This is a genomic window from Lujinxingia litoralis (assembly GCF_003260125.1).
GTDB classification, from domain to species: domain Bacteria; phylum Myxococcota_A; class Bradymonadia; order Bradymonadales; family Bradymonadaceae; genus Lujinxingia; species Lujinxingia litoralis.
The window spans coordinates 114,116-171,786 of the sequence record NZ_QHKO01000006.1 but is presented as its reverse complement, the minus strand read 5'-3'; the positions used below and the strand labels follow the sequence as shown (position 1 = coordinate 171,786).

The following is a 57,671-nucleotide window of genomic DNA, read 5'->3' as shown; positions in this document are numbered from 1 at the left end:
CATAAAGAACATCATAAACCACACCGTCGCCGAGCTCAGCACCTCGGTATCCACCGAGTTAAAGCCCGAAGAACGCAGGGTCACGCTCTGCATCAACGCGTTGAAAATCCGGTCCGTCCAGCTCATCTCGGCCAGCACCCCGTTCCACTCGCAGATAAAGAAGAGCACCATCCCCGCGGCGATCATCGCCACCGTGGCAAAACCGATCAGACGCGCCTGCACATTGACCCGGCGCCGCTCCCCGCGCAGCCACTGCCAGGCCACCGCCAGCACCAGAAAGCCCACGCTCCCCAGGGTCACCAGCAGCGAAAAAATCGTCAGCGCCACCGGATCCTCCTGAAACATCACCAGCGAATCCGACTGCAACGCAAACCCGGCATGGCAAAAGGCCGAGATCGCGTGAAACACCCCCAGCCACAGCGCCTCCCCAAAGGACTCGCCATGGCGCATGTACACCGCGGTCAATCCGGCCGCCCCCAGCCCCTCAATCGCCAGGGTCGACCCCACGATGAACTTTGCCAGGCTGTACGCGCTCTGCGAGCCGGGCAAGTCCAGCACCTCCTCCAGCGCCCGCTCCGCCCGCAGCCCCAGCCGACTCCCCAGCAAGAGCGTGGCAAAGGTCGAGAGCACCAAAATCCCGATGCCCCCCATCTGAATCAGCGCCAGAATCACCACGTGGCCAAAGGTCGTAAACGCCACCGGCGTATCCAGCACGATCAGCCCGGTGATGCACGAGGCACTCGTCGCGGTAAAAAACGCATCGACCGGGCTCACCGGCACCCCGCTGGCCGAGGCCGCCGGCAGACTCAGCAAGAGCGTGCCCACCGCCGTCAGGGTGGCGAAGGTCGTCAGCACCAGGAGCGCCGGGTACTCATAGAAGTAGTCCAGCACGTCGTTGAAAATTGGCTCCCGCGCCGAGAGCACAAAGAGCATCGCGAACTGATAAAAGCTCAAGAGCAGCAGGAGCACCTTGGGGCTGCCCAGAAAGAAGGCCATCAAAAAGAGCGGCACCGTGATCACCAGCACCCAGAGCCGGCGCTCCCGCACCAGCGCCCCGATCGCCGGGGCCGTCAGCGCGCTGGCCACCAGCGAGAAGGCCATCGTGGCGATCACCACCACGTCCTGGCCGCTGAGTTCAAAGCCGACCACCCCGACGTTGAGGATCAGCGAGACCCAGAGCACGTGGCGCACCGCCGCGCCATTTCTGCGGCTCCAGCCATCGAGCTCGTCCTCGCGCCGCCTCCCCGGCAGCGCAGAGCCGTGACGCCCCCCGGAGAGCCGCAGCGGGAAGAGCGTCCAGGCCAGCACCGCCAGGTTCCAGATGATCGCCCCGGCCGGGATGATCGGGCTGACCGCCAGCGCCGCCATAAACACCCCGATCGAGAGCGATCCGGTCAGCGCCACCAGCCAGACCACCCGGGGGTGATTGCGCACGTAACCCCAGGACACCAGCAGGGTCGAGGCCAGCAAGAACATCACGTAAAGACGGCCCCACTCCGTGACCTGATCGGCCCCACCGAAGTAGCCGTTGGGCATATCCACTGCCAGCTGGGCAAAGGCCGAAAAGAGGTTCGCCCCCATCACCCGTGCCGCCGCCAGTCTGCGCTCTGCGCTCGATCCTAACTGAGCCATACTCTGCAACCACTCTTAGCCATTGATGTGCCCGGCGACTGCGGCCGGTTTCCGCGGCATCCTCCACCTGGTGCCCCTGAAATGCAACTTTTCGCCACGAGCGGCCATTGGTATGAATGGAAGTCTGGCTAACGCGGCAGTTTCATTCTTTTTTCACTCCCCGGAACCCCCGTCATGCAGGCATTTGCCCCCCCTTACAATGCCGATCTGCCCGCGCTTAAACCCGGTGACCTGGTGGCCGGCCGCTTCCGCATCGTGGAGGTCATCGGCTCCGGGGGCTTCTCGGTGGTCTACCGCGCCCACCAGGAGGGCATGAACCGCTTTGTCGCCCTCAAGGTGCTCAAGCCCCGGGCCTCGGCCGACGCCAAGATCGTGGAGCGCTTTCGCCGCGAAGCCCTCTTCGCCAGCCAGCTCTCCCACACCAACACCATCACCCTCTTCGATTACGGCCAGACCGAAGAAGGGCTCTGCTACATCGCCATGGAGTTCCTCCGCGGGCGCGACTTAAGTGAGGAGGTCAAACACGGCCGCCCCATGAACCTGAAGCGGGTCTGGTCGATCCTCACCCAGACCTGCCGCAGCCTGGCCGAAGCCCACCGCATGGGGCTGATCCATCGCGACTTAAAGCCCGAAAACATCTTCCTGGTCGACCGCGAAGGCGGCGATCAGGTCAAAGTCCTCGACTTCGGCGTCTCCAAGGCGCTCAGCGACTTTGGCGACGCCAGCGCCAGCTCCCTGGCCCCGCTGACCCAGGAGGGCACCGTCTTTGGCACCCCCCTCTACATGGCCCCGGAACAGGCCATGGCCGAGGACATCAGCCCGGCGGTCGACGTCTACGCCATCGGTCATATCGCCTACGAGATGATCACCGGTCGGGCGGCCTACGACGGCCAACTCAGCCCGATGGACGTGATGCTACGCCAGATCAACGACCCGGCCCTGGAGCTGCCTCCCCCCTTTGACGAGCTGCCCTTTAGCCAGCTGATCCAAAACTGCACCCAGAAAGATCCCTACAAGCGCATCCGCAACGCCGGCGAACTCCTGGAAGCCCTGCTCCAGGAGCCCTTTGTTCCCTATATGGATCTGCGGGACATCCCCCCCAGCCTGCGCCAGCCTCGCCCCGTTCGCCCCCTGGTCACCCTGCCGGCCGCCGGCGCCGAACCCGACGAACCCGGCATCGCCGAAGACGTCTACCGCTGGGAGCTCTCGGTCCTTGGCGAGATGCTCCAGGAGGTCCAGGACTCCGCCCAGATGCGCCTGGCGGTGCTGCGGGGCAATCCGGGCACCGGACGCAGCAACCTCCTGCGCTCGTTTTTACGCCGGCAGACCAACCAACTCGGCGTGCGCCTGATCCACCGTCAGTCCCACACCTCCGCCACCCCTCCCGGGGGCCTGGAGGCCGATCTGGCTCAGGTCGCCGGGCTACGCCTGCGGGGCGATGGCATCAAAGAGGTCAACCGCCTCTTGCGCGAGTTCCATGGCGAGGAGGAGCAGGCCACGCTCACCGAACTGATGCCGGTACGCATCGACTCCAACCCGCTGAGCGAACTCACCTCCCTGCGCGACGCCTTTTTAAGCCGCATGATCGAGCCCTTTCGACGCGCCTCCCGCGTGGGCTCCCTGATCTGGGGCATCGAAAACCTGGAGACGGCCGACACGCTCACCCTGGCGTTCCTCGATCGCTTCGTGCGCGAGCTCCAGGTCCATCCGGCCCCGATTCTCGTAGTCGTCACCGTGCACCCCGACGCCCTGGCCCAGCGCCCGGGGCTGATGCGCTACACCGAAACTCTGCTCAACGCCCCGGCCACCTGCGCGCGCCAGCTCCGCCTGCTGGAGCCCGGCGCTCGCAAAGAAGGGCTGGCCGAGTCCAGCAGCGACGCCCTCACCGAGCTGGCCGACCTGAGCTCCGGGGCCACCGTCGACGGCTCCTACCCCGGCGGCCGCACCGCCGACGACGCGTCCACCGGCCCCCAGCTCGACGACGTCGACATCGCCCACTGGGCGGCCCAGGCCGATGGCGTGCAACCCTCGGATACGCCGGCAGCCGAGCCGCCGAGCGCCGGGGAGACGCCCGCGACACCGGCTCCCGACCTCGCCACAGACGCCCCTCCCACAACGGCCTCCCCCGCGGCGGAACGCGCCGAGATGCATCAGGCCTTCGACAGCGTCCTCGGCTACCTGGCTCAGCTCGACGAGCGCGTGGTCGAGCGCCCGCTCTGGGAGTTTGTCTACCACCGTGTGCTCCCCTTTGAGACCACCCGGGTGATGGGCACCATCCTCGAGCAGGCGGAGCGCTTTGGCATCCTCCGCCTCACCGACGAGACCCTGGCCTTTGCCGACCAGGAGTACGCCCGCAACCTGCGCGAGCACTTCTCCCGGCGCGACGACGCCATCGAGGCCCACCACAATCTGGCCGCACTCCTGCACGAGTACTCGCCAGAGCCCGGACGACAGCACCTGCGCCGCATCGTCCATCACGCGGTCCAGGGACATGATTTTGAGCGTGCCATCAGCCTGCTGATCCAGGCTGGCGAGTCCGCCTACGAAGAGCTCGATCTGGACTCGGCCCGCGAGCACTTTTTGCAGTTCAAGGCGCTCCTCGACGACCTCTCCATGCGCTCGCCAACCCCGCCGGCGGCCTTTGTGGCTCACCCCCGGGTCTGGCTGCGCCTGGGCGAGGTACAGGGGGCGCTTGGCGAACACGGCGCCGCCGAAGATGCGCTCCTGCGCGCCATCCGCGAAGCCCGCGAAAACGCCCATCCCCTGCGCGCCAGTGCTCACAAACTCCTGGCCGACCTGGCCATGAGCCAGACCCGCTACGAAGACGCGCTGCACCACTATGAACTGGCCCGCGACCTCTTCCAGAAGACCTCGCTGGCCCGTCCCTACGTGGCCACCCTGGCCGAGATCGGGCGCTGCTCAGTGCTCCTGGGCCGTCCGCGCCAGGCCGAGGGCATCCTGCTTCAGAGCATCGACAAGGCCGAAAAACTTCAGGACAACGCCCTGCGCGCCCGCCAGCACCGCTACATGGGAGACGTCCTCACCCGTCAGGGCCGCTTTTTAGAGGCGATCGATCATCTCAAACGCGCCATGGAGATCTTCGACAACGAGGATCATCCCCGCGACGTGGTCTCCTGCCTCCAGGAGCTGGGACAAGCCCATTTTGCCGCCGGCCTCTTCGACGCCTCCCGCAACAACTACACCCGGGCACTGGCCCTGACCTCCACCCACCACCTCCACGACGAGCACACGCCGCACCTGGGCCTGGCCCGCGCGCTGGCCGCGCTGGAGAATCTTCAGCAGGCCGAACTTCACCTGGTCGAGGCGATGAGCTTCTACGGCACCCGCAACGACACCCTGCGCCGCGCCCGGGTGCAGTACCATCTGGGCGACCTCTACCTGGCCATGGGGCGCCCCACCATGGCCCACGAACACTACGAACACGTCTTCTACGTCGGCGAAGAAACCGGCCAGCGCGAGCTCGCCTTCAACGCCCTGGTGCGCCAGGCCTACGCCTGCTTCGATCTCAATGAAGACGAGGCCGCCTTCGCCGCGCTCTCCGATGCGGTGACCTTCGCCGAAGAGGTCGTGGATGAGGAACAACGGGCCGTGGCCCGCGCTCATATCATCTACCTGCAGCTGCTCGGCCGCGGGTTCAACGCCCGCGGTGAGTTCTTCTCCACGCTCCTGGTCGAGAGCCCCGGAGATCGGGTGCGCACGTCGACGGCACTCCGCGATCTCTTCCGCGCGGATGTGGCCCTGGCCCGCGGCGAGCTCAGCGAAGCCGCCACGCGCCTGTCTCGCGCGCGCCTCAACGCCGCGAGTCTGGGCAGCTACGGCCTCTTCATCCCCCTGGCCCGACGAGAACACGAGCTGGGCCAGGTCCAGGGCCGCCTGCCGAACCCGCATACCGGCAGCGGATACGCCATCGGCTCCCTGGTCCCTCCCGAGATCGGCCGGCGACGCTTTGGCGCCGGACGTATCGGCGCGCGCACGAGCTAAACCCTGCCTCGGGGGCAAAGGGCCCACCTTCACTCAGAGGATACGACGAGCCCCGGTGATCGCCCGAAAAATCGCCACCTCGTTCATCACCGCTTCGGTGCCTACCGCGGCAATGAAGAGCCGTCGCCCGCCGGCGCGAAACGCGCACACCGCCAACTCATCGGCCGTGAGCAAAGGCTGCTGACGCCGCAGCGTCTCCAGGTGCTGCTCCCGATGCTGTGGCACCACCGCCATCGTCGGCACCAGCCCGGCCAGCGCCTGCATAAAGGAGGTGGGGCAATCGGGCGACGCGGCCACCAGGCGCGCGTCTTCATCCACCAACACACAGCAGCGCAACTCAAAGTCGCGCACCACCTGGTCGAGTTGATACCCCAGCGCCAACTCCGGACGCTCGGTACGTCGCCGGCGTCGTTCCGGCACCGACTCGCCAGCTGGCGCGGTTGAGGTCTGAGGGCGATCGAGCTGATCAAAATGCACTTCCATCGCGTCCTTCCCTGGTCGCAGGTTGGTGAACATCTCACGGATACAACGCGACGAAGCCTAACAAGGGTGGCAAGGGGCGCAATTTTTTGCAGGAACCAGGCCCCGGTGTCCCTCCAAAAATGCCACAGATCACTTCCGAGGGTGCGACATCAACCGCTTCCGGGGGTGCGACATCGATCACTTCCGAGGGTGCGACAGCGACCCTCCGAAAATGGCACAGATCACTTCCGAGGGTGCGACATCGACCGCATGCCATGCGGACTTCGCACTTCCGAGGGTGCGACATCAACCGCATGCCATGCGGACTTCGCACTTCCGGGGGTGCGACATCAACCGCTTTACATGCGGAATTCACGCTTCCGAGGGTGCGACATCGATCACTTCCGAGGGTGCGACATCAACCGCATGCCATGCCGACTTCGCACTTCCGGGGGTGCGACATCAACCGCTTTACTTGCGGGATCCACGCTTCCGAGGGTGCGACATCAACCGCTTTACTTACGGACTTCGCACTTCCGAGGGTGCGACATCAACCGCTTTACTTGCGGGATTCACGCTTCCGGGATCCACGCTTCCGAGAGTGCGACAGCGACCGACGCTTCCGAGGGTGCGACATCGACGCCCCCCCAAACGACGTTTCCGAAACGCCCGGGAAGCTCCTACCCACCGTCGCTATCGTCCAAACACAAAAGCACCGGGCGCAAAGCGCCCGGTGCTCTTACTCTCCCGAAAACCTGTCGGTCTCCGTGGCTCTCTCAGCTCGCCATCGCTCAGTGCACAGGCGTCGCCCCGTCCCCCGGAGGCTGATTGAGCAAAATATCCGGCGGCAAGAGCGGCTGCTTCAGCGCTTCCTGGAACGCATCGCGATCTTCCAGGCGAAGCGCATGCGCGAGCACCTCGTCCATATGGTCCACCCACACCACCTCAAGCTGCTTGCGCACCTTCTTGGGCACCTCCGGCCAATCGCGCTTGTTCTCCATCGGCGCGATGATCTTTCGGATGCCGCCCCGCTGCGCCGCGATGGCCTTCTCTTTGAGCCCGCCAATCGGCAGCACTCGCCCGCGCAACGTGATCTCGCCAGTCATCGCCACATCGTGTTGCACAGGAATACGCGTGAGCGCACTCACAATGCTGGTCGCCATGGTGATGCCTGCGGAGGGGCCATCCTTGGGAAGGGCGCCCTCCGGGAAGTGAATGTGAAGGTCCACTTTCTGGTGAAAATCCGGACTCAACCCTAAGTTCATCGCTCGCGAACGCACGTAGCTCATCGCCGCCTGAGCCGACTCCTGCATCACGTCGCCCAACTTCCCGGTGATGATGAACTTGCCCTTACCGGGCATCACCGACACCTCGCTGACCAACATCACGCCGCCGTACTGCGTCCAGGCCACGCCGTTGGTCATCCCAACCTCGTCGCGCTCCTCAATTCGGCCCTGCGTGAACTTAGAGTGCCCCAGATAATGGGTGACCGCCCGCGCGTTGACGTTAAACGACTGGTCCTTGCCGCCCTCCACAACCTTTCGCGCGATCTTGCGGCATACCGTCCCGATCTCACGCTCCAGGTTACGCACCCCGGCCTCCCGGGTGTAGTCGTTGATCACCCGACTGATGGCGCTCTCCGTGAAGTGCACATCGACATCATCAATGCCGTTGTTCTCAAGCTGCTTGGGCACCAGATAGTGCCGCGCGATTTGCAACTTCTCGTAGTCGGTGTAGCCCGGGATCTGGATGATTTCCATGCGATCGCGAAGCGGCGCCGGAATCTGCTGGAGGTTGTTGGCCGTGCACAAAAACATCACGTCCGAAAGATCGTAATCCAGGTCCAGATAGTGATCGTTGAAGGTCGCGTTCTGCTCCGGATCGAGCACCTCAAGCAACGCGCTGGAGGGATCGCCCCGGAAGTCCGTCGACATCTTGTCGACCTCGTCGAGCAAGAGCACCGGGTTAGAGCTCCCCGCCTTGCGCAACGACTGAATGATTTTGCCGGGAAGCGCCCCGATGTAGGTGCGGCGGTGACCGCGAATCTCCGCCTCGTCACGCACCCCGCCCAGGCTCAAGCGCACAAACTTGCGGTTGATCGCCCGCGCAATCGAGCGCCCCAGCGAGGTCTTACCCACGCCGGGCGGTCCCACCAGACACAGGATCGGACCACGCGGCTTGCGGATCAGCGCCTTCACCGCCAGGTACTCAAGAATACGATCCTTGGGCTTCTCCAACCCGTAGTGATCCGCCTCCAGGGTCTCCTCGGCCACCTTCACATCCAGGCGGTCCTCGGTGTACTCGCCCCAGGGCAGACTGAGCACCCAGTCGATGTAGTTCCGGACCACCGTGGCTTCGGCGCTCATCGGACTCATCATCTTGAGCTTTTTAAGCTCCCGCTCCAGCTTCTCCTGCGCTTCCTCGGAGATGTCCTTCTGCTGGATACGCTCCTCGAGTTCATCGATCTCGTTTTTGAACTCATTCTGATCGTTGGGATCTTTAGGCATCGCACCCTGCATGTCGTTGAGGTAGTAGTCGTTCTGCGTGCGCTCCATCTGCTTCTTCACACGCGAGCGGATCTTCTTTTCAACCTTCAACAGCTCGATCTCTTCCTGCATCAGCTCGTAGAGCTGGCGCAGACGCTCGGTCACATCGAGCATCTCCAGAATCGATTGCTTGTCGCTCAATTTGAGCGCCAGCTGGGCGGCGATCGTATCAGCCAGCAACGAGGGGTCTTTGACCCGGGCGATCTCCTCGATCATCTCGCCGGGAATGCGCTTGTTGAGCTCCACATACTCGGCAAACGAAGAGCGCAACGTCTGCAAGAGCGCCTTGAGCTCGTCATCAAGCGCGGCGCTCTGATCTTCGAGCAACGAGAAACGCACCTCGAAATACTCAGCGGTCTCCAGATACTCGTCGAGTTGCACACGCTGCTGGCCGATCACCCGCACCTTCACCGTACCATCAGGCAGGCGAAAGAGCTGGTCGATGGTCGCCAGCGTGGCCACCTCGTAGATGTCGTCCTCCCCCGGCTCATTGGTCTTGGCTTTCTTTTGAGCAGCCAGCACGATCTGCCGATCGCGCTTCATCGCCTCATCAAGCGCGGCGATGCTCTTCTCTCGTCCCACAAAAAGCGGCACCTTCATCGCCGGGAACACGAGGATGTCGCGCAGCGGCAAGAGGGGAAGAGTGGCCGTCGGATCGCTACCGGTTCGCTGCTCGTTGGAAGACGCCATATCGCTCTCGTTTAAGTTCCATCGACGCGGCCCCTCGGCGAGCTGACCGCAACGTAGCTGTCAAAGATGCGGGATCTGGAACGGCGCTTACGCGGACTCGGCCGTTGTCGGGTCGAGTTGAATCTGTGCGCCACTGGCCCGATTGACCATCTCATCGGTGATCTTGAGTTCCTTCACGTCCTCTCGATCGGGCAACTCGTACATAAGATCCATCATCAAGGTCTCAAGGATCGCCCGTAGCCCCCGCGCCCCGGTCTTATGGGCCAGAGCCGCCCGGGCTACCGAACGCAGTGCCCCTTCTTCAAACTCCACCTGGACCCCGTCGATCCGGAAGAGCTTGCGGTACTGCTTAACCAGCGCGTTCTTCGGAGACGTTAAAATCTCCACCAACGCCGACTCATCCAACTCTTCCAGCGTCGCGATCACCGGCACGCGCCCCACAAACTCGGGGATCAACCCAAAACGCATCAGGTCTTCGGGCTGCAGCGTCGCAAAGAGCTCGCTGGTCGAACGATCATCGACCTTACTCACATCCCCACCAAAGCCCATCCGCTTATCGCCCACGCGCTGCGCGATGATCTGCTCCAGCCCCGAGAAGGCGCCACCGCAGATGAAGAGGATGTTGGTGGTGTCGATCTGCAAAAAATCCTGCTGCGGATGCTTGCGCCCACCCTTGGGCGGCACCGACGCAACCGTTCCCTCGATGATCTTCAAGAGCGCCTGCTGCACCCCTTCACCGGAGACATCACGGGTGATCGAGGGGTTCTCACCTTTGCGCGAGATCTTATCGATCTCATCGATGTAGATGATCCCACGGCTGGCCTTCTCCACATCGCCATCGGCGGCCTGCAAAAGGTTAACGATGATGTTCTCGACATCCTCGCCAACATACCCGGCCTCGGTCAGGCTGGTGGCATCGGCGATGGTGAAAGGCACATCCAGAATCCGCGCCAGGGTCTGCGCCAGCAGCGTCTTGCCACTTCCGGTGGGGCCAATAAGAAGAATATTCGACTTCTGCAGCTCCACCCCATCGTTATCCACCGGGCTGTCGATGCGCTTGTAGTGATTGTGCACCGCCACCGCCAGCGTGCGCTTGGCCTTCTCCTGGCCAATCACATACTGATCGAGAATCTCCTTGATCTCGATGGGCTTGGGCACATGGGCAACCCCGCCGGTGCGCCCCTCTCGCTCGACCTCCTGGTCGATGATATCCCCGCATAGCCCGATGCATTCGTCACAAATATAGACGGTGGGGCCGGCGATCAGCTTCTGCACGTCGCGCTGACTCTTCCCGCAGAATGAACAGCACAAGTTGGCGTGACCGCCGCTGCCTTTCTTCGCCATGAGATATCCTGGTGTCTCTGGTAATGCTGCGCCCACTGCCCCCGGCGGCCTGATTGCCGCAGAGATTCGGGCTCCTTCTACCCTCGAAAAACGGCGGGTTTCGAGGAGGCATTCCCCGAAACCCACCGACACACAGCTCGCATCCTAACGAGCACGCTGAGCTGACTTCAACCTCTCCAAGAATCGCCCTGCGGATCGACTCCCAAAGAGACCCCACCTTACCTTACTTTTCCGAGCGCTCCAGCCCGACCCGCGGGCTGACCACTTCATCGATCAGACCGTACTCCCGGGCATCCCCGGCGCTCATGAAGAAATCACGATCGGTGTCGCGCTCGATATTCTCCAGGCTCTGACCGGTATGGCTGGCCAGGATCCCGTTGAGCGTCTCCCGCAACTTCAAGATCTCGCGCGCCTGAATATCGATATCGGTGGCCTGACCGCTCAGCCCCCCCATCAAGGGCTGGTGAATCAAGATCCGCGAGTTCGGCAGACTAAGACGCCGCCCCGGCGCACCGGCCGCCAAGAGCACCGCCCCCATCGACGCGGCCTGCCCCAGGCAGATCGTGGACACCGGCGCCTTGATGTACTGCATGGTGTCGTAGATCGCCAACCCCGCGGTCACGCTCCCCCCCGGGGAGTTGATGTAGAGCGAGATCTCTTTGTCGGGATCGTCGCTCTCCAAAAAGAGCAGCTGCGCGATGATGGAGTTGGCGATCTGATCGTTGACCTGGGTTCCCAGAAAGATGATCCGATCTTTGAGCAGTCGGCTAAAGATGTCCCAGCCGCGCTCTCCGCGGTGGGTCTGTTCGACGACGTTGGGGATAAAAGCCATCACACGCTCCTTGCAGTGCTGCTTAACGTTTCGACACACACATCCATCGACCGCTCAACCGACGACTTATTCGGCGTCTTCCGCCTTATCGTCATCCTTCTTCTTGGTGCTCTTCTTCTTGGTCGAAGCCTTCTTCTTGGGCTTGGCCTCTTCCGCCGATGCTTCGCCCTCTTCGTCCTTCTTGGTGCTCTTCTTCTTGGTCGAAGCCTTCTTCTTGGGCTTGGCCTCTTCTGCAGGGGCCTCCTCCGCAGCGGCTTCCTCGTCGCTGGGCCACGCTACCTCCGTCAGCTCCGCGTCGGCGAGCAGCTTGGCACGGACCTTCTCCAGCAGCGCTGAGGCCTGGGCCTGGCGCATCCGGTCGGTGTTCTGGCTCACAAAAGCCCGGTACTGCTGGGCGTTGGCTCCAAGCTCGGCACCACGGCGCTCAAAGAAAGCCGTAAGATCGGCTTCTTCCACCTTGAGCTCCTCCTTGCGAGCGATCTCCATGAGCAAGAACTCACGCTTGATCTGCTCCACGACATCTTCACGAATGCTTTCCGCGATGGCGTCGACACTCAACCCGAACTGCGCCGGATCGATGCCCTGCTGAGCAAACATCTGCAGGCGCTGCTTGGCAGCGGCCTTGACCTGTTCGTCGAGGAAGCTCGGCGGCAATTCAAAGCTGTTCTGCCCCAGCAGATTCTTCATCATCGAGTCGATCGCCAGCTGCTCGGCTTCCTTCTCGCGCTGCTCTTCCAGACGCTTGCGGATCGTCGCGCGCAGCTCCAGCAGGGTCTCGCCCTGACCGGTGGTCTGCGCAAAATCATCATCGAGTTCCGGCAGCACCTTGCGCTCGACCTTGGTCACGGTCAGGCGGATCGGCAGCTTCTCACCACGAAGCTCCTCGACCGGGAAGTCTTCCTGAGCCTCGATCTCCGAGTCGACCACCGCGTCAAAAGCCTGGCCCTTGAGCGCATCTTCGATGCCCGGAAGGGTTTGCCCCGAACCAATCTCGATCTGCACACCGCTGGAGCGCATATCCTGCAGCTCGGGGTGCTCACCGACCGCCTCAAAGTCCACGGTCACGATGTCGCCCAGCTCGATGGCTTCACGGGTGACCACCGCCTCCAGCGTCGACTTGCTCTGGCGCAGCTGCTCCAGCTCGGCGTCGATCGCCTCATCGGCGATCTCGACCACGGGCTTCTCCACCTTGACGCCGAGGTAGCCGATCGGATCGATCTCCGGACGCAGCTCAAAATCCACGGTGAACTTCAGCTCGCCGCCATCACCAAAGGGCACATCGGTGACCTGAGGCACGCCCACATGCAGCACGTTCTCGGTCTCATTGAGCACTTTGTTGACGTTCTCGGTGACCAGGTCTTCGATCACGTCACGCGTCACCGCCTGACCGTAGCGCTGCTTCATCACCGAAAGGGGAATCTTACCCTTGCGGAAGCCCGGAACCTTCACCCGACCCGAGAGCTTACGCAGGGCCTTGTTGACCTGACGATCATACTCCGCCGCTTCTACCGTGATCGTCGCGCTCCGCGTCAACTCGCCAGTCTCTTCGACCTGATGTGCCATCGGCTTGCTCTCCTTAAGCAGTGCAACCGGCCCCAGAGCTCTATGCCCGGCCGGCGTGATGTTCGGGGCGCGCGACCCTTACTCGTGGCCACACACCGGGATGTGCTCGCGCGCGCCCTCGATGCTTCCAGGCGCACGTTCGTCTTTAGAGTAGAGACACCGGCTCAACACATCTTCTGGCCGGCCTCCATACGAGAGGGGGGACTCGAACCCCCACGGGTTACCCCACTGGAACCTAAATCCAGCGCGTCTACCAATTCCGCCACTCTCGCCAACGAGCCTTCGGGCTCAAATATGACAAAAGCCGAGCCGGGCAGACGCCTCGACCCGGCTTTGGCCGTCATCGCAGACAGCGCCCGCGGCGCTGTGCTGACTATCTTTATGGGCCAGGAAGGAATCGAACCTTCAACCTGCGGATTAAGAGTCCGATGCTCTACCGATTGAGCTACTGGCCCGGATGCAACAACGATGACCTTTGCTGCGGGGTGTTTCATGCGCCCGGCAGGATTCGAACCTGCGACCTACGGATTCGAAGTCCGGCGCTCTATCCAGCTGAGCTACGGGCGCTGTCTCGCAGTGCGAACCGCGAAGCGGAGGGTCTTATGCCACCCCCTCCCCGGACGTTCAAGTGTTTTCTGACACTTTTTTGTCCGATTCGATCCCAACAAAAACGCCTCATCATGCGCAGGCTGATGAGGCGTACTTTGTGCGGAATCTACTTCCAGGGTGGGCAACGGGATTTGAACCCGCGACCTCTGGCACCACAAGCCAGCGCTCTAACCAACTGAGCTATGCCCACCGTGCTCTGGCCTCCCTGTGCGGGTGGCGTCGAACAGGCCGGGACATTAATGAGCCTCCTGTAGGTTGTCAAGACATTCTTGCATCCAACTGCATCTTTTTAACCTCGTCGGCTCCTTCGGCCGGACAACCCGTTGACTTTTGGGGCGCTGGTCTAGCTTTAGGCGCGGGTCACCGACGCTACTCGCCATGGGAGCCACCTCCCGCGATACTGCATCCAATCGGGGGATCTTCTCGGATCGCACGCACGTCGATCCGGGCCTCGCGCTGCCATCACCTCTTCGCCGGGAGTCACACCATGTCCGAGCCGCCCGTTCCTACTTTACCGCGCTCCTCGGCGCCCGGCTTTCTGATCGCGTCGCCGCGTCTGGACGGATCCCCCTTTGAACGGGCGATCGTCGCCATGGTCCATCACGATCAGGAGGGCGCGATGGGCTTTATCGTCAACAAACCGCTGGAGATCGACTTCGGATCGCTCATCCAGAGCGTCAATGAAGACATCGCACGCCGCCTGACCCCGGAGAGCTTTGAGATGCCGGTCTACTTCGGCGGTCCGGTGCGTATTGAGCAACTCTGGGTGATTTACCAGCGCCTGGAGGGAATCGATGCCGACCAGGCAGAGCGACGACGTCACCTGCGCCGGATGCGCCAGGGCGATGAGGGAGAACTCACCTTTATGGAGGGCTGGTACCTGGCGGCCAGTGGCGAGATCATCGAGGGCTTTGCCCAGGGGCTGCAGCCCGGGCGCTACCGTCCCTTCATCGGCTACGCCGGTTGGGGGCCCGGACAACTCGAAGAGGAGATCGAAGAAGGCTCCTGGCTGATGCTCGACTTTGCCCCTCACAGCTTCTTCCATCCGCGGCCGGGAGCTCAGTGGGAGGAGTCCCTCGCCGAGCTCGGCGTCGACCCGGCAGCCTTCCTCATGATGGCGCGTTCGGGCTCGGCCTGACCCCCCTTCCGCGCTCTCCCCAGGGTTTTCCACAGATCTTTTCACAGGGCGATCCCGGAGCGATCTCTGACCTACCGATCGTGATCGCCCGGCGATCGCCACCGACCATCCCGCACAGGTCGGCGTTTTCCACAGGATAACCCCCTGAAACTTATGTGCTTTTCACCGGGTGCAAATTTTTCATTCGATCGCCTTCCCGGTAAAAACACGTATCAAATTATTTTTTTCCACAGCTCTGTGGAAAACTTCTCCCCAGATTTCAAAGTCCGCTTCCCTGCTAGCCGCGCCGCGTCATAACCCCTCTCCGCAGGGGCTCCTCGCCCAGAATGAACTTCCCTTTGTCAGGCCCATCCCCCATAACCTGTAGGGCCCGGGCGAGTTCGGAGGCCCCATCCGGGGACCTCTGAGATTGACGTTCGGGAGGCGGTTCCTCGTGAAGGTTGAGCCTGAGCGGAGCCGCCCCTGGCGAGGCATCTGTCTCACCTGCGATTGCCGCTGTACTTAAGTGATGTATTTCGACTTCTTCTGCCTGCAAGCGATGCCATCCATGCAAGAAATCTGGAACGCCGCCCTGCTCGAACTTCAGACCCAGCTCAATGAAGAGAACATTGAGAACTGGTTCAAGAAGTTGCGCCCCTATGAGTGCAGCGACGCGAAGTTAACTCTGCTGGCTGACGATCCCTTCGTGCGCATCTGGGTGCGTGACAACTACCTCGACCTGATCGAGGAGGCGATCGAGCACGCCGCGGGCCAGCGCCTGGAGATCGAGATCCTCGACGGCGATGGTCTCGAAGGTGAAGAAGTCGAAAACATCGACGTCGATCTGGAGCCGATGGCCGCCCGTTCGGCTCGACTCGACGAATCCGGCGCTCAGACCGCACTCTTCGACTTCGATAGCCTGGAGATCTCGGCTCCGGCTGATCTCGACGCCCTGGTGAGCGCGGCGGGCATGAACCCCCGCTACACCTTCGACGAGTTCGTCGTCGGCTCCTCCAACCAGTTCACCCACGCGGCCTGTCAGGCCGTGGCCTCGGGCAGCGGTCAGACCTACAACCCGCTCTTCATCTTCGGGGGCGTGGGCCTGGGCAAGACTCACCTGCTGCAGGCGGTGGGTATTGAGATGCTGCGTCGCAATCCGGCCACGCGCGTCAAGTACCTCTCGGCCGAGGTCTTCATGAACCAGCTCATTCAGAGCCTGCGCCAGAAGACGATGGCCGAGTTCCGCAACCAGTTCCGCCACGACTGCGATCTCCTCCTGATCGACGACATTCAGTTCATCGGCGGCAAGGACTCCACCCAGGAGGAGTTCTTTCACACCTTTAATGCGCTCTATCAGAGCGGCAAGCAGATCGTGATGACCTCCGACAAGACCCCGCAGGAGCTTCCGGGGATTGAGGAGCGTCTGGCCAGCCGCTTTGCCTGGGGTCTGATCGCCGATATCCAGCCCCCGGAGATCGAGACGCGGGTGGCGATCCTCGAAAAGAAGGCCGAAGACAGCGATCTGGAGCTGGGCAAAGATGTGACCATGCTGCTGGCGACCTCGATCCGCAGCAACGTGCGGGAGTTGGAGGGAACCCTCCTGCGTATGGTCGCGCAGGCCCAGCTGATGAATCAGCCGTTGAACACCGATCTGGCGCGCCAGCTGCTCAAGCGGATGAACATCCAGCATGAACGCAGCCTCAACGTCGAGCAGATCATCCGCACGGTCGCCTCGCACTTCGATCTGAAGGCCTCCGACATCAAGGGAAGCCGGCGCACCCGCGCGATCAGCGAGCCGCGCCAGATGGCCATGTACTTAAGCCGCAAGCATACCGGTGAGTCCTATCCGGAGCTTGGTCGGAAGTTCGGCGGTAAGGATCACACCACCGTGCTCACGGCCTTCCGAAAAATCGAAGACCTGGTGGAAACGGGCAACAATGAGTTCGCCGCCGCCATTGCCGAGCTTGAGGCGCTCCTCCTCCGCTGAGGTGGCGATCGCCTCGCCACTCAACCTCGCCGACAACCCAAGGCCAGCTTGACTTTAGGCCATCGGTGATGTTTAGTTGCCGCGCTCTGGTCCCCGGCCAAAAATGGGGACCGACGCTGCGCTCGCGCCCTTGCCTCAAACACCCCTGGTGATGCGGCCCTGCGGCGCCTTTAAATCGTAGCATTGAGAACCTGTGCACCACATACATTGAACACTTGAGGTCTAAAATGTCGAAGCGTACCTACCAGCCGAGCAAAGTTAAGCGTCGTCGTACTCACGGTTTCCGCAAGCGGATGAAAACCGTCGGCGGTCGCCTCATCGTCAAGCGCCGTCGCTCGCGCGGCCGCACCAACCTCGCCGTGACGAAGCACAAGAAGTAAGCTGAGCGACCTTGAAGCCAGTGACCGCATTGATCGCACCCTCTAACGAAGGCACGACTGCCCCAGGAGGGCCGAGATCGGACCAGCGGCTGCGAAAGTCGGAGCGTCTCTTGAAGCGCTCCGACTTTTTGCGCACTCGCCGGCGAGGTCGTCGCCATGAAGGGCGTTGGGTGGTGGTGTATAGCGCTCCCAACGCCCTGGGTCATCCCCGTCTGGGGGCGACCGTGAGCAAAAAGGTCGGCAACGCCGTCTGTCGCAACCGCTGGAAACGGCGGCTGCGCGAGATCTTTCGCCGCAACAAGTCCCAATTTGGCAACCATCACGACACGGTGATTATCGTCAAAGCGGGCAGCGACCATCCTCCTTTCGACGAACTGGTCGCCGACCTGCTCCAAACGGTGGCGCGAGCGCAACGGCCGCGTCGCCCCCGAGGAGAGCGTCGCTGATGTGCCACAAGCACGCCACATCCGAGTCCGGGGATCGCACCTTGCCCGACGTCGACGAGTCCGTCGACGACGCGCAACTCCCGGTGCGTACCAGCCCCCTGGCCAGGATGGGGATGGGCTTTGTGCGCCTTTATCAGCGGGCCCTCTCCCCTCTGCTTCCGCCGATGTGCCGTTACTCTCCGACCTGCTCCTCCTACATGATGGAGGCGCTACGGCGCTATGGCTTCTTTAAAGGCGGCTTCCTGGGCCTCAAACGCCTGCTGCGCTGCCATCCCCTGAGCCCGGGCGGCTACGACCCCGTCCCCTGATCTCCTGAATCAAGGATCGGATGCGGCGCCTCGAACGGCCGCCCCGGGCCCCAAAGAGCGAACGCGCGATGGAACAAAAACGCTTTATCCTGGCGATGAGCCTGATCACCGTCGTCTTTATCATCTGGCAGGCCGTCATGGGCCTGGGCACCGAAGCGCCGGTGCCTGAGGAAGGCGCGGTGGTCGCCGAAGAGGGCCAAGCCGCCTCGGATGACTCCGCACCGGGCACACAACCCGCTGCCAATGAGGTCGCCCCCGACGCGCAAGCGCAAGCGCAGGCGCAGGCCGAAGAAGCTCCGGTCGAAGCCGTGGAGGTCGAGGAGCGCATCGATGTACTGGCCTCCGACAGCCTCAGCGTGACCCTGAACAACCAGGGCGCGGTCGCCACCGACATCAAAGTGACCGCACCGGAGCAGTACGCCAATGAGGGCGGCGATCTCTTGCGTTCGCTGGATGCCGACGCCCCGGCCTACCCCTTCACCGTGCGCTTCAAGGCCGAGAACGTCGAAGTCGCTCCGGATGCCGGCTACCAGGTCATCGAAGACCTCAGTGAGCTTAACGAAGACGGCAAAACCTACTCCAAGCTCACCTACCGCTACACCGATCCGCGCGGGCGCTTCAGCATCGACAAGGTCTACGAAATGGTGGCTGATAAGCCCTACGTCGTAGACTTCGACGTGGTGGTGCACAACCGCCTCAAGGACGTGCGCCTGATCGACACCTTGCTCGTCGACGTCATCAACAAGGATGATCCCGACCGCAAGTCGAACTTTCTGGACTTCCGTCCCGACCAGCTGGAGGCGGTCTGCCGCACCAGCGATGACATTGAGCGCACCCTCTTTGAGCAGCTCGAAGAGACCACCACCTTTAGCCAGGTCCCGACGATGTGGGCCGGCACCGACACCCGCTACTTCCTGATCGCGACCATCCCGGAGTCCGGCGCCGAGGCCTGCGTCTTTGAACGCCTCGATGGTGACTACCTGCGCACCAACCTGACCTATGAAGGCTTCTCGATCGCGCCCAACGAGCGCTACGTCGCCAGCAACCTGCTCTACATGGGCCCCAAAGATTACGGCGTGCTCAAAGACACCGGCTACCGCCTGGAAGAGAGCGTCGACTACGGCCTGTTGACCGTGCTGGCTCGCCCGCTGCGCGCGCTCCTGGTGCTCTTCTTCGGGTTCACCGGCAACTGGGGCATCGCCATCATTCTGCTCACCCTGCTCATCAAGCTGGTGAGCTGGCCGCTGACCCAGAAGGCTTACGTCAGCGCCGAACGCATGAAGCAGATTCAGCCGCTGATCAAAGAGATTCGCGAGAAGTACGAAAACGATCAGCAGCGCCTGAGCGAAGAGACCATGAAGGTCTTCCGCGAGCATAACGTCAGCCCCCTGGGCTGCCTGCCGATGCTCCTGCAGATGCCCATCCTCTACGGGCTCTTCGTCATGATCTACAACTCGGTTGAGCTCTATCAGGCCGACTTCCTGTGGTACACCGACCTCTCGGCCCCCGATCCCCTCTTCCTGCTGCCGCTGGCGATGGGCGCGGTGATGTTCATCCAGCAGCGCCTCACGATGGTCGAGCAGGCCAACCCGCAGATGGCGATCATGATGAAGATCATGCCGATCATGTTCACCGCCTTCATGCTCTTTTTGCCCGCGGGTCTGGTGCTCTACTATCTGCTCAACCTGATCCTGGGTCTGGCTCAGCAGTACATGATCAAGCGGCAGTTTGCGGCGGCCGAAGAAGCCGACGCATCGGCCTGACGCCCCTTATCGACACTCGACGCTCCAGGCCGCATCGGGCGGCCTCATTGAAAAGGAATGGTTGCATATGGCTGACGATCAGAAGTCCAAAAGCGGTCGCCGCTCCGCCCGGGGCCGCCGCGCCCGCAAGCTCGACGAAGACAGCAAAGTCGCCGTGAGCGACGAAGGCTCGGCTCCGGCCGCTGCGTCGGCCGCCAGCACCACCGCCGTCGAAGAAGCCACCGAGAAGAAGCCGCGCCGCTCCCGCTCCAAGAAAAAGGAAGAAGTCAGCGAGGACATTGAAGAGGCGCCGGCCAAAGAGAAGGCCGAGAAGAAGCCGCGCCGCACTCGCTCCAAGAAAAAGGATGAGGTGAGCGAGGGCGCGGAGGACACTGCGGCCCAGGGAGCGCCAGCTCAAAAGGACGATGAGGAGAAGGAGGCCAAAAAGGCGAAAAAAGCCTCCTCGAAGAAGTCTTCCAAGAAAGACGAAGATGAGAGCGCTCCGAAGAAGTCCAAAAAGTCTTCCAAGAAAGACGAAGATGAGAGCGCTCCGAAGAAGTCCAAAAAGTCTTCCAAGAAAGACGAAGACGAGAGCGCTCCGAAGAAGTCCAAAAAGTCCCAGAAGAAGGACAGCGACGACGAAGAGCTCGCCGACGACGACGCCCAAAAAGAGCGCAAGAAAGAGGCGAAGAAGCCCAAGAAGGCTTCCAAGAAAGATGAGGAGACCTCCGAGAAGAAGGCTCCTAAAAAGAGCGCCAAGAAGTCCAAAAAAGAGGCCGCTCCCTCCGAAGAACCTACCGCCTCGCGACGTGGCCAGGTCCAAGACCCGGTGATTGCCCGCGGAGAGAGCTGGCTTCGGGAGCTCTTTGAGAAGATGCAACTCGACCTCACGGCCACCGGCAGCTTCGACGGCGACAACTACATCTTCAACGTCAGCGGCGCCGACACCGAGGTGATGATCGGGCGCAGCAAGCGCTCCCCGCGGGTACTTACCGGGATGCAGACCCTGCTGGCGGAATCGCTGGGACGCGAAGCCCGCTCGCAGGTTGTGATCGACATCGGCGGCTTCAAGCAACAGCGCCAGTCGCACCTGAGCCACGTGGGCGCTCGCCTTGGCGAGGCCGCCAAGAAGGTGGGGCATCCGATCCTGGTGGCGGGTCTGAGCGCCTTTGACCGTCGGGTGATCCACAAGCGCATCGGCGACATGGAAGGCGTCAACAGCGAAAGCACGGATCACGGGATCTTCCGCAAGCTCAAGATCGATCCGAGCTGACCCGGCCTCTGGCTCTCTAGCGAAAGGTGTATGATGACGGGCAGTCTGGCGCCGACGATCGCCGCCATCGCCACGCCGGCGGGTTCCGGAGGCGTGGGTATTGTGCGGGTGAGCGGGGGCCGAGCCGAAGACGTGCTACGAGGCCTGGTGCCCGACTGGCCTCGGGAGCACCCCTCGCACCTGCTGCGCCTGAGCCATCTTTATAATGGCGAGGGCGAACTGATCGATGAGGCGCTGGCCGTGATCATGCGCGGCCCCCGCAGCTACACCGGCGAAGACGTGGTGGAGTTGCAGTGCCACGGGGGGCCGATCATCCTGCGCCGGGTGCTCGACCGGGCTTTGGAGTTGGGTGCACGCATCGCCGAACCCGGCGAGTTTACTCAGCGCGCCTTTCTCAACGGCCGCCTCGATCTCACTCAGGCCGAGGCGGTGGCCGACCTGGTCAACGCCACCACCGAGACCGCGCATCGTCTGGCACTGGAGCACCTGCAGGGCTCCCTGGGCAACGCGATCGGGGCCATCGTCGAACATCTCACCGTGGCCGCGGTGCTGATCGAGGCCGCGATCGACTTCAGCCACGAAGAGCACGTCTATCAGATCGAACGCGATGAAATCGGCCGCCGGATCGACGAGGCCAGCGCCGAGCTACAAGCGTTGCGCGCGAAGTTCGATCAGGGACGCCGCCAGCGCGAGGGCATCCGCGTGGTCATCCTGGGGGTGACCAACGCCGGAAAATCCACCCTCTTCAACGCGCTCCACGGCACCGAGCGCGCCATTGTGACCGACATCGAGGGGACCACCCGCGACTTTCTCGAAGAAGAGATCCACCTGGGCGGAGCAGCACTGCGACTGATCGATACGGCCGGCCTGCGCGAGACCGAAGATCGGGTGGAAGCCATCGGCATTCAGCGTAGCCGAGAACTCGGTGAGCAGGCCGACCTGGTGTTGAGAGTCATCGACCGCAGCCGTCCGCTTCGGCCCGATGAGCGCCAGGCGCTGGAGCGCGATCGTGAGCGAGCGCGCCCGGTGGTGCTGATCCTCAACAAAATCGATCTTCCAGACGGGCGCACCGATGAGGATCGCGTCCTCTGCGAGCGTTTTGAACATCGCGTCGCTTGCGCCCTGGGCGCGGCGGTGCCTCAGGGCATCGACGCGCTCATCGCCACCCTGGCCGCGCTGGCCGAAGGGCTGACCCGTGGCGAAGGCGTGCTGCTGAGCCGCGCCCGCCATCTGCAGGGCGTGGTGGGAGCCCTGGAGGCGCTGGGGCGTGCCCGCCAGGCGCTGGATATGGAGATGGAACACGAGCTCATCGCCATCGATCTGCGCGAGGCCCTCGACGCGCTGGGCGACATCACCGGAAAAGTGCGCACCGACGACATCCTGCAGCGCATTTTCTCGGAGTTCTGCGTGGGCAAGTGAGCGCTCATCATTTTTTTTTGGCTCGTGAACAAAATTTCGCTCATCCGCGTCTAACTTCTCGACATTCACTGATGAATGACCTTCGGGAGGTTCTTGATGCGAACGCGTGCGACTCGAGCTCTTCGTTCTTGGAGAGCTCTTGCCCTGATGGGGCTTTTGCTCTCGGCACTGACACCACCGGCTACGGCCTGGGCCGATCACAATCACGTCTCCGTGATCATGATTCCGGGGCCCTTTATGACGCTGACCTCGTCGACTTCCACGACCGGGGCAGCGTTTTTTGCGCCCCTGTTTACCACGGTCAAACTCGTCGCCGATAATGGCGAGGCCTCCGAGGAGATGGTGGCATTTTTGAGCGATCATCACCTGGATCTGCAGCAGGATCTTGCCCTGGGGGGCGGTGCATCGATCGATGCGCTGGCTCACCTGCTCGACGTGCCGCAGAGCGAACGCCAGGCCTTTGGTCGGGCGCTCTTCGAGGAGCGCGAGGCGCTTCTCAACGCGTTGCAGGTCGAGCAGGTCAACGTCGAGCACGCCACGCGCTTTGTGCACGCGCTCGATCACGCGGGGGTCCGGGGGCAGGGCTGACGTTCGCTCACAGGTGGCCGAGGCGCCAGGTCGATGCTAGGCTGCCGCGCATTTGAAATTCTCTGACTCTGCACCCTCTGGCCACCCGACCTTGCTGCCGTACTCCACCCACACGTTGCGTCTTCGACGGCGCCCGAGCCCCCGGGCGATCGCCTTGCTGGTGGCCCTGAGTGCCTGGCTCTGCGCCGGACTCGCCAGTGAGGCCCGGGCTCAACCCCCGGCAGCGCTCGCCGAAGCTCCGCGCCCATCGGAGACACCGGCGGCAAGCCGCGCCTCGGAGCGTCTGCGTGACGACTTCCGGATCCACGTGGCCCCTTCGCCACACTGGAAGCCCGGCGAATTGGAGGCCTTTGAGGCGGGCCTCCGGGCGCTGCCTCGTTCTTTGAGTCGGGAGCTTAGGCACAACGAAGTGCACCTGGTCCGCCGGGAGAGCCACTGCCTCTTTGGCATGGGCCGCTACAGCCAGGCGTGTCCGACCTTTAGCAGCGATCACCGCACGTTTTACGTGTACGAAAGTCCACCGCTGCTGGGCGATGGCCCGGTGCAGGCCTACGCCGTGCTCACCGCCGACGAACAGCGCGAGCTCCAACTTCGGCGCGCGGCGGTTCATCTGGCGATGACCCTCGAAGATGGCAGTCGGGGCTGGTCGCGGGACTTTCGCTGGCAGCGCATCAACGGCTGGCACCGCAAGATGCGCAGCGGGCCGCATAACCAGGACCCCTGGGGCTATCAACGCCCGATGGGCATGCGCAGCGCGCACCTGGATCTGGTGACCTTTGCCGAAGCCTACTTCGTTCGCCCCGAAGATCTGCTGCTGGAGCGTGTTGCTGAGCCCGGGATGGGCGCTCGCCTGGAGGAGCTCGATCCGAACATGACCCTGAGCTGCCAGCACTTTACGGCCTCGCGGGCGCTGAACACCTTCATAGGTGAGATGGATCCTGCGTGGCGGGAGCCTGAACGGAGCTTGCCTCGCAGCCAGCTCTCGGGCCAATCCTGTCCGGCCTTTGAGCAATGGGCCCGCGTCGACGATCTGGCCGGGTTCGACGTGCTCCTGGCGGCCGCCACCTCTCGCCCGCAGTCGCTCTACGGACACCTGCTTTTGCACGTAAAATACAAGGGCGGCGGGCTGGTACGGAGCGAGGGTTTTGAGCCGGTGTATCAGTTTGGCGCGGTGACCGACGCCAACGTCGATCCCGTCGACTACCTGGTACGCGGGCTCCTCGGTGGCTTCCCCACGGTGCTGGAACTCAACTCCTTTCGAGGCGTCGATCGCCTGATTCTGCAATACGAGCAGCGCAACCTTCGTCGCTACTCTCTTCAGCTCAGCCCGGAGCAATCCCGGCGGCTCTTGGAGCGCATCTGGGAGACCGAACGCCGTGTGCGCTACCCCTATCGCTTCTTGAGCGATAACTGTGCCTCGTTTCTGATCGATCTGATGGAGCCCGCTCTGGAGGTGGATCTACCCCGGGAGCGCTCCGGCATTGTGATGCCCACCGACGTTCTCGATACCCTGGCTACCATTGAGAACGGCGCGCAGGGGCGGCTTCTGATCAAGCGCCCCGACACCCTGCGTAGCGGTCGGGAGGTGGCCCGAGAGGCCGCCCAGACCCGGCGCGCGCTGATGATGAGCCTGGCCGACGCCATCGACGCCGACCGAACCCAGCGCGAAGACTTTGATATCCTTCTAGACGCCCTGGAAGCCCCGGAGCCCGAGGTTCGCGCCGGCGCCTACACTCGCCTGGAGGCGCTCTTTGACGCGCTGGCGCAGCGCCATCCCGACCGGGTCCAGATGCTCCTCGACACGCTCTACAACAGCGTGTTGGTGGAGCGTTTCTACATGGACAACGCTCACTACGCCCGGCGAGCGCTGCTTTACGCGGCTCAGGGCCCGGGCCCGAAGCTAAGCCTGGATGAGATCCTGGAGCGCCGCCGCCAACTCTACGAAGACGAAGATCTGGTCGCCCGCGCCGAAGCGCAGGCGCACTGGGCAGCGCATACCCGGATCACCCTGGACCCATCGACGGTCGCCTGGTCCCCCGATCAACAGGCGGTACTCGACCAGGAGGCCCGCACCCGCCAGACCTACCTCAAGGCCCTGCAGACACAGTCCGCCTTGATCGAGAGGCATCTTCCCGACTGGGACGGGGTGGCCTTTCTGGACGCCCGTGCTCAGGACTATCTGGAGCGTATGCAGGCGCTTGATGCGCGCTCCTGGCGACCTTCGGGGCGTCATCGGGTGCGCCTCTCCGGCGCGACCAACACCGGGATGCGTGCCAACCTCCAGTTCTCTTACTCGACGATCGAAGATCGCCTGGGCGAGGTACGCCAGCGAGGGTATCGGGGCGATATTGAGTCGCGGGTGCTGGGGCTGGACCTGATCGCGGAGCCTGGCCCCGATCTTCAGAGCTCGCTGGAGAGCCTGCAGGCCGAGCTGGTGCTCTTCAGGTATGCCAGCCTCCAGCGCACCTATGGTGCGGTGCGGCGCAGCCTCCTGGATGCCCTGGGCTGGGGACTAGATCTGCGCCTGCGTCACGACGGACGTCGCGACCTCTACTACAACCTGACGCTCTCGCCATCTCTGCTCCTGCCGATCTGGCGAGCCCGGGACGACGTGAACCATCTGGTGGCGGGCCTGGGGATCCACGCCGCGCTCGACGGGCATCGCTCCACCGCGCTGCTGGGTGGCGCCGAGCTTCAGCTGCGCGCCCAGGTGCACCTGTTTGGCAGCTACACCAACGTGCTGCGCCTCTGGGCAACCAGCGCCCAGGTGGCGAGCCTGCCCGGCGGCTGGCGCTACGACCTGCACGCCGGCGCCGCCGCCGAATTCCGGCTCTGGGAGTACGGCGAAACCCCGCTGGTGGCCGGCCCCTTTATCGATGCGCTCTTCACCAACCGCGACTATCGCCCCGAGAGCGCCGACGAGGCGTATTTTTCGAGCTGGCGGGCCGGGGTACGGGTGGAACTCCCCTTTTAAGAGCGCGCCCCTGTTTCACGTGAAACTCGTGTAAAACGATCGTTTTACGCGCCTTTATCGCCCGTTCAGCGCTCCCGACTGTCGATCATGATGGTCACCGGCCCCTGGTTGGTCAGCGAGACGTTCATCATGGCGCCAAAGCGACCGGTGCCCACGGTGATCCCACGCGCCCGCGCCCGTTCGACAAAGGCCTGATACATCGCCTCGGCCGGCACCGGTGCCATCGCCCCGGTGAAGCTCGGGCGACGTCCTCGCCGCGTATCGGCGTAGAGCGTGAACTGGCTCACCACCAGCAGTTCGCCGCCGATGTCCAGCAGCGAGTGGTTCATCTTGCCCTGCTCGTCTTCGAAGATGCGCAGATTCACGACCTTCTCAAAGACGTAGTCCAGATCGCTCTCGTCATCACCCTGACCACAGCCAAGCAAGACCAGCAGCCCCACGCCACACTGGCCGATCACCTCGTCCGCAACTTCCACCCGGGCCTGACTGACGCGTTGAATCAATGCTCTCATATCACTCCTGATTCGTGTTCATGCACTTACTTCCCGGCCCCGAAACGCTACTCGGCGGCTGCGGGCTATGTTACCTTTCGGAGGCTTCCTCCAGCGGTTCCCCCCCGACACATCCTCCCCCGGCACGGTCCCCATGCTCACGCTCGATACCCTCAACGCCATCTCGCTGACTCGTCGACCGATGGGCCAGGTTCTTTTTGCAACCGGTGTCCTCTCGCCAAACTTCAAGAATCCGCTAACACGCACCCACATCACCATCGAGGGGTTTGAAAAGCTACCCACGGATCGGCCGGTGATCTTCGCCATGAACCATACCGATCGCTACAACTACTGGCCTTTTCAGTGGCGACTCTGGCGTGATCATCGGATGTTTACCACCACCTGGGTCAAGGGAAAGTACTACAACAACCCGGCGATTCAGGCCTTCATGATCAAGATGAACAACCTGGCGGTGCCCTCCCGCGGGTACCTGATCACCGCCGACGCCGTGCAGTTGCTGGGGCGGCCGCCGGCCGAACGGGCCTACCGGATCGTGCGCCAGGCAGTCGACGCCGGCAGCACCGACACCCGCACCCTGCGGGAGCGGGCTGCCGAGGAAGGCGTGCTCGCCGATGTGGTCGCGCTGCTCGATACCCCGCGCGATCTCCTGGGACTGAACTTCGATCCCCAGACCCATAACTATCTGGAGCGCATGAGTGAGCTCTTCAAGCAGATGATGAATCGCTTTGTGGAGCTCAACGAGGAGGCGTTCGCGCTGGGATTGCACGTGCTGGTGTTTCCCGAGGGCACCCGCTCGATCCGCCTGCAAGAGGGGCGCACCGGGCTGGCACAGATGGCGTTGCGCATGAAGGCCACCGTGGTGCCGATCGGCTGCAACGGCTCCGATCTGGCCTATCCCGGAAACAGCCCCCTCTCCAGCGGTGGCACCATCGTGTACCGCATGGGCGAACCTCTCTCCCCCGAGGGGGCGCTAAAGCCCTTTGCAATTGAAGACGACTACACCCCCTTTACGCTGGAGGCCGAGCGCGCCCATGCGGAAAAGTTCCGGGGGATGACCGACCTGGTGATGGACCGCATCAACGAGCTTCTCGACGAGCGCCACCAACGCCAGGAAGGCGCCGAGGGTAAGGTAAAGGGCGCCAACCGTTTCATCTGACCACGCGAACATACCTTGCCCTTTGCACCTCCGAGGGTGGGACATTTCCCAATCATTGACGCACTTTGGGAGCATCCGGGGGTGGAACATATCTCAAGCATTGAGGCACTCTGAGGACGTCCGGGGGTGGGACATTTCCCAATCATTGACGCACTCTGAGGACGTCCGGGGGTGGGACATTTCCCAATCATTGACGCACTTTGGGAGCATCCGGGGGTGGGACATCCGCCCCCGTTTCAGGCCTCGAACGGACGTCCGGGGGGTGGGACATCCGCCCCAGTTTCAGGCCTCGAACGGACGTCCGGGGGGGGGGACATCCGCCCCCGTTTCAGGCCTCGAACGGACATCCGGGGGTGGGACATCCGCCCCAGTTTCAGGCCTCGAACGGACATCCGAGGGTGGGGCATCGAACCTGTATTTGAACTCACCACATCACGAGTACATCGACGTGATCTGGCCGGCGTAGCGCTCGAGAATGACGCGACGTTTGAGTTTTCGGGTCGGGGTAAGCTCTCCGCTTTCCTCGGTGAACTCGTCGGGCAGGACAACGAAGCGTTTGAGCGTCTCGGCCCTGGCGAGTTTTTGATTGATATGGTCGATATGAGCCTGAATATGGACCAGGAATTCGGGATGGTCAGCGAGTTCGCGGAGGTCGGTGGGTAGATCATGCTGGCGAGCGAAGTCGGCGGCGAGTTCCGGATCAAGGGTCAGGAGAGCTGCGAGGTATTTGCGTCCCTCGCCGACGACGAGAGCCTGGCTGACGATATCGAGTTCGCGGAGTCGGCTTTCGATCGGAGCCGGAGGGATGTTCTTGCCCCCGGAGGTGATAATGAGGTTCTTCTTACGGTCTGTGATCGTTAAAAAACCGTCGGCATCCAGGCTGCCAATATCCCCGGAGTACAACCAGCCATCGACCAGCGTTTCGGCGGTCTTCTCCGGCTCGTTGAAATAACCCATAAAAACATTGGGGCCCCGGACCAGGATCTCGCCATCATCGGCGGTCATGATGTCGACCCCTGGCACCGCGCGCCCGACCGTTCCGAACTTGCTCATCCCGGCGCGGGGGTAGTTCATGGTGGTCGGGCCGGAGCCCTCGGACTGGCCGTAGATCTCGCGGATAACGATGCCCAGGCTCATAAAGAACTCCAGCACATCATCACCGATGGGAGCCGCGGCGCTGATGGCCAGGCGCAGGCGATCGAGCCCCACCTGTGCGGCAACGCGCTGGAAGAAGAGCCGACGAGCCACGCGGTAGCGCAGCGCGCCTACCCCGCGGGGAGCACCGTACTTGACGATGTCATGGCCGGCCTCCACCCCAACCTCCCGCGACCAGCGCACGACCGCGGCCTTCACACCGGTGGCCTCATTGAGGCGGGGTTCCAGCGCCGCCCGGAACTTCTCCCAGACCCGGGGCACCGCGAAGAAGAGTGTGGGCCGGGCCTCCACCAGGGCGTCCCGCACCTTGTCCACGCTCTCGGCAAAGTAGACTGGGTAGCCCAGCGTCAGGGCCAAGTGAATCGAGAACATCTGCTCGGCGATATGTGAGAGGGGCAGATACGAGACCACACAGTCCCCGGGTCCCCCCCGGGTGTCGCCGGCCAGCACATTTCCCACAACATCGAAGGCCATGTTCGCGGTGATCGCCAGGTTATTATGGCTGAGCATCACCCCCTTGGGCGCTCCGGTGGTCCCGCTGGTGTAGATGAGTGTGGCGAGCTCATCTTCCTGGATCTCTTTAATACGCTGATCGACCTCGGCCTGATGGCCGGCGCCCCCTGCCAAAAAGTCCTCCCAGCTGACCACACGTGGATCGTCGATCGCGTCAGCCTCGCGGATCATGACGACCTGGCAGAGGTGCTCAAGCTCATCGAGGATGGAGCGGGCTTTCTCCCATTGCGCAAGATCGGCGAGCACCAGCACCCGGGCCCCGGAGTGCTTGGCGATGTAGGCCATCTGTTCGGCGCTATCGGTATGGTAGATACCGGCGGGCACGTTTCGGGCGATCATGGCGCCGACGCTGGCGATCACCCACTCCGGGCAGTTAAACCCGCAGATGTTGATGCGCTCACCGGGCTCCAGGCCCCGTGCGATGAGCGCCCCGGCAAACGCGCGGGCCTTCTGCCCGTACTCCGCCCAGCTCCAGGAATGCCAGGCATCCCCCTGCCGAAAGTACAGGGCCGGTTGCCCGGCACGCGCCTCCACCTGCGTTACGAAGCGATCGATCACGGTATCGCGCATCTTTTCCTCCACGAGGTCGATGAGGGGGCTGGCCAGCGGAGCCTTCGAGCTTGGTGTATGAGGCCGAGTGTACTGCTCGAGAAGCTCCGGTGCCAGCAAAGGCGGGGGGAAGATCGCACGGGCATTTCGCCGCGCTACAACACGAGATGGCGCTCCCTCGGTCAGAAGATGGCGCTCCCTCGGTCAGGCCATTTGAGCCTCCGGAAAAGCAACATCACCCGCGCTACAACACGAGATGGCGCTCCCTCGGTCAGGTACTTGAGCCTCCGGCGGAGCCCCCCCCGGCACGGAATCAGGTGGGCATCGGCGAGGAACGCGAGTCGCCAGGCAACAAAAAACCCCGAGGCCGCAGCGGGTCTCGGGGTTGCATGCTCAGCGGGTCATCCAGGATGAGCCGGCGGCGCCACTTTAGCGCACCAGCGTCAGATCCCAGCCCAGCAACGCGCCTTCATCGGTGCCGGCATGGTCGACAACCTTAAGTGACCAGTTCCCCTCGGCGCTCAGGCCCACAAAGTCCGTGAGGTGATAGGTCTCAAAAAGATCGGCGCCGGCCTGGCCATTGGCTTCGCGCAGCACCACCGAATCCCCCGAGGGGTGAATCAGCTCGATCGACAGATCGCCCACGTAGGGATGGGTGATGAGCACATCCACGCTGGCTGCAAGGACGTTGGAGGTACCGATCACCTCAATGGTGCTCAGCGCACCCTGAGGATCGTTGTCGGGGATGGCCACCTCTTCTTCGCTGCTGAAGCGGGCGGGCTCCCCTTCGCAGAGCGGCGAATCGATGCAGGACTCATCGGCGCAGCTAAGCGTTTCGCCGCAGACCGGATCGGGCTCCGGCTCTTCAAACACCGGCAGCTCCGCGGCACGGGCGCTTAAGAACTCCTCGACGTACCGATACGAGATGTAGCCGTAGCCGTCGGGCATACGCTCATCGGCGTGATCGGTGCCCCAGCTCCCGGTGCCCCAGCTGTTTTTAAAGATGAAGAAGCCCGACTCGGTCAGGGGCTCGCCACTTTCATCGAGCATCACCTGGCCATTCTCATCGACGCGCTCCACGCTCAGGGTGTCGTCCCAGCCCACCAGCAAAAAGGCGTGGCCGGCGCGCTTCTGGCGGCTGGCGGTCTTATCAGCCTCATTGGGGTAGAGGACGTATCCCTTGCGGGCGTACTCCCGGTTGGTGGGCAGGCTGGAAGCACCGTGATTCCAGGCCTGGTAGTAGAAGTCACCACCGACCACCACGGCGGTGCCCTTGTTCTTCATCACGGCCTTGATGTCACGCTCCCGTGTGGAGAGCCAGCGACTGGTCGGGAGCTTCCACTTCGGTGCCTCAACCGCCTCTTCGGGAGGGTGGCCGTTGGTGTGACACTCGGTGGGGCGATCGGCCTCGGAACCCACGCAGCGCTCGTCGTTCGAGGCGCCCCAGGGACGCGACTCATAGGGCCAGTACGCCTCTTCGACGACGCCGTACTCGCTGATCGCCTGGAGGTTGTAGCGCGAACTCGACCCGGACGTATTGGGGAAGGAGCCCACCTCAAACTTCGCCGACCACTGAAGGTACTGCTCGGAGAAGTCTTTATCAGGGTAGGTGCCCTCCTTGATGTAGAGGTGCTCCATCAGCGCGACGGCGGCAAAGATGGAGCAGACCCCGCGGCTGCCCTGGTTGGCCGTGGGCGATTGCTGCTCGATCAGATCGTAGAAGGTCGGCGCGAAGACCTCGTCACCTTTGGCCTCGCCGGGCAGCGTGGCGTTATCGGGCGCCCCCTCCATCAGGGTATCAAGATTCTCCAGCGGCGGCGCGAAGAGCTCGCCATGGTCGGGGTTCGCTCCCTCGACATCCACGCCTTCGCCACAGCCGGCCAGCACCAGGCTTGCGCCCAGGGCCACCCACCACCACTGTCGGGTATTCTTCGCCATAAAAAGTCTCTCAAGAGTCAAGATGCTGCGGGTTTATCAGAGGCGCACAGGCCAGGGGCACAGAGCAAAAGCCCCATGACGCCGTGCGTCGATTCCATACGGAGTACCGCGCAGCTTAATCAATACTTACAAGCATTTGCAACCACTTCCCTACATGCTCCTACCCCTTCGATGAACTCTTTGCGCAAGGAAACGCGCATAAACGTTCCAAACGTTTCAATCTTCCCTCATTGGCCTCTTAATCGTTTCAAATCCGAAACATTTCTGCGCTCTTCCCTCTCCGGGGGTGGCGCATCCTTCGCCCGAACTCGCCATTTGAGCGCGTCTGCCCGGCCTCATCCCCCCTCCGGGGCGATCTCCGAAGACGCTGGCACAGACGTTGCGATACTCTTCCCCCAGATGGAGCGCACCTTGCGCCCCCCTCTCTAGATACGCATCCACCAGATACCCCACGCCGGGAGAAGCTATGAGCGTCAAAGACCTGACCACACGCGAAGAGATCGAGGCCATCATGCAGCCGGGCGGCCCACCGGTCCTTATCGACTTCTGGGCCGGCTGGTGTGGCCCCTGCCGCATGATGGCCCCTCAGTATGAAGAGGCCGCCCGGCAGATGGCCGACTCCCCGGTCGCCTTTTACAAGCTGGACACCGAGACCTACCCCGCGCTTGCGCAGGCCTTTAACGTGCGCAGCCTCCCGACGGTGATGGCGATCCAGGACGGGCAAATTCAGGAAGTCTCCATCGGAGCTAAAAATGCTGCGAACCTGGTGAGCCTTGCTCAACGGATCAATCCTGACCGTCCGCCCGGATTCTTTAAGCGCCTTTTCGGCGGGTGAGCCCGATGATGGATGCGCCACCCCCGGTCAGATATGGGCCGCATAATTAGCGGACGATGTCCTTCCCTCGGTCAGACGTGGACCGGTCGGACGTGGGCCGCATAATTACGGACAGATGCGCCACCCCCGGTCAGACATGGGCCGCATAATTAGCGGGCGATGTCCTTCCCTCGGTCAGAATGTCGCGCGCGTAAGGGCGACCTCGGCCCGCCCTCTTTTTGAGATATCTGAGATCTCTGTGCGCGTCGGCAAAGAGGGCTTTCGGGCAAAGAGCTGCCGCGCAGACTTACCATCAACGATGATGATGGATACCTTCAAAAAGCGCTTCTTTACCAGGGCTGGCGTGTGCCCATTCGACATGAATCCCCCCACGTTGATGAGACCTTAATGATGCCTTTGCTTCGCCGCCTGAACTCACCGCTGGCCGGATTGCTTCTCTGCAGCACCTTCCTGCTGAGCACAGCCTGTGATCGCGCCGCCACCTCAAGCCCCCCGGCTTCCGCTGAAGCCTCCAGACCGGCCGAATCCACAGCAATCACACCCCGTGAGAAGGACTCCGCAACCGATGCCCCTCACCAGGAGGACGTGGCCAGCGCGCAACCGATGCCCGAAGGCTGGCGTGCTGTCGCGACCGAGGAATTAAATGATTCCCAGCAGGCGCAGCTTCAAAAAGCCCGGGATGCCCGCGACACCCTGGCCAGCACCCTGATGGGACGCGTCCTCAGCGTGGTTAAAGAGCAGGGAGCGCCCGCCGCGGTGGAGGTCTGCCACAGCGAAGCCAGCGAGCTGACCGCCGGTGTGGGCGAGCAGCACGGGGTGACGATCGGGCGCAGCTCCGACAAGTTGCGCAATCCCGATAACCAGGCCCCGCCGTGGGCAACATCCCTGGTCAACCCGCAGGGCACCCCCGGGCTGGCGGTCGGTCCCGGGGAGCAGCTGGGGATGCTGGCCCCCATTCGCATCGCCCGGCCCTGCCTGACCTGCCATGGAGAGCGCGAATCGCTTGCACCGGACATTGCCCGTAAGCTCGAGGACTACTATCCCCGAGACCAGGCAACCGGCTATGCCGAAGGCGATCTTCGAGGATGGTTCTGGGTAGAAGTCCCGCCCCTGGACTCGTAATTCGCAGCGTCTCTTGTGCCACGATGTTCTACCCCCGGTCAGACCTGTTGGGCGCCTATCAAGACCGAGGGGCGTCATGCGTTGTCCGTGCCCTGAGCGCCGCATAGAAGGGCAAAACGCTCAAACACCGCCGGTCGCCATGGACTCCGTCGCACCAGCGGGTCCCCTGGCGAGCACCATCGTCGGGGCGGCGCCAGGGAGCAAATCCCCGACCTCGCAGGCCGCGGATTCGCAGCGATAGAGGGTCTGCAGGGCCTCCAGAGAAGTCTCCCCTGGCTCCGGCCCGTCACACAGATGCCGCACCGCTTCCACCAGTAAACGCGCCGATACGTACTCTCGCCGCGCCAGATCACGGGCCGCGATCAAAGCGGCCATCCCGGCGTCGCTCCCGGCGTACCCCTCCGACTCTACCGACACCCAACTCCGAAGCGCGCACGCGGCCTGTCGGGCCACATCAACGCGGGCGTCGTGCACGAATTCGCGCTGGCACACCTCGACCGCCCGCTCCAGCTGTGCCAGGGCCACCTCCAGCGATCGTTCTACAAAATCGCCGGGGCAGACCCCGCAAAACGCGCGATTCATCGTCTCTTCAAACGCGGCTCGACGCGGAGAGCCCGCAGCCTTGAGAGCGTAAAAGCGCATCTGCATCATCTCGAAGAGTTGCCAGTAGCCCTCCTCGGCCCCTGCTTCTGCCTGATCCAGCTCTTCCATCCCACGATCGGTGACGCCGCCGTCTTCGCGCAACGCCTTGAGTGTTTCCTCAAAACGCTGTGCCGCCTGCTCAAGCAGCGACGCGCACAGCTCGAGACTCCCCCGCGCAACGGGGTGTTCAACATCCAGCGCTTCGACCACCTCGCGAGCGTGCCTGAGCCTGGTAAGCAACCTCGAATCAAACGACATCTCCTTCATGGTTCGCTCCATCCGTAGGTCTGCACGCACCCTATACGCGCGCACAGACAGTGCACAAAGGCGTCCCCCCTACTGCCATGATGGCGGGGACCCGAAACATTGACCTGCTTCTAGCGATGAAGGCCGAACATTAATGAGAAGTTCGCAGAGGTTCAAGGCATCGTGACCTGAGGTCGCCACCGACAGCAGCGTCTTAACGCCCCCACACGCTGACTGCCGAAGCCATCTTCGGGCATGTCGCGCATGATTCACTCCACATCCGAGGGTCGCGCATTTTAACATCCGAGGGTCGCGCATTTTAATATCCGAGGGTCGCGCATTTTAACATCCGAGGGTCGCGCATTTTAACATCCGAGGGTCGCGCATCCGCGGCGATTTCGCTTCACCAACACCGAGCTGCAATCGAAGTTCAATCGCCAACGAACACTATTAATCGCTCGATCGCGTGAAGTGATATTTCTTTCACCTCGCGCGATGCGATGGCATACTCTCTTTATCCAAACCCCAACCATGAGGTGCTTTCGCTATGACGCAGCCCCCGGTCGATGCTTCTTCGTCAGCCCCTTTCGTCAGCGTTCCTCAACCCGCCGGTGTGCCTATTTTAGGCAATCTTCCGGCCTTTAAACGCGATATGCTCAGCGCCCTGATGGCGGCGTTTCGAGAGCACGGCGATAAAGTGCGCTTTAATCTGCTCAGCCGGCAGGCACTCTTTCTCGCGCATCCCGACGACCTCAACCATGTGCTGATCCGCAACAACCGCAACTTCACAAAATACACCCGCGGCTATCGCGTCATGCGCCAGCTGCTGGGCAATGGACTGGTCACCAGCGAGGGTAGCTTCTGGTTACGGCAGCGGCGCATCGCCCAGCCCTCATTTCATCAAAAACGCATCAACGCGTTTGCTGAAACCATGGCTCGGGTCGCCGAAGACCGGGCGCACAACTGGGAACAGCTCCTTAAAAATAGCGGCGATGGCGCACCCCCGGTCATTCAGCTCAACGCCGAAATGGCTCGAATCACCCTGGATATTGTGGGCTTTACCCTCTTGAGCACCGAACTCTCCAGCCACAGCGCCCGGGTCAACACCAACCTGGCCTTCATTCTTAAAGAGGTCACCCGCCGCATTCGCGTCCCCTGGTCGCTCCCGCTAAGCGTGCCCACTCCGGGCAACAACCGGGTCAATCGCGCGATCGCCCGACTCGACGCAGTCGTCGAAACGATCATCTCTCGCCGACGCCACAGCGCTGAGAATCCCGAAGACCTCCTGACCATGCTCATGGAGGCCCGCGATGAAGATAGCGGCGAGGGAATGACCGATGCTCAGCTGCGCGACGAGGTGATGACGATCTTCCTGGCGGGATTTGAAACCACGGCCACCGCGTTGACGTGGACCTTTTACCTGCTCTCGCTTCACCCCGAGGCCATGGCCGCGCTCCACGCCGAGTTGGATCAGGTGCTGGAAGACGGTCGGATGCCCACGCTCCAGGATCTCCCGCGCCTGGAGTGGACGCGTATGGTCATTGAGGAAGCGATGCGACTGTATCCGCCGGTCCCCATGCTCGCACGTACTGCGGCCGAAGATGACGTCATTGGCGGCGTTGAGGTCCCGGCGAAGACTTTCATCATCCTCAGTCCTTATATCACCCACCGACACCCGGCGTTCTGGGACGAACCGGAGGTTTACAACCCGGAACGCTTTCGCGATCCGAAAGCCGATCGCCCCCGCTTCGCCTACTACCCCTTCCTGGGCGGCCCGCGTCAATGCATCGGCAAGTCATTTGCCATGATGGAAGCTCAACTGGTGCTGGCGACCCTGGCCCGGCGCTTTAAGCTCGAGCACGCCGCCAGCACCCCGGCACAACTCAATGTCACAGTCACGCTGGGAGCTCAGGGCGACATCCCGATGAAGCTCACCCGACGCTAATCCCGACAGCTCCCTTTCAACGGGGCGATGCCCGGCCCATACGCAGATATTTCCCTTCCAACAGGGCCGGGGCATCGACAACATCCTCACCGCTAGATGTTCCACCCTCGGACGCGCTCAACGCCCCACCCTCGGACACGAAAAAATCAACCTTTTAAACACCTTAGAACCAACAACCGCTGCATAATGTCCCACCCTCGGACGCACTCAACAGCGCTCAATGCCCCACCCTCGGACGCACTCAACAGCGCTCAATGCCCCACCCTCGGAGGCTCAAAAGTCACTCGATGTCCCACCCTCGGACGCGCAAATAACCACACGATGTCCCACCCTCGGACGCGCTCAACAGCGCTTCGCCCGTTCTAAACTTCCGGACTCACTCGCCCTTCAACTCCCCGGCCAACATGCCAAGCTGCGGTTTGAGAAGGCTAAGCTCCTGAAGGCGCCGCTCCCCATCTTCACTCAGAAATGGACGCATCAGCCCCACCGCATGACGGGGGCTCACCCGCACCCGGCCGTGAGACTGTCGAGCCAACGCCAGGATCATGTACGTGCCGTAGAAGAGCCAGGCGGTGTCCGCGGCGTTCACCTGGCGATCCACAATTCCCCCCTGTTGCCAGCGCTCAATATTCGCGGTGAGCAACCCGACGACCCGTTTCTGATAAGGCAGATAGACCTCGCGTACGTCTGACTCATCAAGTTCGGCCAGAACCAGGAAGATCATCCGCGCCAGATCCTCACTGCTCTGAAGCAGCCGCGTATAAAACTCCATGCAGCTGACGATGGCCTCCACCGGATGCTCGTAATGCTCGTCGAGAATTCGCTCCAGACCCCGGCTGAGTTTGCCGGCCGTGTGCTCAATGGCCGCAATGAAGAGCTCTCGTTTGCTGCGGTAATAGCGGTAGAGCAACGCCTCGGTCACCCCGGCTTGCTCGGCAATCCCTTTGGTGGTGGCACCATGATACGTCGAACGGGCAAACACGCGGATCGCGCTCACCAGGATCTGTTGCTTTCGCTCCGCTGCGGGAAGTCGACGGGTGGACACGATGAGACGCTCCCGAAAAGAGGGGGGGACATTGAGGTGATTTTAGAGGGGTCACACAGGGTTAGCCCACGCGTCAAGCCGGAGCTACCCCGAAGACCGGCGCCCCTTGCCTCTCGGCGATCCGCTCTCTATGCTCGTCGGGCCCCCTGCCCTGAAACGAGCCTCGACGATGCCTGCACAGCTTTCTCCATCCCACCGCGCGCTGACGCTTATGGCGGCCTTCTGGCTGACCCTGGCCGGCGCGCTGGTGCTCCTGGCCCCCGCCCAGGCCTGGGGATGTGCACCTGAGGCCGCCGCGTCTCAAAGCGCCGAAGGCGCTGAACGCTCGGACGATACCGAGCTCACCGACGACGAGCACCACAGCGCCCAGGACGACTGCTGCCCGGGAGAGCTGGCTCACGGAGAATGCGCCGCCGACTGCGACTACTGCGGCTGCTGCGGGCATATGGTCGGGGACGTCGGCTGGACGCTTGCGCTGAGCCGCTGCCCGGCCGCCATCGAACTGATGGTGACGACCTCCCAGACCTCCGAGGGGCACGGCACACGCCACTTCAAGCCTCCCCAGGCGCTGGCCACTTACGCCTGAACTTCTCCAACATTTCACTCACTCATCCGGGTGGAAGACCTGCGCCTTTGCGGGCATCCCTCCCATCTCGCCAGCAGCGTAACCTGCGCTCAGGCGGCGAGTTTGGCGTCGTATGCCGTCTGAGGGGTGCCGGATCCGCCACAAGCTGTGGCGCGCTCCACCCCCGGAGACTTGATGATGCACCTACGACTCGCGGCGATCGCCGCGTGCGCGTTGGTGGCCGGTGCAACTTTGTGTCCGAGCCAGACCCGCGCACAAGAGCCCCCAACGCCGGGACTCTCTCAGATCCTCCAACGCGCACATTGCGTCGCCTCAACCACCCATGACGCGGGCTTCGCAGAAGATGCCGCCCGCGGCCAGGTCGCCGCCGCCGAGCGGCTGCTAAGCGGCGCCCCGGAGCTCTCGCTGCACTCCGGTCCCCGCTTTCGAAGCAACGCCGACTCCAACGTCCCCGAGCTCGATATCGGAGCAGAGATCGGCCTGGAGCTGGGGCGCCCCGGCGATCGTCGCCGGCGGCGAACCCTCGCCAAGGCTCACCTGCACCTGTCGCGCGAAGCACACCGTGCCGAAAACGCCGCCTTTGTACATCGCGCGCTCCGACTCTACGTCCACGCAGCACTCGCCCAGGAGCGCGCCATACAGGCCCGCGAACGCCACGCCCTGAACGCCCAACTCGCCAGCGCTGCCCGGGCCCAGTCCCACACCGGAGACGCGGGCGCGCTTGATGCGGAGCTCGCTTCGCTGGCCGAGGAACGCTCCCAAGCACAGGCCGCCGGCCTGGAAGCCACCGCGCGGGCCGCCACGCGAAAACTGCAAAGCTCATTACAACCCACCGAAGAGGCAGAACTCCCCGGCGTAAGGATCCCCAAACGCACGTTCTTTCGAGAGCTTGCCGAGGCCCTGGAGCAATCAGACGGCACTTCTCTACGCGCCGACCTGCTCGCCAGACATCTGGCGGAGCTACAAGCACGCGCTCACGTGACTCGCGCCCGCCGCTGGCCAGGTCTACGCATCAGCCTGGGAGCGCAACGCGAAGGCACTGAGGCGCTCGCTGCCCACCTGGGCCTGGGGTTTGCTTTTGGCTCCACCGCCCAGCGCCGAGCCGAGGCCGACGCCCTGGAGGCGGCCGCCTCCCGCGCCCGGAGTGCGCGTAAGCTCGAGCTCGAACGCCAGCGCTCCCGGGGGCAGGCACTATCCCTGCTGCTCCGCGAGCTGCTCCATGAACTCGCTCTCGTTGAGCAAGACCTGCTCCCTCGTCACCGCTCCCTTCGCCGGCGCTACGCCGACGCCTACCGAACCGGCGCTCTTCCCCTGAGCACATTGCTTCTCCATGAACACGAGTTTCTGGCGACCGAACAAGCGCGCCAGATCCTGCTCGGTGAACTGCTCCACACCAGCGTCGACGCGCTCGAATGGCTTGAATTCTCCTGGCCCCAGGCCTCATCTCCCCGGGAGGCATCATGCGGACTTTAATCTCTCTCCAGCTCCCCTCAACATCGCGCTTCCCCGCAAAAAACAGGGGGAATGTCCCACCCTCGGATGTGCACGATACCTCTACCTTACTCGGAAATGTCCCACCCTCGGATGTGCACGACACCTCTACCTTACTCGGAAGTGTCCCACCCTCGGATGTGCACGATGCCCCTCACTCGCTGGAGCAACTCGTTCATGAAGCACCCCACTCAGTGCCGGTAGCGCCCCTGATTCGAGCATCACAACGCATCTCCCGGCATCACTCCCCTCCAGGAGAAATCGGAGGCCTTATGCATCCTCTCGCTTTTCTCAAGTTCGTCGCGATTCTGGTGACGCTTCCCCTCACCTTCGCCTGTGAAAATGCGCCCGATGCGCCACCCTCGGAAGCACAACATGCTCCACCCTCGGAGGCGCCTCTCCGCACCAATCCCAACGACTGGTGCGCCGGACACGACATCCCCGAATCCATGTGCACGAAGTGCAACCCCGAACTTATCGACGGGTTCAAACGCCAGGGTGACTGGTGCGCGGAGCACGACTTCCCCGAATCCGCCTGCCCCTTCTGCAACCCCATCACTCCCCCCTCCCAGACGCCGGGCCACCGACACACACCGACGACGACCGCCGGTGACGTCCACCTGATGACCGCGCAACCCGGCGACTGGTGCGCCGGACACGACATCCCCGAATCCATGTGCACAAAGTGCAACCCCGAACTTATCGACGGGTTCAAACGCCAGGGTGACTGGTGCGCGGAGCACGACTTCCCCGAATCCGCCTGCCCCTTCTGCAACCCGATCGCCGCACCCACCGCCGGAGTCGTGTTGCACACCGCCGATCACGAAGAACTCGCCGGCGTCGAAACCTCACCGGCCCGCGCCGAACAAAGCACCGGCGAAACGCACGCCCCGGCCCGTATCATGTACAACACCGACCGCCTGGCCGAGGTGCGAACCCTCCAAGAGGGGCTCATCCGCGAGGTCCTGGTCAACCTCGGCGATCGGGTGGAAGCAGGCCAGGCGCTCCTCAAACTCGAGAGCGCCGAGGCTGCCGACCACCAGGCCGAGGTACGAGCCGCCCGCGAGACTCTGCGTGTGGCCCGGGCACATCTGGCACGCCAGCAGTCGCTCCGCGACGAGGGCATCAAGGGCCAGCGCGACGTTGACCTTGCCAGCCGCGAGGTCGAACTCGCCCGGGCTCGCGTGCGCTCCCTCGAAGCGTCCCGGCGTCTGGGCGGCGCCCTGGACTCGCAGGGAATGCTCACCCTGCGAGCCCCGATCTCCGGCGAGGTCATTGAGCGACGCGCCACCCTGGGAGGAGTTGCCAGCGCGGATGTGGCGCTCTTCACCGTCGCCGATCGCCGCCAGATGTGGGCCGAGGTCTTTGTTCCCGGCATGCACTCTCACCTGGTGACCCTGGGACAACGCGCGCAGTTATCCCTGGAACAGGCCCCGGATGTTCAGGTCCAGGGACACGTCACCCAGATCGACAGCCGCGTCGATCCGAACACCGGTCTTCTCAAAGTTCGCCTGGAACTTGAGCCGGCCGCACTCCCGCTGCGCCACGGGGAGGCTGCACGCGCCACCCTGGAGACCGGCCCTCCCCAAACCACCCTCCGCCTGCCACGCCGCGCCGTTCAACGCTTCAATGAGCAGCGAGTGGTCTTTGTCCGCGAAGGGGCGGGCGTCTACCAGACCCGCACCATCGAAGTCCTGCGCTCCAATCGCGACTGGGTCTGGGTGCGCGGTGAACTCACCGAGGGTGAGCCCGTGGTCACCACCGGTGCCTTCGTCCTGCTGACCGAGCTGCGCGCCGAAGACATCGGCGTGGGCTGCACCCACTGAGGCTCAAACGATGCTAAAAAAACTCATCGATCTCTGCCTGACTCACCGCCCGGTGGTCCTGCTGCTTACGTTGATTTCGATAGCCTTCGGACTTGTGTCCCTGCGCGATCTTCCCTTTGACGCCTTCCCCGAGACGGCCCCCCCGCTGGTCAACGTCAACACCCTCGCCGAAGGCCTCTCCGCCGAAGAAGTCGAACTTCAGGTCACCCGACGCGTAGAGCAGAGCATCAGCGGAATGCCGGGCCTCGTTCACGTGCGCTCCCTCTCAAACTTTGGATTCTCACAGGTCACCGCCGTCTTCGAGGAAGACGCCGACCTCCTCACCAGTCGCCAACTCGTCGCCGAACGCCTGGCATCTGTGACGCTCCCCGAAGGAGTCGCACGCCCCTCCCTGGGACCGATGTCGAGCGGTCTCGGCGAAATCTTTCAGTATATACTGGTCAGCCCCGGACGCTCGCTCGCAGAGCTCCGGGTGCTCCATGACTACCAGATACGTCCGCGCCTGCTCAGCGTCCCCGGCGTGGCCGAAGTTAACACCTGGGGCGGGCACGAACCACAGATCGAGATCGTCGTCGATCCCCACAAACTACGCGCTCGTGGTCGCACCCTCGGACAGATCGAAGACGCGCTGCGCGACAATCACCTTAGCGTCGGGGGTGGACTCATCACGGAGTCCTCCGAGTCGATGACCGTGCACGGGCGCGGCCGCCTGACTTCGCTCAAAGCACTTGCTGAACTCCCGGTGGCCGGGGAGGGCGTTGCGATGTTGCGCCTGGGCGACGTGGCCGAAATCCGGCGTGGACACGCCCTGAGGCGCGGGGCGCTCACGGCCTTTGGAAATGGCGAGCATGTGATGGGGCTCGTCTTTGCACTGCCCGGTCAAAACACCCGCGCCATCGCTCAACATCTGGAAGCACGCCTCTCCCAGATACAGACCGATCTCCCCGAGGATGTTGAACTTCGAGTGGTCTACAATCGCACCGACCTCATCGATCAGATCCTCGAAACGGTGCGAAACAACCTCTTCGAAGGCGCACTGCTGGTCATTGCCATCCTCTTCGTACTCATGGGCAACCTGCGTGCCGGGCTAATTGTGGCGTTGGCCATTCCCCTCTCCATGCTCTTTGCCTTCAACCTGATGCTCAAATTCGGAGTGGCCGGCAGCCTGATGAGCCTGGGGGCAATCGACTTCGGGCTGCTCGTCGACAGCTCCGTCATCATGGTTGAGAACGCCGAACGCCGCCTGGCCGAGGCCCCGACCGATGCCGATCCGCTGGAGGTGGTACGCGATGCGGCCGCCGAGGTACGCCGCCCGACCCTCTTCGGCGAACTCATCATCACCAGCGTATACCTGCCGATCCTGGCGCTGGAGGGCGTCGAAGGTGCGCTCTTCCGCCCGATGGCGCTCACCATGATCTTTGCGCTCCTGGGCTCCATGCTCCTCTCGCTGACCCTGACTCCGGTACTTGCCAGCTACCTCTTAACCCGACGACAGCGCCCCGAGCCCTGGGCTGCTCGCCAGCTCAAACGACTCTATACCCCGGTGCTCGACCGGGCACTGAGTCACCGCTGGCCGGTGGTTGCCATCGGACTGGGCTGTCTCATCGCCGCCGGAGCGCTCTCCACAACCCTGGGAGCGCGCTTTATCCCCCGGCTCGAAGAACGCGCCATAACCGCCAATACCGTCCGCCTGGCAGGCGTATCCCTGAACGAAACGCTGCGCTACGGCACTCGCCTCGAAACACACCTAAAGTCAGAATTCCCAAACGAAATCAAACACATCTGGACCCGAACTGGCACCGGAGAAGTTGCCACCGATCCAATGGGTCTGGAGGTGAGTGATATCTTCATCATGCTCCACCCCCGGTCGCGTTGGACCCGCGTCAGCACTCAAGAAGAGCTTACTGACGAGCTCCGCACCTTCTTCGAAAACGTCCCCGGCCTACGCACCACCCTCTCCCAGCCCATTGAACTCCGCATCAACGAGCTCAGCTCCGGACTTCGCAGCGAACTCGGCATCCGCCTCTTCGGTGATGACCTCGAGGTCTTACGCGATAAGGGCCAGGAACTCATGGCGGTACTCGCTGGCGTCAAAGGCATTGCCAGCCTGAGCACCGAACAGCTCCTGGGACAGCATGTGGTCGAAATCAACGTCGATCACGAACGCGCCATACGCGCCGGGCTCAGCGCCCGAGAGGTCTTGCGCGCCGTGGAACTCATCGGCGGGCGCCCCCTGGGAGAGTATTATGAGGGAGAAGTGCGCCTTCCCCTGGTGCTCCGAGTCAATGAACCCTTGCGTCAACAGCCCGAATTGCTGGAAGAACTCCCGCTTACCGGCCCTCAAGGTCCGGTGATGCTGGGAGAGGTCGCCCGAGTTTCTGTACGCCCGGCGCCGGCCTCGCTCAACCGTGAATGGGGCCAGCGCCGCCTACTGATACAGGCAGAACTTCAGACCGACGACGTCCTCTCCGTAGTCCACGCTGCCCGGAAGGCGGTCGACGAACACTTTGACGCCCCCCCGGGCTACCATGTCACCTTTAGCGGACAATTTGAAAACTACGAGCGTGCCAGAAGTCGCCTGTTCGTCCTCATCCCGCTGACACTACTTTTAGTACTCACACTTCTCTACCTGACCTACGGTCGTTTTAGCGACATGCTTCGAGTCTTCAGCGGAGTCCCCTTCGCTGCGGTCGGAGGAGTCGTCGCTTTATGGGGGCGCGACCTCCCCTTCAGCATCTCCGCCGCCGTCGGTTTTGTGGCACTGATGGGCATCGCCGTACTCGGTGATATTGTGCTGGTTTCCACCATCCGAGGACTGACTGCCCGGGGGATTCCCACACTTGACGCTGTCCGCCAGGCCGCACTGATGCGGGTGCGGCCGGTCCTGATGACAGGACTGGTAGCCGCACTGGGCTTTCTACCCATGGCCATGAGTACGGGCGTCGGCGCCGAAGTTCAGCGACCGCTCGCCACCGTCGTCATCGGCGGAGTGCTAACCTCCACGCTCTCGACCCTGGTGGTGCTACCCGTGCTCTACGTGATCTTCACACAAACACGACGCTCATAATCCCAAAATTTCACCTTCCGAAGGTGGAGCATTCCCACCTTCGCGTCACATCCGAGGGTGGAACATCACCCGCACAAAACAAGGTTCATCGGCAACTCCCCCTCTCCTGGGCGCCAAATCCTGACTCCTTCTCACACCCGACTTTCCCCGAACGCTCCGCAACATCTCCGGCAATGTTCCGATAACAAGTACACAGGCCGCTTCTTCACACGTCGAGCGGACATCTGACATCTCTTTTGCCGGAGATCATTGCGATGACTCTTCCTCGCCGCCATCTGAAGTTACAACGCGTCGTGCTATGCCGGCGCACCCACGAGCGCCAGTTCCTGCTTCGCCCCGATGACACTCTTAACTCCATCATGGCCTACGAACTCCTACGGTCGGCAAAGCGTCACAACATCGCCCTCCACGGCTTCGTCGCAATGGGCAACCACATCCATATCGTCGCCACCGACCGCGAGGCCTCCCGCAGCCAGTTTATGCGCGACACCATTGCTGGCGTGGCCAAAGCTCGTAACCGCCACCTCAACCGGAGTGGATACCTCTGGGATAGCCGCGGCTATCACGATCTGGTGGTCCTCGATCGAGAAGCCCATGCCCGCCAACTTATCTACACATGGCTCAATCCGGTCCGTGCCGGCCTGGCGAAACATCCCAAACACTATCCCGGGTTCATGATTCTCCCGGAGCACTGGGGCAATCCCCTGCGCATCGAAAAGCCCAAAGGACTCTACGGCCGCCGCTCCCAGGAGGTCGTCGAGTTCACACCTCAGCCTCCCCCTGGCTACGAAGACATGAGCCTCGACGAGGTCAAAGCGCACTTCAATGCCTTACTACAAGACGCTCTTGCCGAACTCTTGGCTGAGATGCGTAAACAGAAGCGCCGCTTCAAAAAAACCACTTCCCTTCAGAAGATCCGCCCCACCTCGCGTCCAAAGTCGCCAGCGGTAAAACAACTCTCAGCGCCACGGTTCTGCGCCAGCACCCCTGAACTACAAGCCCGGGCCGAGAAGCGCTGGCGCACCTTTCAGGATGCTTATCGTCGCGCACGCGCTCGTTGGAAACGCGGTAAAGGTAACTGCACTTTTCCCAGTGGCACGCTCTGGCTGCGATGTCATACCCCGATTCAATGCAGCCCGACCGCCCCTGATGAGCCCGGAACAGTTTCCGTCTGCGTCTGAAATCTCCTGGCATTAACGTCCCTCCATCGCCCCCTGATTCAAAACAAACCTACAGCACTGCATTTCGTGCCGGGCAGTGCCCCTCCGTACTCGACTCATCCTGAGCAGCACCATCGAGCATTTTCTCCCCTCGTTATTCGCCAAACTTGCGTCTTCTTGGCCAAGATCCATGCTCTACGAGAACCGCAACCAGGCCAACGCCTTCCCAAACATCTTCATGATATGCTCGAAGCCTCTCCCGAGCTTGCCCCACCCTCGGATAACTTAACGATCGAAGTCCTACCCCTGACGTCCACGCACAAAATACTCCGCCAGTTCACTTTGAGCCCGGGCACGCAGCCGGGAAGGCTGCTCCGGATGATAGTTCAAGTCCAGTCCTGGCAGCTCTTCGATCTCATCGAACGCCAGCCACCGAAGCTCCTCATCCGGACTGTTCATCGCATCTACCAGCCAGCGCCATCTCGGCGTATCGTGGGCATCAAACCACCACCGACGCCACTCCGAGGGAGAGGGGCCAAGGGGCTGAAGCGTAATTTCCCGCAGCGCCCGATGCAGCCGCCGCTGCACCCGACCGCCATGATGTATTAACGCATCAACCAGGAGTGGAATCGCCTGGAGGTCCTTGAGCATTCGCAAATTCTCAGCAGCCTGCTCCACGCGAAAATCTTCCCCGTTCTGAGCGAGTTCATGACGCAGAGGCTCAATGACCAGATTCTCGAAATCCCCATGATGGCGATAGACAAAGAGCACCCTCTGCGCGATCTGACGCGTCTGAAGATCGCGATCAAAGAGCCGCCCCAACAACTCGTAAAGCAGATCATCTGCCGGCAACTCGGTGAGCAGGTAAGTTGCGTAGAATCGCAGCTCCAAGCTCGGGTGGGCGATATACTTACGCACGACCTGCAGCGCCGGCCGCCCCAGGCGCACTAACGCATCAAGCACCGGACCATGGTCGCTGACCGGCGGCAGCGTCTGAGAGGTGTACTGATAACGGTCGACAAAGATTCGCCCCGGAAAGAGCTCTTCCAACGGTGAGAGCATAGAGCTCCCCGCAGTCGCAACATGCTCGGCAGCAGCAAATGCCAGATCGCGATCGTGAGCCTCCAGCATTAAGAGACTCTCACTGATATCAACCGCAACCGGCCCCGAATCCAGAATCTCTTCGAGCGCCTCTACCGGCACCGAATGCGGCGTCACGAGCGCATCACGCTCCATATGCTCAAGCAGCTCTCCAACCCCTCGTGTACGCCTGGCGGGACTCATCCGCAGCGTCTCTCGTGGCTGAGCCTGCTCGGCCTCGCTGCGCTCCATCTCAGCGAGCCACTCTTTAGCCTGTACTGCCCGACCGCCGGTGGACAACTCATCTCTCACCGGCTCCGAGATCTCGCTGATAGAATGCGGCCCCACCCGCACCGAACGCACTTCTCCAACTCCCAGGAAGGTATGCCCTGTGGCCGAGTCCCCCAACTCCGTGACCTGCGACTCCTCCTCCCGAATCACATCTGAGCGCCCGACTCCAACCTCCTGGCGACGCCGCGGCCGACGAAAAATCTGTGCTTTCGGAACTCCGGAAGCATCCGCAGGAATATTCAACCCCCGAATCCCTGTCCCTCCTCCGGTTGCCCCAAAGACCGACGCACTCTTCTCGACGCCCTCCCCTGGAACAGGATGAAGTTCGGCCGTGGGTGCCGGCCTTGCCGACTCCAACGCTTCCCCCTTGCCCCTCTCGGCCTTCACACATGTCCCACCCTCGGAAGCTACTGCGTTGCTCTCTTCGAAGGCTTCCAGCTCAACTGCTCCCTCCCCTTCGCTTCTCTCACTCGCAAAGACCTCCTGTTTCTTGTCCTCCCCTCCAGAGAGCCGCGCACCGCGCTCTCCCTCCAACGAGGCCTGCTCCTCTGAGACCTCATTTAAGATATCGTTCCATCCCTGATCAGCCCTGCCTTCAGCGGCCACGGGCTCCGAGACATCCTCCCCGGAGAAACTTTCCTGCGGAGAAAGCGCTGGCATTCCAAAAAAAGTAGCGGCCGGATCTGGCGAAAGCGCCGTGGATCTAGCGTCGCCTCGTGCATCAGAAAAAGACGCCGGAGAGAAGTTCTGCGTAAGCGATGGCTCGTCATCACTTTCATCCTCACTTCCGGAACTCACTGCTCCAAAAGAGAGGCTTTCCTCACGACCAGGGGAATCTGACTCCGCACTAAACGCTGCCGGCGAAAAATTTGCAGTGTTCTCTAAAGACGCCCGACCGGAGAGAGGCTCCGAGACCTCCGAAGGAGCCGGAAAGGGAGGAAGCTCCACCAACGCATCCGTCCGCGAAGATTCCTGCGAAATACTCAACTCCCGGGGTGCGACATCAACGCCACTTTCATGACCCTCCAAACCTTCCGAGGGTGCGACATCAACGCCACTTTCATGACCCTCCAAACCTTCCGAGGGTGCGACATCAACCTCCTCCTTCCGTGCTTCAGAAGGCTCCTCCCAGGGCTGGGAAGCCTCCTCAATCACCTGGCTGATATCGACGATCTCCCAACGATGACGTTCGCGTTGCCGACTGGCGATCTGCATCTCGACGAGCGACTCTTCATAGCCCAGCCCCAACGTCCGATGAGGAGATGGCAGCGTTGGAATACGTTCGGCCGGGGGCGGCAGAAGCCCGACCTTGGCTCGCCGAATCAACTCTTCGAGTTGCTTCCCGACCTGGCTCGCCGCTTCAACCAGCCCATCAAATGAACCGGTCTCCTCCAGCACATCAAGCCGCACCCCGGACTGTGCATCAAAGGGAGCTCCCACAAGCGCCATCGCCGCCCGACCTCCGATTCGCACCGGAATCATCGCCAATAGAGGGGGCGCATTCGCCCCCAGAACCTCATAAAGCGGCCCCAGTTCCAGTGCGTCAGCATCCCCCGTGAGCAGCGCCTCTCGCTCCAGCAAGGTACTATCCACGACAGCCTGAGTGCGTCGCGCGCGCAACACACTCACATCGTTGAGTGAGGCATCGAGCTCCGGCCAATCTTCCTGAAAATAGGGCTGAACCCCGCTCTTCCCCACCACCACGATCAGACGCTTGGTCAACTGCCCACCCGCTAACCCCAGAAGCGCCTTGAGAAGTGCGTCACGATCGAAGCAAGACTCAAAAAAGTCCTGCACCTCCTGCGCCTCCCACTGGTCCGCCCGCAGACTGACCGAGGTTTTAAGCAGCTCGTAGAGTTCCGGCTGATCACCCGACGTTGCATACCCCATGGGAACGGGGTGCTCCCGAAGATAGTTCGCGGCAAACTCTGGGAGTTCATCCCCCAGGAAAACATGTCGAGCCTGAAGAAAACGCATCCGCGGCCAGACGTACTCGCGCAGCTGGCCCCCCAGACGCGCTTCAACAATCCCGCGGGCCATCGCGTTCAGCGGTTCGACCACCAACACATCAGCCCCTTCCCCCATACGACGACGCACCGGCACCAACTCGTACTCGCGCACCAGGTCTTCGCCCAACTCCCCCAGAAGTTCGCGCTCAATAAAGAGCCCCTCGCCATAACCCGCCGGTGGCAGCCCAAAATGCAACGACAGGCTCTCGAGCAACACCGTTTCGCTCAGCGCAGAACGAGACAGGAGCGCACTGGCGGCATCCGCCCCAAACTCCCGACGCAGAACGCTTCGAAGCTCCGGCTCAACCCAGCCCTCGTCGACCAGCCGGTCGATCACCTTGTCCTGCCGTCCCAAATCCAACCCCTCTCTCCCACTCTGCACAAAGCCATCGCAGCGGTGCCTCTCGAGGCCCCATCCTATGCGCGCCGAGTCAGGTCGGCAAGCACGGCTGGCACCTCTTCGGCCTGCTGGCACAGGGGTGAGACGGCTGTCGCGGAGCCGCTAAATTCAGAATCCGAGCGTCGCGCTGAGCAACGCCTGACGCCCCGCACCGAGCATCCCCGACCCATGATGCTGGTAGCGCTCATCGCTCAAATTTGTCAGAGCCAGATCCAACTCCAGCAGGGGAAGCGGGCGATAGCTCGCGCGCAAGTTCAGCGTGGCCCACCCGGGCGTCCCCCCGCACTCCTGCCCCACCTCCGCGGCGAGTTGTCCCGGAGCCACCTCGCAGATCCGGTAATCGCGGCGGTCACCACTGGAGAGACGCTCCTGAGCCCCGGCGCCCTGCACAAAAAGCGCCGCCTGCACCTCGGGCAGCGGGCTGTAACTCAGCCCGACCAGGTACTGCATCGGCGGCAGGCGCCGGGGCGTGGTCCAGTCTCGATCGCCGGCAAAGAGCCCGTGCAAAGGTCCCCCCTCAAAACTCGCATCAGGTTCTGAAGCCTCCACAGCCCCATCGATCAACGCCAGGTTTCCGTAGAGTGACACCCCAAAGAACGCCTCACTGCGCAGACCTGCTTCCAGCCCGTAATAATAGGCCTGGTCAGCATTGACCCGCACCCGCACCTGCTTGCCATCAACCTCACTTTGCCCCTGGTAGGTTCCGTCGACCCCGGTGATGCGATCGCTGATAAGACTCGCAAACACTCCGGCGCGAAGCTGCCCCAGGTAGGGCAGGCGACTCTTTAACCCCACCTCAAACGTATCGCTGCGCTCCGGCCCCAGCTCATCATTGGGAACCTCAAAGAAGTTCCCGGTATCTCCCAGGACCGTCGTCTCCTGAAGGTTCGGCGAACGAAACCCCTGACTCCAGTTGGCGTAGATGTTGTATCGCTGACCGACCAGCAGATTCAGCCCCAGCTGCCCCACCACCCCGGTATTGGCAAAACTCACATCGCCCAGCGTCGCGTTGACCCCGGGAGCAAAGGCCCGGGCATGCTCGACGCGCGCGCCACCGTTGGCCACCAGCTCCCGCGCTCCGTCCGACCACAGGCTAAACTCCCCATGGGCATAGCCCCCCAACGTGGAGTACGTCGAGCCATCGGCGAAGTTCCCCCGGGCAGCCAGCACAAACTCGCCGCCCCCACCGGCCGCATCTTCTCGGCGAGATGCCACCGCATCGAAGTAGCCTTCCCCGCCGGCGAGCACCCGTAACCTCTCGGCAGGAAAAAGCTCCACCCGAAAGCCTCCGCCAAAGGTTTGCACGGTATCCCGCAACCGCCGGCGACTCCCGATAAGCGAGTCATCCAGCGAAGCACAGCGCCGCAACAGCTCATCCGAGGGTGGAACATCGTCGCCAAACGTACACTTCACCCGCGCCGTCTGCTCATCCGTACGGTGATACGCGCCAAAGACCTCAAGCTCCGAGAGCGGCCCCAACTCGTCGCGCCGGAACGTCGCCCAGACCAGGTCATCGCTGTTATCGATCTCCCGCATCTGCCCAAGCCCGAGCTGGTCAGTGCGCTTGGCGCCCTCAATTGCGCCATGCAAATAGCGCAATTCCAGCTCGGTCTTCCCCGCCTCATCTGCAAGACGCATCCCCCCCTGATAAAATCTCTGCTCATAATCGCTGGCCAGCATCTCCCCCTCGGACTCCGCCGCCAGGAAGATCCCCTCGCCGCCACGCGAACCAACCGAGAGCCGATCGTGCGACATCATCGTCGCCCCGGCCATCGCACCCACCTTTGAAGTCCCCCACCCGCCGCGCAGATCGAATCCTCGCCCCAGATCGGCGGTGCGCCCTCGGAGCGTGACACGGATATCGCTCCCCTGCGTAGGAATCGCCTCCGGCTGCAGCTCAATGACCCCGCCCATCGCCCCGCTTCCGTAGAGGACGCTCCCCGGACCGCGCAACAGCTCCACCCGCGCCAACGCCCCCGGAGAAAGCGTGGCCAGATACTGGTTGGGACCGGTACGAAAAGTGGACTGATTAAAACGCACGCCGTCGACCAAAATCAGGTTCTCCGGCCCCACCAGCCCGCGCACATACACCGTCTCCGAGCCCCGGGTAGTGGCCTGAAGACTCACCCCGGGCTCCTCACTAAGCGCCTCCCCCAGCGAAACCGACTGACGCGCGGCCAGCTCTGCCTCGTCGATCACCGACACGCTGCGCTCCGCCTCAAACTCCGGCTGCGCCCGGCGCCCACTGACCGTCACACTCGCGATCGTCTCAACCTCGCCCGAAGCCTCCGAGCCCCGCTGCTCATCCTCAGATGTCAGCCCCTCTTCTGGAGACGTCGCAACGACGTCTTCGCCCTCCGGCACGCTTTCGGCACTCGCCACACCCGGCGCTGCCAGCAACGTGACCATCACACAGCGAGGAAACATGCTTCTGAAGACCGCCATCTACACACCTCTACAGCAGAACTCACATCATCAAAGGTTCAAAAAAGCACATCACAACTGACCTAACGCCAAAGGGCTATCACACGCAGCGCATCCCGCAAGTCGTTTATGGTTTTGATTGTCAATTTCAAAACCATCACTCACGAGGCATCTCACTTCTTACATATCCGGGCCTGCTTCTTCATCCCCCGGAAGAGAAATGTCCCACCCCCGGATGTGCCACAGCCTGGATGTGCCACAGCCTGAGAAATGTCCCACCCCCGGATGTGCCACAGCCTGGATGTGCCACAGCCTGAGAAATGTCCCACCCCCGGATGTGCCACAGCCTGGATGTGCCACCCCCGGATGCGTATTACCCTTGTAAACAAAGGCTCATCCGGAGCAAGACCCCTGATCCGGGGCTCACTCAAACTCGTTGAACGAGGACATTTTCGGCAGCGGAAACGAAGGGAAGCGCAGATCCAGGACCTGAAAGTCGGTCACCACGCTGACCACCTCCCCCTCCTCGTCCAATCCCACGTACGTCACGTAATGCCCGGGACCAAACCCGGTATCAAACGCGATGAGATTGAGCCCCTCGGGCATCGGCAGTTTCAGATCACGGCGTAAATCCAGGGAACCGAACCCGGGACCGCCACGCCGGCGCTTACGCAACCGGGCCAGAAGCAGACGCTCAAAATCATTATCTTCGGGCATCACGATCTGCTGATAGTCGATCAGCGCGCTGGCCGTCCTGGCATCGGTAAAACACCCTAATGACGAGTCGACCGGGTAACCCGGGTCTTCATCAATCGTATCCAGGAGCGAGGGCCGCGCCTGGTCGTGATTGGCTGCAGAAAGACTTAACTCCGCGGATTCCCAGCGCCGCACCGGCCCCTCGCCGACGCGCACCACCGCGTACGCATTGCGCCGCTCGTCGCGAAGCTCCGCCACCAACAGGTGGACCGGATAACGTCCCGGGGTCAGCTCCAGAGCAAAGGGCTCGGTATCGAGCGCATGCAGCGGATCGCAGGCGATCAGCTGGCCCGAGGGTAGGTTAATCGAACCCACCGAACGGCGATGGACCACAATATCGAAGCCCAGCCCATCGATGATGGTGCCGTCTTCAAAGTCGCGAAAAGCGTGAAAGCGCATGGGAGTGCCATCGGTAAGAGAGCGTGCGCCGCTTCTTCGCGACGCCGTCGCCTGTGCACTGCATGCTGTCGAAGCCGCAATGCACGTTGCCTTTACGAAACGAATCGCTACAGGCGTTCATTTCGATCGAAGGAGGCTAAAAAACACCGAAATCGGCGCTTCTCAGGCCTCGGCAGACGCTTCCCGAGAGCGCGCTCAGCCCTTCGGGCCCTGCTGTACCGCAATCCGGCAGAGCTCCAAAAAGCTCTCCGCCTTCAGGCTCGCCCCACCCACCAGACCGCCATCAATATCGGGCTGACCGATAAGCTCGGCAAAATTAGAGGGCTTAACACTCCCGCCGTAGAGAATTGGCATCGCCTGCGCCGTGGCCCGGTCATAAAGATCTTCGAGCACACCCCGCAAAAATCCGTGCACCTCTTGAGCCTGCTCTGGCGAGGCCGTCTTACCGGTACCAATGGCCCAGATCGGCTCGTAGGCCAGTACGACATCCTTCGCGTCTTCGGCGCCCACCCCCGCCAGCGCCGCACGTACCTGAAACTCGACCTTGGCCTGTGTCTGCCCGGCTTCACGCTCTTCCAGCGACTCCCCAAAACACACAATGGGGCGCAGCCCCTGAGCCAACATCGCTCGGGTCTTACGGTTGACCCCCTCGTCGCTCTCCCCAAAATACTGGCGCCGCTCACTATGCCCCAGGATCACATAACGTACGCCGACTTCTCGCAACATCGGCCCGGCCAACTCACCGGTGTACGCTCCCGACTCGGCCCAGTGCGCATTTTGGCTGGCCAGGAGCACCGGCGCCGAAGCCAGCGCCTCGCCAAGCGCTGCCAGATGCAGCGCCACAGGCGCCACAATCGCGGTCACCCCCTGGGTGGGAGCCCCCTCGGCAATCGCTCGTCCCAGCTCCAGAGCTTCGCGGCGGCCAAGGTTCATTTTCCAGTTTCCAGCGACAATAGGGGTGCGCATGGGAGCTCCCGGGGAAATCGATCGCCCGGTCCAAGATCGGACCTGCGCGCTCGAAGGTTCATGAAACGATGCACGTCAACACAATCATCACGCCTGAATCAGGCACTCATCGCCCATCACACTCGCACGTGGCGAGGGCTCCCTTCAAGGTTGCCCCCCGGATTCCCGAGCAGGGCCCGAGCGTGCAACAAACCCCGCCAAGGGCCCGTAAAACGCAACGCAATCACGTCACGTAAGCCCCTGAATCTGCTCGGATATCCAACCTCAGCAAGTCCCCCCTGGCGATGGTTCAGTCGATGGGATAGTTCGCCCGCAATGCGTCAATGCCCGGAAGGGACTTCCCTTCCAGAAGCTCCAGGCTTGCGCCACCACCGGTCGAAATATGGTCGAGCTGCTCGGCCACACCGGCCTTCTCGATCGCTGCCAGCGAATCGCCGCCACCGACCACCGTGAAGCCCTCGGCCTCGGCCATCGCTTGCGCGACCGCCAGCGTCCCTCGGGCAAACGCCTCGCGCTCAAACACACCCATCGGACCGTTCCAGAAGATCGTCGAGGCGCGCTTGATCGCCCGGGCGTAATCCGCGGCGCTTTGCGGACCAATATCCAGCCCCATCATCCCACCGGGCACCACGGCATCCTCGGTCACCGTGGCGTCATCCGAATCAAAACTCGGCGCGACGCGATGATCGACCGGCAGACGCACCTTCACGCCTTGAACCCGGGCGCGATTGAGAATCGAGGTGGCCTGATCGATATAATCGCGCTCCACCAACGAGTCGCCAACCCCAACGCCCTGCGCGGCCAGGAAGGTATAGGCCATCGCCCCGCCGATCAGGATCTCATCGACCTTGTCGATCAAACTCATCAACACGCCGAGCTTATCGCTGACCTTGGCACCTCCAACCACCGCCACAAAGGGCTTCTCCGGTCGGCTTAACAAGGTTCCCAGCCCCTTCAGCTCCTTGCGCATCAGGAGTCCGGCGGCCTTATGGTTGCGATCAAAGTACTTGTTGATCGTATACACCGAGGCATGCTTGCGATGGGCTGCCCCGAAGGCATCGTTCACATAAAAATCCGCCAATCCGGCGAGTTCTTTGGCGAACGCGTCATCACCGGCCTCTTCCCCGGGCTCAAAGCGCAGGTTTTCCAGCAACATCACCTGATGGCGCGGCTTCAGATCGGCGATGAGCTCGGCCACATCGGCGCCGACCACCGCCTCGGGAAAGACCACCTCCACGTCGTAGAGCAGCGTGTCGGTATCCAGGAGCTTGGCCAACTCGGCGGCCACCGGTTCCAGCGAATACGCCGGGTTCACTTTACCGCGGGGGCGTCCCAGGTGACTGCACAGGATCACCTTCGCGCCGGCCTCCAGGCAGTGCACGATCGTAGGCAACGCCGCGCGAATGCGGGTGTTATCGGCCACCTCTCCATTGGCAAGCGGGGTGTTAAAATCCACCCGGATCAGCACGCGCTTCTCATTCAGCTCAAGCTCGTCCACAAATTTGATGCCAGTGGTATCCATCGTGCGTTGCGCTCCGAAATCAGGAATTCAGACAGGGGGCCGGAACCGGGCTATACCGCATAGCCCGGCCCTTACTCCGGTCGCGCGCCCAGAACCGGACGCGCAACCGGAGCTAAAAACACATGCCGATCACGCCGTGATCAGATCTTGCCGGCGATAAACTTCGCCACATCGATCATGCGGTTGGAGAATCCCCACTCGTTATCGTACCAGGAGACCACCTTGATGAAGTCATCTCCCAGGGCCATCGTCGAGAGGGCATCTACCGTGGAGGAGTTGCTGTTGCCGACGTAATCCGACGAGACCAGCGGCTCATCGCAGTATCCCAGGATCCCCTTAAGCGGACCTTCGGCGGCCTCACGGAACGCCTGATTGACCGACTCCACCGACGCCTTCTTGTTCAGGCGCACCGTCAGGTCGATGCAGGAGACGTTGGCCGTAGGCACGCGAATGGCCATGCCGTCGAGCTTGCCCGTGAGCTGCGGCAGAACTTTGGTCACTGCGATCGCCGCGCCGGTGGTCGTCGGAATCATGTTGACCGCCGCCGCACGCGCCCGACGGAAGTCCGAGGGGTGCGGGGTGTCCAGAATCACCTGGTCGTTGGTGTAGCTGTGCACCGTGGTCATCAGCCCCTTTTCGATGCCAAACACATCGTCCAGAACCTTGGCGACCGGGGCCAGGCAGTTGGTGGTGCAACTGGCCACGTCCACAATCTTCATCTCGGGCTTAAAGTCGTCCTGGTTCACGCCCATGCACATCGACAGGTCCACGCCTTTGCCCGGCGCCGAGATCAGCACGCGTTTGGCGCCGGCCTCCAGATGCCGCGCGGCCTGTTCGCGCTTGCGGAACACCCCGGTGCTCTCCACCACCATATCCACGCCCAACTCGCCCCAGGGGAGCTCCGCCGGGTCGCGCAGCGCGCTGACCTTGAGCAGCTTGCCGTCAATGAGGATGCCCCCTTCGACCGCTTCGACCTTGCCCGGGTAGGTGCCATGCACCGAGTCGTATTTAAAGAGCACCGCGAGCTGCTCCGGGCTGGTCAGGTCGTTGACCGCCACAAGCTCCACATTCGGGTCGGCCAGCGCAATACGTCCCACGCAACGTCCAATACGTCCAAACCCGTTAATCGCAATTTTGGTAGCCATATCGTCTCCATTGAGGTTGAAAAGTAGCGCTCGCCAGGCCGCCACTGCGGCGCATCAGCGCGCTGTTTCTCTAACATCACCGCCGCCAATGCAAGGCTCTGTCCGCCGCCACAGACTCGATCTCTGCAGGGAGCTTAGGCACGCCCCCCCTCCAAACAAGACACGCCCGGGCCCGGCCGCCGGGAATGCGCCCGACCGGCACCGAGATTGCATCAGAAGACGCGCGTGAAGCCTGGACTCGCCCCTCTCAACACCGGGTTGCCCCGTGGCCCGTTGTGGGCTAGTAGGTGCGCACATTTCTTCACGTGTCTACATTTTAGATTCCCTCCCCGGGAACCTGGCGAGAGCCTTCATTCTGTGGTGATAAGGAGATCGCGATGGGGCTGGCGATTGGCGTCGGAGCGCTGGTTCGCTTCGAACAAAAAAATCCGAAAGCGGCCGAAGAGATGCGCCGCGACCTGGCGTACATCAACACCGTGCTGGAGCGCGAAGGACTGCCCACGCACCAGGAGCCGGAGTCCTTCGACGAACTTGAGGATCCGTGGCCGCCTACGCGCGCCTCACTCAACTCCTTTCCCTACTCCTGGCTGCACTACCTGCGGCGCTTTGCCGCGCACGTGATACGCGATCCTCGCTGGATCCCCTACCCGGTTGAACCCGGCGAAGATCCGGCCGACGATCCGGTCCTCCGCCAACTCTACCGTCAGCTCCAATCCCACCTGTTATGCCATTCCGACAGCGAGGGCTATTATCTGCCGGTGGACTTCGACGAGATCTTCTTTGATCCCAAACACAAGATCCGCGGCGGCGCGCTGGGCTCCTCCTACCGCCTGCGCGAAGAGCTCCTGCTCCTGACCGACCCTCTCGAAATCGAGGTCGACGAAGAGGGCAATCTCGACGACGACTACGCCGCCGAACTCGCCGCGCAGCGCCCCACCGGGGCCCCTTTTGCCATTGAGCGCCTGATCTGGATCTCG

Annotated in this window: 38 protein-coding genes and 4 tRNA genes (2 of these 42 running past the window's edge); 21 read left to right on the top strand and 21 right to left on the bottom strand. The window is 62.6% G+C overall.

Features of this window, described 5'->3' with window-relative positions; translation table 11 throughout:
* Positions 1–1,632 carry the 5' portion of a TrkH family potassium uptake protein gene (locus tag DL240_RS14035; protein WP_146618303.1) on the bottom strand. Its footprint begins 435 nt before the window's first position, so the window shows 1,632 of its 2,067 coding nt (coding positions 1–1,632); it begins with the start codon at positions 1,630–1,632; its stop codon lies off the left edge, out of view.
* Positions 1,633–1,806: 174 nt separating this feature from the next.
* Here DL240_RS14035 and DL240_RS14030 point away from each other — a divergent pair, with 174 nt between their 5' ends.
* On the top strand, positions 1,807–5,634 hold the full coding sequence (locus DL240_RS14030) for a serine/threonine-protein kinase (protein ID WP_111730530.1): 3,828 nt from the start codon (positions 1,807–1,809) through the stop codon (positions 5,632–5,634).
* Between the two features lie 33 nt (positions 5,635–5,667).
* Here DL240_RS14030 and DL240_RS20030 read toward each other — a convergent pair whose 3' ends face one another.
* The 9 genes from DL240_RS20030 to DL240_RS13985 form a co-directional block, all read right to left on the bottom strand.
* On the bottom strand, positions 5,668–6,117 hold the full coding sequence (locus DL240_RS20030) for a hypothetical protein (protein WP_158542578.1): 450 nt from the start codon (positions 6,115–6,117) through the stop codon (positions 5,668–5,670).
* 770 nt (positions 6,118–6,887) lie between these two features.
* The gene (gene lon, locus DL240_RS14020; RefSeq protein ID WP_111730529.1) at positions 6,888–9,332 is read right to left on the bottom strand and encodes an endopeptidase La; all 2,445 of its coding nucleotides are present in this window, start codon (positions 9,330–9,332) and stop codon (positions 6,888–6,890) included.
* An 87-nt stretch (positions 9,333–9,419) separates the two neighbouring features.
* The gene (clpX, locus tag DL240_RS14015; RefSeq protein WP_111730528.1) at positions 9,420–10,676 is read right to left on the bottom strand and encodes an ATP-dependent Clp protease ATP-binding subunit ClpX; all 1,257 of its coding nucleotides are present in this window, start codon (positions 10,674–10,676) and stop codon (positions 9,420–9,422) included.
* Between the two features lie 223 nt (positions 10,677–10,899).
* Entirely contained in the window at positions 10,900–11,508 is a 609-nt protein-coding gene (gene clpP, locus DL240_RS14010; RefSeq protein WP_111730527.1) for an ATP-dependent Clp endopeptidase proteolytic subunit ClpP, read from the bottom strand.
* Positions 11,509–11,574: 66 nt separating this feature from the next.
* Positions 11,575–13,071 carry a trigger factor gene (gene tig, locus DL240_RS14005; RefSeq protein WP_111730526.1) on the bottom strand — a complete coding sequence of 499 codons (1,497 nt, stop codon included), beginning with the start codon at positions 13,069–13,071 and terminating at the stop codon, positions 11,575–11,577.
* 190 nt (positions 13,072–13,261) lie between these two features.
* Positions 13,262–13,343: transfer RNA gene (locus tag DL240_RS14000), tRNA-Leu, on the bottom strand.
* Between the two features lie 110 nt (positions 13,344–13,453).
* Positions 13,454–13,526 (bottom strand) — tRNA-Lys (locus DL240_RS13995).
* Between the two features lie 38 nt (positions 13,527–13,564).
* Positions 13,565–13,638: transfer RNA gene (locus tag DL240_RS13990), tRNA-Arg, on the bottom strand.
* Positions 13,639–13,796: 158 nt separating this feature from the next.
* Positions 13,797–13,870 (bottom strand) — tRNA-His (locus tag DL240_RS13985).
* Positions 13,871–14,167: 297 nt separating this feature from the next.
* Between DL240_RS13985 and DL240_RS13980 the strand changes: the two genes are divergently transcribed.
* From DL240_RS13980 to DL240_RS13935, 10 genes are all read left to right on the top strand, one after another.
* The gene (locus DL240_RS13980; RefSeq protein WP_111730525.1) at positions 14,168–14,818 is read left to right on the top strand and encodes a YqgE/AlgH family protein; all 651 of its coding nucleotides are present in this window, start codon (positions 14,168–14,170) and stop codon (positions 14,816–14,818) included.
* A 547-nt stretch (positions 14,819–15,365) separates the two neighbouring features.
* Positions 15,366–16,784 (top strand): chromosomal replication initiator protein DnaA, encoded by a 1,419-nt coding sequence (gene dnaA / locus DL240_RS13975; RefSeq protein WP_158542577.1) that lies wholly within the window; start codon positions 15,366–15,368, stop codon positions 16,782–16,784.
* A gap of 227 nt (positions 16,785–17,011) precedes the next feature.
* Positions 17,012–17,164, top strand: a complete 153-nt coding sequence (gene rpmH, locus DL240_RS13970) for a 50S ribosomal protein L34 (protein ID WP_111730523.1) — start codon at positions 17,012–17,014, stop codon at positions 17,162–17,164.
* 110 nt (positions 17,165–17,274) lie between these two features.
* Complete coding sequence (rnpA, locus tag DL240_RS13965) at positions 17,275–17,610, top strand: ribonuclease P protein component (protein WP_199589819.1); 336 nt, start codon at positions 17,275–17,277, stop codon at positions 17,608–17,610.
* 107 nt (positions 17,611–17,717) lie between these two features.
* Entirely contained in the window at positions 17,718–17,918 is a 201-nt protein-coding gene (gene yidD, locus DL240_RS13960; RefSeq protein ID WP_233497073.1) for a membrane protein insertion efficiency factor YidD, read from the top strand.
* Between the two features lie 68 nt (positions 17,919–17,986).
* Positions 17,987–19,681 carry a membrane protein insertase YidC gene (yidC, locus tag DL240_RS13955; protein ID WP_158542576.1) on the top strand — a complete coding sequence of 565 codons (1,695 nt, stop codon included), beginning with the start codon at positions 17,987–17,989 and terminating at the stop codon, positions 19,679–19,681.
* A gap of 67 nt (positions 19,682–19,748) precedes the next feature.
* Complete coding sequence (locus DL240_RS13950; RefSeq protein ID WP_111730520.1) at positions 19,749–20,933, top strand: hypothetical protein; 1,185 nt, start codon at positions 19,749–19,751, stop codon at positions 20,931–20,933.
* A gap of 30 nt (positions 20,934–20,963) precedes the next feature.
* Positions 20,964–22,352 carry a tRNA uridine-5-carboxymethylaminomethyl(34) synthesis GTPase MnmE gene (mnmE, locus tag DL240_RS13945; protein WP_111730519.1) on the top strand — a complete coding sequence of 463 codons (1,389 nt, stop codon included), beginning with the start codon at positions 20,964–20,966 and terminating at the stop codon, positions 22,350–22,352.
* 96 nt (positions 22,353–22,448) lie between these two features.
* The gene (locus tag DL240_RS13940; protein WP_158542575.1) at positions 22,449–22,940 is read left to right on the top strand and encodes a DUF3015 family protein; all 492 of its coding nucleotides are present in this window, start codon (positions 22,449–22,451) and stop codon (positions 22,938–22,940) included.
* 91 nt (positions 22,941–23,031) lie between these two features.
* The gene (locus DL240_RS13935) at positions 23,032–25,914 is read left to right on the top strand and encodes a lipoprotein N-acyltransferase Lnb domain-containing protein (protein ID WP_146618301.1); all 2,883 of its coding nucleotides are present in this window, start codon (positions 23,032–23,034) and stop codon (positions 25,912–25,914) included.
* A 65-nt stretch (positions 25,915–25,979) separates the two neighbouring features.
* Here the strand turns inward: DL240_RS13935 and dtd are convergent, their stop codons facing one another.
* Entirely contained in the window at positions 25,980–26,426 is a 447-nt protein-coding gene (dtd, locus tag DL240_RS13930) for a D-aminoacyl-tRNA deacylase (RefSeq protein ID WP_111730516.1), read from the bottom strand.
* Between the two features lie 133 nt (positions 26,427–26,559).
* On the opposite strand from dtd, the gene DL240_RS13925 reads away from it, so the two are divergent.
* The gene (locus DL240_RS13925) at positions 26,560–27,582 is read left to right on the top strand and encodes a 1-acyl-sn-glycerol-3-phosphate acyltransferase (RefSeq protein ID WP_158542574.1); all 1,023 of its coding nucleotides are present in this window, start codon (positions 26,560–26,562) and stop codon (positions 27,580–27,582) included.
* Positions 27,583–28,014: 432 nt separating this feature from the next.
* On the opposite strand, the gene DL240_RS13920 is transcribed toward DL240_RS13925, so the two are convergent.
* Both DL240_RS13920 and DL240_RS13915 read right to left on the bottom strand, forming a co-directional pair.
* A complete protein-coding gene (locus DL240_RS13920; protein ID WP_111730515.1) occupies positions 28,015–29,820 on the bottom strand; it encodes an AMP-dependent synthetase/ligase in 1,806 nt (601 codons plus the stop codon).
* Between the two features lie 408 nt (positions 29,821–30,228).
* A complete protein-coding gene (locus DL240_RS13915) occupies positions 30,229–31,737 on the bottom strand; it encodes a proprotein convertase P-domain-containing protein (RefSeq protein ID WP_111730514.1) in 1,509 nt (502 codons plus the stop codon).
* A gap of 466 nt (positions 31,738–32,203) precedes the next feature.
* On the opposite strand from DL240_RS13915, the gene trxA reads away from it, so the two are divergent.
* Both trxA and DL240_RS13905 read left to right on the top strand, forming a co-directional pair.
* Positions 32,204–32,572 carry a thioredoxin gene (gene trxA, locus DL240_RS13910; protein WP_111730513.1) on the top strand — a complete coding sequence of 123 codons (369 nt, stop codon included), beginning with the start codon at positions 32,204–32,206 and terminating at the stop codon, positions 32,570–32,572.
* Between the two features lie 387 nt (positions 32,573–32,959).
* The gene (locus tag DL240_RS13905) at positions 32,960–33,694 is read left to right on the top strand and encodes a Tll0287-like domain-containing protein (protein WP_111730512.1); all 735 of its coding nucleotides are present in this window, start codon (positions 32,960–32,962) and stop codon (positions 33,692–33,694) included.
* A 120-nt stretch (positions 33,695–33,814) separates the two neighbouring features.
* Here the strand turns inward: DL240_RS13905 and DL240_RS13900 are convergent, their stop codons facing one another.
* On the bottom strand, positions 33,815–34,603 hold the full coding sequence (locus DL240_RS13900; protein WP_111730511.1) for a hypothetical protein: 789 nt from the start codon (positions 34,601–34,603) through the stop codon (positions 33,815–33,817).
* Between the two features lie 526 nt (positions 34,604–35,129).
* Between DL240_RS13900 and DL240_RS13895 the strand changes: the two genes are divergently transcribed.
* Complete coding sequence (locus DL240_RS13895; RefSeq protein ID WP_111730510.1) at positions 35,130–36,527, top strand: cytochrome P450; 1,398 nt, start codon at positions 35,130–35,132, stop codon at positions 36,525–36,527.
* A 376-nt stretch (positions 36,528–36,903) separates the two neighbouring features.
* On the opposite strand, the gene DL240_RS13890 is transcribed toward DL240_RS13895, so the two are convergent.
* Positions 36,904–37,572 (bottom strand): TetR/AcrR family transcriptional regulator, encoded by a 669-nt coding sequence (locus DL240_RS13890; protein ID WP_158542573.1) that lies wholly within the window; start codon positions 37,570–37,572, stop codon positions 36,904–36,906.
* A gap of 169 nt (positions 37,573–37,741) precedes the next feature.
* On the opposite strand from DL240_RS13890, the gene DL240_RS13885 reads away from it, so the two are divergent.
* The 5 genes from DL240_RS13885 (at position 37,742) to DL240_RS13865 (ending at position 45,723) form a co-directional block, all read left to right on the top strand.
* Positions 37,742–38,158 carry a hypothetical protein gene (locus tag DL240_RS13885; protein WP_111730508.1) on the top strand — a complete coding sequence of 139 codons (417 nt, stop codon included), beginning with the start codon at positions 37,742–37,744 and terminating at the stop codon, positions 38,156–38,158.
* Between the two features lie 177 nt (positions 38,159–38,335).
* Positions 38,336–39,631, top strand: coding sequence for a TolC family protein (locus tag DL240_RS13880; protein ID WP_158542572.1), 1,296 nt, complete (start codon positions 38,336–38,338; stop codon positions 39,629–39,631).
* A gap of 290 nt (positions 39,632–39,921) precedes the next feature.
* Positions 39,922–41,475 carry an efflux RND transporter periplasmic adaptor subunit gene (locus tag DL240_RS13875; RefSeq protein WP_158542571.1) on the top strand — a complete coding sequence of 518 codons (1,554 nt, stop codon included), beginning with the start codon at positions 39,922–39,924 and terminating at the stop codon, positions 41,473–41,475.
* Positions 41,476–41,485: 10 nt separating this feature from the next.
* Complete coding sequence (locus tag DL240_RS13870; RefSeq protein ID WP_111730505.1) at positions 41,486–44,542, top strand: efflux RND transporter permease subunit; 3,057 nt, start codon at positions 41,486–41,488, stop codon at positions 44,540–44,542.
* Positions 44,543–44,796: 254 nt separating this feature from the next.
* Complete coding sequence (locus DL240_RS13865) at positions 44,797–45,723, top strand: hypothetical protein (protein ID WP_111730504.1); 927 nt, start codon at positions 44,797–44,799, stop codon at positions 45,721–45,723.
* Positions 45,724–46,002: 279 nt separating this feature from the next.
* Here DL240_RS13865 and DL240_RS13860 read toward each other — a convergent pair whose 3' ends face one another.
* The 6 genes from DL240_RS13860 to gap all read right to left on the bottom strand — a co-directional run bounded on the left by DL240_RS13860 (position 46,003) and on the right by gap (position 56,694).
* Positions 46,003–49,443 carry a hypothetical protein gene (locus DL240_RS13860; protein WP_111730503.1) on the bottom strand — a complete coding sequence of 1,147 codons (3,441 nt, stop codon included), beginning with the start codon at positions 49,441–49,443 and terminating at the stop codon, positions 46,003–46,005.
* A 147-nt stretch (positions 49,444–49,590) separates the two neighbouring features.
* Positions 49,591–51,927 (bottom strand): TonB-dependent receptor, encoded by a 2,337-nt coding sequence (locus DL240_RS13855; protein WP_111730502.1) that lies wholly within the window; start codon positions 51,925–51,927, stop codon positions 49,591–49,593.
* A gap of 402 nt (positions 51,928–52,329) precedes the next feature.
* Complete coding sequence (locus tag DL240_RS13850; protein WP_111730501.1) at positions 52,330–53,061, bottom strand: DUF4241 domain-containing protein; 732 nt, start codon at positions 53,059–53,061, stop codon at positions 52,330–52,332.
* A gap of 195 nt (positions 53,062–53,256) precedes the next feature.
* Entirely contained in the window at positions 53,257–54,027 is a 771-nt protein-coding gene (tpiA, locus tag DL240_RS13845; protein ID WP_111730500.1) for a triose-phosphate isomerase, read from the bottom strand.
* Positions 54,028–54,316: 289 nt separating this feature from the next.
* The gene (locus DL240_RS13840) at positions 54,317–55,549 is read right to left on the bottom strand and encodes a phosphoglycerate kinase (protein WP_111730499.1); all 1,233 of its coding nucleotides are present in this window, start codon (positions 55,547–55,549) and stop codon (positions 54,317–54,319) included.
* 140 nt (positions 55,550–55,689) lie between these two features.
* Positions 55,690–56,694, bottom strand: a complete 1,005-nt coding sequence (gene gap, locus DL240_RS13835) for a type I glyceraldehyde-3-phosphate dehydrogenase (RefSeq protein WP_111730498.1) — start codon at positions 56,692–56,694, stop codon at positions 55,690–55,692.
* Between the two features lie 377 nt (positions 56,695–57,071).
* Here gap and DL240_RS13830 point away from each other — a divergent pair, with 377 nt between their 5' ends.
* A protein-coding gene (locus DL240_RS13830) for a hypothetical protein (RefSeq protein ID WP_111730497.1) crosses the window boundary here: on the top strand, positions 57,072–57,671 show its 5' portion. Its footprint extends 57 nt past the window's final position; 600 of the gene's 657 nt are visible here — the first part of the coding sequence; it begins with the start codon at positions 57,072–57,074; its stop codon lies off the right edge, out of view.

Coding starts and splice junctions, on each gene's coding strand:
- DL240_RS14030 (WP_111730530.1), top strand. CDS start 1,807: ATGCAGGCATTTGCCCCCCCTTACAATGCCGATCTGCCCGCGCTTAAA.
- DL240_RS20030 (WP_158542578.1), bottom strand. CDS start 6,117: ATGGAAGTGCATTTTGATCAGCTCGATCGCCCTCAGACCTCAACCGCG.
- lon (WP_111730529.1), bottom strand. CDS start 9,332: ATGGCGTCTTCCAACGAGCAGCGAACCGGTAGCGATCCGACGGCCACT.
- clpX (WP_111730528.1), bottom strand. CDS start 10,676: ATGGCGAAGAAAGGCAGCGGCGGTCACGCCAACTTGTGCTGTTCATTC.
- clpP (WP_111730527.1), bottom strand. CDS start 11,508: ATGGCTTTTATCCCCAACGTCGTCGAACAGACCCACCGCGGAGAGCGC.
- tig (WP_111730526.1), bottom strand. CDS start 13,071: ATGGCACATCAGGTCGAAGAGACTGGCGAGTTGACGCGGAGCGCGACG.
- DL240_RS13980 (WP_111730525.1), top strand. CDS start 14,168: ATGTCCGAGCCGCCCGTTCCTACTTTACCGCGCTCCTCGGCGCCCGGC.
- dnaA (WP_158542577.1), top strand. CDS start 15,366: ATGCAAGAAATCTGGAACGCCGCCCTGCTCGAACTTCAGACCCAGCTC.
- rpmH (WP_111730523.1), top strand. CDS start 17,012: ATGTCGAAGCGTACCTACCAGCCGAGCAAAGTTAAGCGTCGTCGTACT.
- yidD (WP_233497073.1), top strand. CDS start 17,718: ATGGGGATGGGCTTTGTGCGCCTTTATCAGCGGGCCCTCTCCCCTCTG.
- yidC (WP_158542576.1), top strand. CDS start 17,987: ATGGAACAAAAACGCTTTATCCTGGCGATGAGCCTGATCACCGTCGTC.
- DL240_RS13950 (WP_111730520.1), top strand. CDS start 19,749: ATGGCTGACGATCAGAAGTCCAAAAGCGGTCGCCGCTCCGCCCGGGGC.
- mnmE (WP_111730519.1), top strand. CDS start 20,964: ATGATGACGGGCAGTCTGGCGCCGACGATCGCCGCCATCGCCACGCCG.
- DL240_RS13940 (WP_158542575.1), top strand. CDS start 22,449: ATGCGAACGCGTGCGACTCGAGCTCTTCGTTCTTGGAGAGCTCTTGCC.
- dtd (WP_111730516.1), bottom strand. CDS start 26,426: ATGAGAGCATTGATTCAACGCGTCAGTCAGGCCCGGGTGGAAGTTGCG.
- DL240_RS13925 (WP_158542574.1), top strand. CDS start 26,560: ATGCTCACGCTCGATACCCTCAACGCCATCTCGCTGACTCGTCGACCG.
- DL240_RS13920 (WP_111730515.1), bottom strand. CDS start 29,820: ATGCGCGATACCGTGATCGATCGCTTCGTAACGCAGGTGGAGGCGCGT.
- DL240_RS13915 (WP_111730514.1), bottom strand. CDS start 31,737: ATGGCGAAGAATACCCGACAGTGGTGGTGGGTGGCCCTGGGCGCAAGC.
- trxA (WP_111730513.1), top strand. CDS start 32,204: ATGAGCGTCAAAGACCTGACCACACGCGAAGAGATCGAGGCCATCATG.
- DL240_RS13905 (WP_111730512.1), top strand. CDS start 32,960: ATGATGCCTTTGCTTCGCCGCCTGAACTCACCGCTGGCCGGATTGCTT.
- DL240_RS13900 (WP_111730511.1), bottom strand. CDS start 34,603: ATGAAGGAGATGTCGTTTGATTCGAGGTTGCTTACCAGGCTCAGGCAC.
- DL240_RS13895 (WP_111730510.1), top strand. CDS start 35,130: ATGACGCAGCCCCCGGTCGATGCTTCTTCGTCAGCCCCTTTCGTCAGC.
- DL240_RS13885 (WP_111730508.1), top strand. CDS start 37,742: ATGCCTGCACAGCTTTCTCCATCCCACCGCGCGCTGACGCTTATGGCG.
- DL240_RS13880 (WP_158542572.1), top strand. CDS start 38,336: ATGCACCTACGACTCGCGGCGATCGCCGCGTGCGCGTTGGTGGCCGGT.
- DL240_RS13875 (WP_158542571.1), top strand. CDS start 39,922: ATGCATCCTCTCGCTTTTCTCAAGTTCGTCGCGATTCTGGTGACGCTT.
- DL240_RS13870 (WP_111730505.1), top strand. CDS start 41,486: ATGCTAAAAAAACTCATCGATCTCTGCCTGACTCACCGCCCGGTGGTC.
- DL240_RS13865 (WP_111730504.1), top strand. CDS start 44,797: ATGACTCTTCCTCGCCGCCATCTGAAGTTACAACGCGTCGTGCTATGC.
- DL240_RS13855 (WP_111730502.1), bottom strand. CDS start 51,927: ATGGCGGTCTTCAGAAGCATGTTTCCTCGCTGTGTGATGGTCACGTTG.
- DL240_RS13850 (WP_111730501.1), bottom strand. CDS start 53,061: ATGCGCTTTCACGCTTTTCGCGACTTTGAAGACGGCACCATCATCGAT.
- tpiA (WP_111730500.1), bottom strand. CDS start 54,027: ATGCGCACCCCTATTGTCGCTGGAAACTGGAAAATGAACCTTGGCCGC.
- DL240_RS13840 (WP_111730499.1), bottom strand. CDS start 55,549: ATGGATACCACTGGCATCAAATTTGTGGACGAGCTTGAGCTGAATGAG.
- gap (WP_111730498.1), bottom strand. CDS start 56,694: ATGGCTACCAAAATTGCGATTAACGGGTTTGGACGTATTGGACGTTGC.